Raw genomic sequence first — 56,088 nt, forward strand, 5'->3', positions numbered from 1 at the left:
ACACTTCGCGCCAACGCGCCAGCCGCTCCAGGTTCTTCTCGCCGCTCGCCGGGCGCTTCATGCGCTTCAGCACATCGGGATGGCTGTGCTGCAAGGGCACATCGAGGTACGGCAGCACCTGGCCGCTCGCCATCAGCGGGATGATCTCGTCGACGCTCGGGTACGGGTACACGTAGTGCAGGCGAACCCACGCACCATACGGCTCGGCGATTTCGCCGAGCGTGCGCACCAGTTCGAGCATGCGGGTCTTGACCGGCTTGCCGTCCCAGAACCCGGTGCGGTATTTCACGTCGACCCCATAGGCCGAAGTGTCCTGGCTGATCACCAGCAGCTCTTTCACGCCGCCTTCGAACAAGGCCTTGGCCTCGCTCAGCACGTCGCCCACGGGCCGCGACACGAGGTCGCCGCGCATCGAGGGAATGATGCAGAAGGTGCAGCGATGGTTGCAGCCCTCGCTGATCTTCAGGTACGCGTAGTGCCGCGGCGTCAGCTTAAGGCCGGCAACACCAAAGGTGTTCGGCACCAGGTCGATGAACGGATCGTGCGGCTTCGGCAGGTTGGCATGCACCGCATCCATCACCTCCTGCGTTGCGTGCGGACCGGTCACGGCAAGCACACTCGGGTGCATCTGGCGCACCAGATTGCCACCCTGGTCGCCGGTCTTGGCACCAAGGCAGCCGGTGACGATCACTCGGCCGTTCTCGGCAAGCGCTTCGCCGATGGTGTCGAGGCTTTCCTTCACGGCATCGTCGATGAAGCCGCAGGTATTGACGATCACCAGGTCAGCGCCTTCGAAAGTCTTTGCAGTTTGATAGCCCTCGGCGCTCAGCTGGGTCAGGATCAATTCGGAATCGGTCAGGGCCTTGGGGCAGCCCAGGCTCACGAAGCCGACCTTGGGGGCGGTCGACGTGGCCGTACGTTCGGGGGAGGCAACTTCGCTCATATGCCTCTATTGTCCCAGCTATCGGTGACGGTGGGGCAACCACCGCTTGCGGGCACCTGCCGCAGGTCAGGAACGCTTGATGCCAAAGGCCCCCAGCACCTGCTCGGTGTTCTTCTGCATCTGCTCCTGCATCTGCAGGAACACATTCTTCGATTGCTCGACATAGCTGCCCATCAACCCCTGCAGCATCGGCGACTGCATGGTCATGAAGCGCGCCCACATCTCGGGCGTCAGGCCTTCGGCTTTTTCCGCAAGCTGCGCCTGCACCTCGGTCATGGCCTGGATGTTCTTCTCGAGATACGGACCCATGTAGCCCTGCATCGCCTGGCCATAGAAGCGGATGATGTTGGCCAGCACCTGCTCGGTGAACATCGGCGCGCCGCCGGCCTCTTCCTCGAGGATGATCTGCAGCAGGATGCTGCGCGTGAGGTCGTCGCCCGTCTTGGCATCGCGCACCACGAACTGGGCGTTCTGGATGACCAGCTGCTTCACCTCGGTCAGCGTGATGTACGTGGATGTCTCGGTGTCGTAGAGCCTTCTGTTCGGGTACTTCTTGATCACTCGCTGCACCGGTTTCGCCCCGGACTTCTTGCTCTGCACTGCGGACTCCTTCACATGGACGCCCATGTCATCGGATGATTCTAGGGAGCGGCTTTGCTGCGCCGCGACAAGGTTTACCCTGACCGGCTGCGGCACTTCCCTCAATCTGCCGATGTCGCGTACTCCGCACCACATGCATGGCAGCCCGCAACTTCCGGCCGCTCTTCGTCGGCTCCGCGAAACCGCAGCGGATTCTTCTGCCCATAGACAACCCAGCATCGCGGGCAATGCTCCTGTCCGACAGTCGGCAGATAGGCGCGGGCGCGCTGTTCGGCGCGCTCCTCGGTCAGCGGCATGCCCTGGCGTTGGGCGCGCGCAACTTCGCGCGCTGCCATGGTGTCGGCACGACCGCTTTCGTAGTCATTGATGCCGTAGACAGCACGCGCAAACTCGATGGGCGCCTGCTTGAGCAATGCGGCCAGGCGCCTGTCGGCATGAGCCCGATCAACGAACGTCGATCGCGTATTCATCGGATCGCTTATCAAGAAAAATGGGATGTAGTTGCAGAGCGACCAAGGTAGCACAAGAACATGCCAAGGGTCTTTGTCTGCATCACTACGAGGGGGACGATATGTGCACCGGGGAACCCGGTGCATGCTCTGTTCGACTGAACCGGTGGTTGGCCGGGGTTGAAACAGAAATTGGTAGGCGCGATTGGACTCGAACCAACGACCCCCACCATGTCAAGGTGGTGCTCTAACCAGCTGAGCTACGCGCCTAAGGATGTGTCCGAGAAGCAGTTATTGTAGCAGGAGAAATCGCGTTTTTCAGCGACGACGTGCAGATCGCACACCAATAACTGCAGTGACCAGTCCGAGGACCTGCGTGAGACGCGCGGCATCGGCGATTTCGACAGTGAACGTCATCCACGCAGTGCCCTTGATCGACTGCGTCTGCACGCCGATCACATTCATCTTCTCGCGCGCGAACACATCGGAGATGTCGCGCAGCAGGCCCTGGCGGTCCGCCGCCTCGACGGCCACGTCCACCGCATACACAGGCGCATCGGCGCCCTTCTTCGCGGCACCCCACTCCACGTCGATGACGCGCTCGCCATCCTTCGCGGCCATCGTGCGGAAGTTGCTGCAGTCGCTGCGGTGCACGCTCACGCCGTGGCCCCGTGTGACGAAGCCGCGAATGGCATCGGGCGGCGCGGGCTTGCAGCACTTGGCGAGCTGCGTCATCAACGAAGAAACGCCCACAACCAACACGCCGCCCTTGCCCGACTTCTCGCTGCCGCGCGACTTCTTGATGAGCACGCCGTCGTCGGCTCCCTGTGCAGGCTCAGGCGGACGCAGCAGCGTCTCGATGTTGCGCAGGGAAAACTCGTCCTTGCCCACCACTTCGAACAGATGGTCCGCCGACTTGAAGCCCAGCTGCGAAGCCAGGTCCTCGAGCCGCACCGCCGTCTTGCCCTCGCGCTGCAGCAGCTTCTCGACCGCCTCGCGCCCGCGCGCCACGGTCTCGTGCGTGATCTGCGCGTTGAACCATGCACGCACCTTCGCGCGCGCACGGTGGCTGGCCAGATAGCCGAGCTCCGCATTGAGCCAGTCGCGCGAGGGCCCGCCTTCCTTGGCTGCGATGATCTCCACCGTCTGCCCATTCGACAGCGGCGTGTTCAGCGGCACCATCGCGCCGTCGACACGCGCCCCGCGGCAGCGATGGCCCAGCGTGGTGTGCACCGTGTAGGCAAAGTCCACAGGCGTCGCCCCCTGCGGAAGCTCGACGATGGCCGCGTCAGGCGTCAGCACATAGATGCGGTCGTCGAAGAGGCCCTGCCCCTGCAGGCCGCCCGAAAGATCGCGCTCCCACGCCAGCAGCTGCCGCAGCACGGCGATCTTCGCGTCGTACTCGCCGCTGGCCCACACGCCCGCGTAGCCCTTGTGGCCCGCTTCCTTGTAGGCCCAGTGGGCGGCCACGCCATGCTCGGCGTGGTCGTGCATTTCTTCCGTACGGATTTGAATCTCGATCGGCTTGCCCGCCTTGCCATCCACCAGCTCGCGCACCACCGTATGCAGCGACTGGTAGCCATTGGGCTTGGGCCGTGCGATGTAGTCGTCGAACTCTTCGTCGATGGGCTGGAAGTGCGAGTGCACCCACGCCAGCGCGGCATAGCAGTCCTTCACATCCGGCACCACCACGCGCAGCGCGAGGATGTCGAACACCTGCGCGAAGTCGAGCGACTTGCCGCGCATCTTCTTCACGATGCTGTAGATGTTCTTGGGCCGCCCCTGCACCACGGCCTTGACGCCCTCGGCCTGCAGCTCGCGCTTCGAGCTTCGAGCGCAGCTGCTCGACGTGCCCTTCGCGCTCGATGCGCTTCTCGTCGAGCAGGCGCGCGATCAGCTTGTAGGTCTCGGGCTCGAGGAAGCGGAACGAGAGATCCTCGATCTCCCACTTCACCTGCCAGATGCCCAGCCGGTTGGCCAGCGGCGCAAACACCTGCAGCGATTCGCGCGCCACGCCCTCGGGCGCCGGCTGCTTGCTCGCTGCAGCATGCCTCAGCGTCTGCAGGCGCGAAGCCAGCCTCAGCATCACCACGCGCAGGTCGCGCGAGAACGCGAGCAGCATCTTGCGCACGTTCTCGGTCTGCGCGCCGGCGCCTTCTCCGTGGTGGCCCTGCGAGGCCGAGCGCGCCTGCTCCTGCACACGAACCAGCTTGGTCGTCTCGACCGCGAGCGCCGCGAAGTTGTCGCCGAACACCTTGGCGATCACCTCCTGCGGGCGATTCAGGTGCTGGCACGAATAGACCAGGTAGCTCGCGGCCTGCATGGCCTCGGAGCCGCCCATCTTCGCGACGATGGCGGCCACCGCGTCGGCATGCGCGAGCGTGTTCTCGCCGGTGTCGAGCTTCTCGTCGGCGATCAGGGGTTCTGCGAAGGCGCGCGCGCGCGCCAGCATGTTCTCCATCACCGGCGTGCGCTCGGCCGTTGCCGCGGACAGCGGATAGTCGACCATCACCGCGTCGGACGCGGATGCCGTCTGGAGACTCGAAGAATCGCGCTTCACGCTTCGCTCACTCAATCGCTCGATCGGTCGAAAAGAAAGTTGGTGACGGCGGCGATCTGTGCGAGGTCGACGAAGGTGGGCGCATGGCCCACGCCCTCGAACTCGACCAGCGTTGCGTGCGGCCCGCGCTGCGTCATGGCCAGGGCCGTTTCGCGCGACAGCAGGTCCGACTCGGCGCCGCGCGTGAGCAGCGTACGTGCCGTGATGGCGTCGTACAGGCTCCACATGATCGCGCCGCCCTGCGCCGCGGCCTCGGGCGTGATGGCACGCAGCGCAACGCCGATGGCCGGGTCGTAGTGAAGCAGCCAGCGGCCGTCTTCGCCGCCGCTCGCCTCGACCTTCGCCGAGCCGTCTGCCGTGCGCTGCGAGGCAGGCACCACCATGTGCCGCGACAGCGCCAGCCACTGGGCCGGCGTGTGGGGACCGAAGGTGGTCGACAGCGCCCACATGGCATCTGCCGCGGCCTGCACGCTCTCGAAGCTGCCGTTCCTGCCGACATAGGCGCCGATGCGCTGCAGCGCAACCGGCTCGATCGTCGGCCCGACGTCGTTCGCCACGAAGCGACGGATGGGCCGGGCCAGCGGCAGCTCCTTGTGCCCGGCGAGCACGAAGCCGATCAGCCCGCCCATGCTGGTGCCGAGGTAGTCGAGCGTATCGATGGGCTGCTCGCGGTGCAGCTGCGCAATCAGCGCAACCATGTCGGCCGCGTACACCGGCACCTGATAGAGGGAAGGATCGCGCAGCCAGTCGCTGCGCCCACGGCCAGCCACGTCAGGGCAGACCACGCGCACGTCGCCGCCGACGCGTTCCACGATGGCCTGGGCCAGCAGATCGAAATCGCGGCCCTGCCGGGTGAGACCGTGCACGCAGACCACGACGTGTGCGCTGCGCGCGTCGCCCCATTGCCAATAGGCCATGCGGTGGCCGCCCTGGGCGTCATCGCACGCCACGTGATGAAGCGTCGGCTCGGTCATGGAAACAATCTTGTTCTGGTGCTGATAATTGTCTCGTCGCATCCTAATTCATCCGGAGATTGATCTTCATGCTCAAAGGCAAAACCGCGCTTGTCACGGGGTCCACCAGTGGCATTGGCCTGGCCATCGCCAAGTCGCTCGCCCAGCAGGGCGCAAACATCGTGCTCAACGGCTTCGGCGACGCCGCGGCCCCCAAGGCGGAGGTGGAAGCACTCGGCGTTCGCGCCGAATACCACGGCGCCGACATGAGCAAGCCGGAACAGATCGAGGACATGATGAAGTTCGCCGCGTCGAAGTTCGGCCGCGTCGACATCCTCGTGAACAACGCCGGCATCCAGCACGTGGCCAAGGTGGAAGATTTCCCCACCGAACGCTGGGACGCGATCATCGCGATCAACCTCACCAGCGCCTTCCACACCACGCGCCTGGCGATCCCCGCGATGCGCGAGGCGAACTGGGGCCGGGTCATCAACATCGCGTCGGCGCACGGCCTCGTGGCTTCGGCGCAGAAGTCGGCCTACGTGGCGGCCAAGCACGGCGTCGTCGGCCTGACCAAGGCTGTGGCGCTCGAAACCGCGACCACGGGCGTCACCGTCAATGCCATCTGCCCGGGCTGGGTGCTGACCGCGCTGGTGCAAAAGCAGATCGACGACCGCGCGGCGCGCGAAGGCATCACCGTCGCCCAGGCCCAGAACGACCTGCTGGGCGAAAAGCAGCCTTCGCTGCAGTTCACCACCGTCGAGCAGTTGGGCGGACTCGCCGTCTTCCTGTGCTCGCCGGCCGCCGACCAGGTCCGCGGCCAGGCGTGGGCCATGGACGGCGGCTGGACTGCCCAGTAGTGGGTAGCCCGCCGGTACGGGTTTCTCTTGTTTCTCTTATTTGAGCTGAACCGAGCCCGACACGGTCACCATCACGGCGGTCTTGCCGGCTTCGACCGGCACCGCCGAATCCGCCGACGAAAACGACTTGGCCTGCACCGCCATCATGCGCGGCCGGATCGGGCCGTTGTCGCTCGCGTTCACCGAAACCTCGCGCAGCGTGTAGCCGCCGAAGCCGAAGCCCTTGGCGAGTTCGTCGGCCTTCTGCTTGAAGTTCTGGATGGCGATGGTCTGCGCCTCGGTCTCGGTCTTGGCGCGCTGTTCGCGGCTCAGGCCGAAGCCCACGTTGCCCACGCTCAGCGTGGTGATGCGGCCAGCCGTCTGCGTGATGCGCGGGAAGTCGCGGCCTTCGAGAACCAGTTCGGTCGAGCCCTGCCAGCCGTTGATCTTGCCGTCCTTGGTGTAGCGCGGCGACAGGCTGAAGTTGCCGGTGCGCACGTCGAGCTGGCCCGCCTGGGCGTTCTTCTTCGCTTCGGCCAGCGCGGCGTCGAGAGCGGCCTTCAGCTGCGTCTGCACGGTGGCTGCGTCGGTCGCGTCGCGGGTGGTCACGAGCGTCATGCTCAGCATGTCCTGCTGGACTTCGACCGCACCCGATGCGGTGAGCTGCAGCACGTTCTGGGGAGCCGGCGTGGCGGCGTTCTGGGCTAGGGCGGTGCCGGCAGCGGCCAGAGCGGCGCAGGCCGCGAGCAGTTTGATTTTCTTCTTCATGGCGAGGTTCTCCCGTTTGATGTGAAAGACAGGCAGGCCCACTCCGAAGGCGGGCCGGCAGGCCGGCGCATCGCGCACTGTCTCAGCGGCGCTGGCTGCGCGGCGCGATCGGCAGTTGGCGGGCCGCGGCCGGTGGCACCGGCACGATCCGCTCGGCCGGCTGCGATTCTGCCGAATTGAGCAAAGCACCCGCGGCGGGCGGGGTCCATTGGCCACGGACCTGCTGGCGCAGTTCGAACAGCTCGGCAGGCGTGAGGCGCCGCCCGGCAATGGCCTCTCCGCGGCGGACTTCTTCGCGCTGCGCGGCCCTGTGGGCGGCAACGGCGTCCCGGACTTCATTGCGCCGGACCTCGCCCACCCTGAACAGATCGCCAGACACCGCCAGCGACGGACCGCAGGCGAATACGAGGAGGAACGGCAGGGCGAATGTAGGACGTCTCATTGAGTGGAAGTCGGCAGGAAGCGCGACTTTGCCATCACCTCGCTAACGTCGGATGACCAGACCGCGAACGTCCGCAAGTTTTGTAACTTAGTGTCAAACACTAAGTAAATCCGGCTCAACGAACCCTCAACGCCTTCAGAATCGGCCCTGTTACAAATTCGACGTTGTAGAAATGACTCAAGTTCCCGCTCGCACCGACAAGATCGTGATCGTCGACGACGACGCCCGCATCCGCGACCTGCTGCGCCGCTACCTGACGCAGGAAGGCTTCGAAGTGATCGTGGCCGAGGACGGCAAGGCGCTCAACCGCATCCTGTTGCGCGACACGGTCGACCTGATCGTGCTCGACCTGATGATGCCCGGCGAGGACGGCCTTTCCGTTTGCCGCCGCCTGCGTGCCGCCAACGACCGCACGCCGATCATCATGCTCACCGCCAAGGGTGAGGACGTGGACCGCATCGTCGGCCTCGAAGTCGGCGCCGACGACTACCTCGGTAAGCCTTTCAACCCGCGCGAACTGCTGGCCCGCGTCCACGCCGTTCTGCGCCGCCGCCCGCCGCTCGAGGCGCCCGGGGCCCCCTCCACCGAGAACGAGACCGTCACTTTCGGCCCGTTCGCCTTCGACCTCGGCTCGCGCACCCTGAAGAAGGACGGCGAAGAACTCTCGCTGACCACCGGCGAGTTCGCCATGCTGAAGGCGCTGGTGCGCCATCCGCGCCAGCCGCTGTCGCGCGAAAAACTCGCGCAACTGGCGCGCGGCCGCGAGTTCGAGCCCTTCGACCGCAGCCTGGACGTGCAGATCTCGCGCCTGCGCAAGCTCGTCGAGTCCGACGCGGCTGCGCCCCGCTACATCCAGACCGTCTGGGGCGTGGGCTACGTGTTCGTGCCGGACGGCACGGCCTGACGCCACGTTGAAAGGTGGCCGTCGGCCAACCCCCCAGACCCGGCGCTGCCCAGGAGGACGGCGCGCAGGTCACGATGCCGAGCCCGCTCGAAGCGAGCGCGCAACGTGACCGCCGCCCCGGCCTCAAGCTGGGCTTCAGCCTTTTCTGGCGCACTTTCTTCCTGCTGGCGCTGCTGCTGATCGGCTGCACGGTCGCCTGGCTGCAGACTTTCCGTTCGCTCGAATACGAGCCGCGCGCCATTCAGACGGCGCACCAGATCGCCTCGCTCGTGAACCTCACGCGCGCGGCGCTGGTGTACTCCGACGCCATCACCCGGGTGTCGCTGATCAAGACCCTGGCTGACCAGGAGGGCGTGCGCATCCTCCCGCGCGAGCCCAACGACCGCTTCCAGCCCTATACCAGCGGCGCGCTCGACCTGCGCGTGACCGAGGAGCTCATCGAACAGCTCGGCGAAGGCACGACGGTGGCCAGCCGCGTGAACGACGAGGCGGGCCTGTGGATCGGCTTCACCATCGAGAGCGACACCTACTGGCTGCTGCTCGACCCCACCCGCTTCAGCCGCGTGGGCGGGCGCACCTGGCTGGTGTGGCTGAGCACCGCCATGGCTTTGTCGCTGGCCGGCGCGGCGCTGATCACGCGGCTCATCAACCTGCCGCTCAAGCAGCTGTCGCGCGCGACCATGCAGGTGCGCGAGGGCGAGTACGAGGCGCACCGGCTCGACGAGCGCGCCCGCACCAACGAGATCCGCGCGGTCAACATCGGCTTCAACCGCATGGCCGACCAGCTCGCCAAGATCGAGCAGGACCGGGCCATCATGCTGGCCGGCATTTCACACGACCTGCGCACGCCGCTGGCCCGGCTGCGGCTGGAAACCGAGATGAGCGTGGCCGACGAGGACGCGCGCGACCACATGGCGGCCGACATCGCCCAGCTCGACGCGATCATCGACAAGTTCCTCGACTACGCGCGGCCCGACCACGTCGACCCCAAGCCGGTGCTGCTGCGCGACGTGGTGGACGCCTGCACCTACGCTGTACAGGACTACGAGGAGATGAACATCAAGGTCGAGGTGCCGCCCGACCTGCGCGTGATGGGCGACGAGGTCGAGCTCACGCGCGTGATCTCCAACCTGGTCGAGAACGCGCGGCGCTACGGCAAGACGCCCTCCACCGGCGTGGCCGACGTGACGATCCAGGCGCAGGCCAACAACGACGCGGTGCTCATCAAGGTGCGCGACCATGGCGCGGGCGTCGAGCCGGCCCTGCTCGCGCAGCTGACCAAGCCCTTCTTCCGCGGCGATGCGGCGCGCACATCCGCGGCCGGCGCGGGGCTGGGCCTGTCGATCGTGGCGAAGAACATCGAGCGCATGGGCGGCACCTTCGCGCTCACCAGCACGCCGGGCCGCGGCCTGGCGGCGCACATCAGGATGCCGCGCGCGATGCCGCCCGGCATGAAGCCCGGCGAACCGCAGGGCGGCGGCGCCAAGAAGCCGGCCTGAAGGCCGGCAGCGCTTCTTATTTGTGGAGAAGAACGGCCGCGCGGGCCTCCATCGCGCGGCCCTCGCCCACCGGGCCCAGCTTCTCGGCCGTCTTGGCCTTCACGTTCACCTGCTCCAGCGCCACGCCCAGCGTGTCGGCAATGCGCTGGCACATCAGCGGAATGTGCGGCGCGAGCTTGGGCGCCTGCGCGACCACCGTGCTGTCGACGTTGCCGATCTCCCAGCCCGCCGCACGCACCCGGCGCGCCGCCTCGGCCAGCAGCACGGCCGAATCGGCGCCTCGGAACTGCGGATCGGTGTCCGGAAAATGCCGGCCGATGTCGCCGAGCCCCGCACCGCCCAGCAGCGCGTCGGTGATGGCGTGCAGCAGCACGTCGGCATCCGAATGTCCCAGCAGGCCGGTGGTGTGCGGCACCTCGACGCCGCCGAGGATGAGCTTGCGCCCCGCCACCAGCTGGTGGACGTCCCAGCCCTCGCCGATGCGGATGCTGAATGGCGCGGCGGTCATGCCAGCCCCTTCCTGCGGCCCAGCAGCACGGCCTCGGCCAGCGCGAAGTCTTCGGGAAAGGTCACCTTGAAGTTCTGCGCGTTGCCCGGTACCAAGAGCGGCGACAGGCCGATCGCCTCGATGGCGCTGGCCTCGTCCGTGACGGCGTCGCCGGTGCGCTCCAGCGCGTCGAGCAGCATGCCGATGCGGAACATCTGGGGGGTCTGCGCCAGCCACTTGTCGGCACGCGGCAGGGTCTGGGCCACCCGGCTTTCGGCGGTGGACGACTTCAGCGTGTCTGCCAGCCGCTGAGCCAGCAGGCCGCCGACGGCGTCGTGCTCGCAGGCGGCGATCAGCGCCTCGATCTGGCTGGAGGTGACGAGGCAGCGGGCCGCGTCGTGCACCAGCACCCAGTCGTGCGCGCCGGCGCCCTTCTGCCGCAGCGCCACCAGGCCGTTGCGCACCGTGGCCGCGCGGGTAACGCCGCCCACGCGCAGCAGGTACTCGTTTTCCGAGGGAAATCGCGGCAGCACCGCATCCACGTCGCGGTCGTCCGGCGACACCACCAGCGCCAGCCCGGCGAAGCGCCCCGACATCGCGCGGAAAGCCTCCAGCGTGTGGGCCACCATCGGCAGGCCGGCCAGGCGCCGGTACTGCTTGGGTTGCGTGGACTGCGCATGCCCCGCGCGATGGCCGGAGCCGGCGCACGGGATCAGCACGAAGAGTCGGGAAGAGGACATGGGGCCCAGCGTCGGCCGTGGCCGACAAGCGGATAAAGGGCCGCCATTCTAGAATTGACCGCTACGCACACCCCTCGCCAGCCGGCGCGGGGTGTTGTGCATTTCCATCAAGCGTTCCATGGACCTCCCCCACCTCACGGCGGGCAAGCGATTCACGCTGCCGCGTCCTCCCTTGTCGGCAGATGCCTTGCTGCTGGCGCAACTGGCCATGCGCGAGAAGGCCGCCGGGCGCGCCACCGCGATGTTCACGGCCGACGCCAACGACGCCCAGCGCCTGATCGACGAGATCAAGTTCTTCGCCCCTGACCTGCGCTGCGCCCTGTTCCCCGACTGGGAGACGCTGCCCTACGACAGCTTCTCGCCCCACCAGGACCTGATCAGCGAGCGCCTGGCCACCCTCTGGCGCATCAGCCAGAAGGAGGCCGACGTGGTGCTGGTGCCCGCCACCACCGCGCTCTACCGGCTGGCACCGCCCTCCTTCCTGGCCGGCTACACCTTCCACTTCAAGGCCAAGCAGAAGCTGGAGGAGTCCAAGCTCAAGGCCCAGCTCACGCTGGCCGGCTACACCCACGTGACGCAGGTGGTGAGCCCCGGCGAATACGCAGTGCGCGGCGGACTGATCGACCTGTTCCCCATGGGCTCGCCGGTGCCCTTCCGCGTCGACCTGTTCGACGACGAGATCGACACCATCCGCACCTTCGATCCCGACACCCAGCGCAGCCTCTACCCCGTGCCCGAGGTGCGGCTGCTGCCGGGGCGCGAGTTCCCGATGGACGACGACGCGCGCGGGCGCTTCCGCAGCCGCTGGCGCGAACTGCTCGAGGGCGACCCGACCAAGAGCCGCATCTACAAGGACATGGGCAACGGCGTGGCCACCGCCGGTATCGAGTACTACCTGCCGCTGTTCTTCGACGAGACGGCCACCGTGTTCGACTACCTGGGCGCCGACGCCACCGTGGTGCTGCACGGCGACCTGGAACCGGCCTTCCAGCACTTCTGGCAGGACACCAACGAGCGCTACCGCCTCGTGCGCGGCGACCCCGAGCGCCCCGCCCTGCCGCCCGAGGCGCTGTTCCTGAACGCCGAGCAGTTCTACCAGCGCGCCAAGCCGCATGCGCAGCTGGCCATCCGCGGCGACGTGGACACCGACACGCCCTACGCCGAGTTCGACAGGCTGCCGCCCTTCGCCGTGGTGCGCGGCGCCGAGGACCCGCTGGTCGGCCTGAAGGCCCACATCGCGAAGACGCCGCACCGCGTGCTGCTGATCGCCGAGAGCGAAGGCCGCCGCGAGAGCCTGCTCGACTTCCTGCGCGCCAGCGGCGTGAACCCGCCGGCCTTCGATTCGCTGGCCGAGTTCGAGTCCTCCGGCGACGAGAAGACAGGCATCGCCACCGCCGCGCTGGCCTCGGGCTTCGCATGGCGCGAACAGGGCATCGACTTCGTCACCGAAACCGAGCTCTTCGCCACCGCGCCCACCACGCGCCGGCGCAACAAGAAGCAGGAGCAGGTCAGCGACGTCGAGGCGCTCATCAAGGACCTGTCGGAGCTCAACGTGGGCGATCCGGTGGTCCACAGCGCGCACGGCATCGGACGCTACCGCGGCCTGATCCACATGGACCTGGGCCAGGGCAACGGCCCCGACGGCAAGCCGCTGCTGCAGGAAATGCTGCACCTGGAGTACGCCGACAAGGCCACGCTCTACGTGCCCGTGTCGCAGCTGCACCAGATCAGCCGCTACACCGGCGTCAGCGCCGACGAGGCCCCGCTGCACAAGCTGGGCTCCGGCCAGTGGGAAAAGGCCAAGCGCAAGGCGGCCGAGCAGGTGCGCGACTCCGCCGCCGAGCTGCTCAACATCTATGCCCGCCGCGCGGCGCGCGAGGGCCATGCCTTCCGCTACTCGCCGGCCGACTACGAGGTGTTCGCCAACGACTTCGGCTTCCAGGAAACGGCCGACCAGAAGGCGGCCATCCATGCCGTGGTGCAGGACATGATCTCGCCCCAGCCCATGGACCGCCTCGTGTGCGGCGACGTGGGCTTCGGCAAGACCGAGGTCGCCCTGCGCGCGGCCTTCATCGCCGTTACCGGCGGCAAGCAGGTGGCGTTTCTCGCGCCCACCACGCTCCTGGCCGAGCAGCACTATCAGACGCTGGTCGATCGCTTCGCCAAGTGGCCGGTGAAGGTGGCGGAAATGAGCCGCTTCCGCTCGGCCAAGGAAATCACCGCCGCCGCGAAGGGCTTGGCCGACGGTCAGGTCGACATCGTGGTCGGCACGCACAAGCTGCTCTCGCAGTCGGTCAAGTTCAAGAACCTGGGCCTGCTCATCATCGACGAGGAACATCGCTTCGGCGTGCGTCACAAAGAAGCGATGAAGGCCATGCGCGCCGAAGTCGACGTGCTCACGCTCACCGCCACGCCGATTCCTCGCACGCTGGGCATGGCGCTGGAAGGCCTGCGCGACCTGAGCGTGATCGCCACCGCGCCGCAGCGGCGCCTGGCCATCAAGACCTTCGTGCGCAACGAGGGCACCGGCGTGATCCGCGAAGCCGTGCTGCGCGAGTTGAAGCGCGGCGGGCAGGTCTACTTCCTGCACAACGAAGTCGAGACCATCGAGAACCGCCGCCAGAAGCTTGAAGAAATACTGCCCGAGGCCCGCATCGCCGTGGCCCACGGCCAGATGCCCGAGCGCGAGCTGGAGCGAGTGATGCGCGACTTCGTGGCGCAGCGCTACAACCTGCTGCTGTGCTCGACCATCATCGAGACCGGCATCGACGTGCCGACCGCCAACACCATCGTGATCAGCCGTGCCGACAAGTTCGGCCTGGCGCAGCTGCACCAGCTGCGCGGGCGCGTCGGCCGTTCGCACCACCAGGCGTACGCCTATCTCATGGTGCCCGACACAGAAGGCCTGACCAAGCAGGCCGCGCAGCGGCTTGACGCCATCCAGCAGATGGAAGAGCTCGGCTCCGGCTTCTACCTGGCCATGCACGACCTGGAGATCCGCGGCACTGGCGAGGTGCTGGGCGAGAACCAGAGCGGCAACATGATGGAGATCGGCTTCCAGCTCTACAACGACATGCTGAGCGAGGCGGTGCGCGCACTGAAGGCCGGGCAGGAGCCCGACCTGCTGTCGCCGCTGTCGGTCACCACCGAGATCAACCTGCACGCCCCTGCCCTGCTGCCCGACGACTACTGCGGCGACGTGCACCTGCGGCTGTCGTTCTACAAGAAGCTGGCCACGGCGAAGACGCCCGACCAGATCGACACGCTGCTGGAGGAAATTGTCGACCGCTTCGGCAAGCTGCCACCGCAGGCGCAGACACTGATCGACACGCACCGCCTGCGCGTGCTGGCGCGGCCCTACGGCGTGGTGAAGGTCGATGCGGCGCCGGGCATCATCAACATCACATTCAAGAAAGATCCGCCGGTGGATGGCATGGCCATCATCCAGCTGATCCAGAAGAACAGGCACATCAAGCTCGCCGGCAACGAGAAGCTGCGCATCGAGCGCGAACTGAAAGAACCCAAGGACCGGGCCCAGATGGTGCGCGACGTGCTGCGCAGCCTGGGCCAGCCCACCGTCAAGGAAACCGCCCCCGCATGAGCGCTACTGAAATCTCCCCCGGCCTCGTCATCCAGCGCGTGAAGCCGCCGCTGAAGCTCGCCGACTTCAAGCTGATCGCGTTCGACATGGACTCGACGCTGATCAGCATCGAGTGCATCGACGAGATCGCCGATGCCGTCGGCAAGAAGGCGGAGGTGGCCGCGATCACCGAAGCCACGATGCGCGGCGAGATCAAGGACTTCAAGGAAAGCCTGCGCCGCCGCGTCGCGCTGCTCAAGGGTGTGCCGATCGAGGCGCTGCAGCAGGTTTACGACGAGCGCCTGAAGTTCAACCCCGGCGCGAGCGAACTGGTAGCCGCGTGCAAGGCGGCCGGCCTCAAGGTGCTGCTGGTGTCGGGCGGCTTCACCTTCTTCGCCAACCGCGTGAAGGACCGGCTGGGCATCGATTTCGCACGCTCCAACCTGCTCGACGAGGCCGGTGGCAAGCTCACCGGCGAAGTGGTCACGCAGAACTGGGGCGACATCTGCGACGGCGCCGAGAAGCGCCGTACGCTGCTGGAGGTGGCCTCGCTCATGGGCATCTCGCCGCAGGAGACGATCGCCGTGGGCGACGGCGCCAACGACCTGCCGATGATGGGCGAAGCCGGCCTCTCGGTGGCCTATCACGCCAAGCCGAAGGTGCGCGAGCAGGCCATGGTGGCGATCAACGAAGGCGGCCTCGACCGCGTGCTGGAAATCCTGAAATGACCGACGCCGCCGCGCCTGCTCCATCCGCTCCCCTCTATCGGGCCGATGCGCTCGTCGCCTACGCCGACGCACTGCTGCAGAAGGCCGGCCTTGCCGCGCCCAAGGCGGCCGTGGTCGCGCGCACGCTGGTCGAAGGCGACCTGCTGGGCCACGACACCCACGGCCTCGCGCTGCTGGCGGGGTACGTCAAGGAGCTGGAATCCGCCGGCATGACGCGCGACGGCGCGCCCGTGGTGCTGTCGGACCGCCCCGCCGCCGTGCTGTGGGACGGCAAGCGCCTGCCCGGCCCCTGGCTCATGGACCAGGGCATGAACCTGCTGGTGCCGCGTGCGCGCGAACTGGGCACGGCCTCGCTGGTCATCCGGCGCAGCCACCACATCGCCTGCCTGGCCGTCTACATGCTGCGCGCGCTGCAGGAAGACATGTTGATGCTGCTGGCCTGCTCCGACCCCAACGCGGCCAGCGTCGCGCCCTTTGGCGGCACGCAGGCGGTGTTCACGCCGAATCCGCTGGCGATGGGCTTTCCGCTGTCGCAGGGCGGCGTGATGGTCGACATCTCGGCCTCCATCACCACCAACGGCATGAGCAACCGCAAGCGCGCGGCCGGCGAGACCTTCGCCGAAGAGTGGCTGATCGACGCCACCGGCAAGCCCACGCACGACCCGCAGGTGCTCTTCGACCAGCCGCCGGGCACGCTGCTGCCGGTGGGCGGGCTGAGCCACGGCCACAAGGGCTACGGCATGGCGCTGCTGGTGGAGACGCTCACGGCCGGCCTCGCGGGCCACGGCCGCGCCGATCCGCCCGAGGGCTGGGGCGCGACGGTGCACGTCACGCTGCACGACCTGAACGCCTTCGGCGGCAAGGAAGCCTTCCTGCGCCAGATGGACCACGTGGCCGAACGCTGCCGCGCCAATGCGCCCATCGACCCGGCGAAGCCTGTGCGGCTGCCGGGCGAAGGCGGATTGAAGCGTCGGGAATCGCAGTCGAAGAACGGGGTGCGGCTGCACCCGTCGATCGCGCGCTCGCTGCAGGATGCGGAGCAGCGCCACGGCCTGCGGCTGGCGCAGGCGCTGGTCTGAGCGGGGCTCAGCCTTCTTCGGGTTCGGGTGAGCCTGCCGGGCGCGCCTTGCGCTTTGCCGGCTTGGCCAGGATCTCGATGTAGAACTGCTTGCCGCCCTCCTTCGCCACGCCGTCGATCAGGCCGGTGATGGCGGAAAGGTGGATGACTTCGGCCGATTCCTGCGAAGCGCCGAAGCGGCAGTCGAAGTCCCAGTAGTCCATGCCCTCGGGCAGTTCGCGGCGCCGTTCGCGCTTGATGTACTTGCGGATCTCGTGCTTGATGGCTTCGAGTAGACGGTCGGGGTGCTTGCCCTCGACCTGAAGCTGGAAGGTTTTTCTCATGGGTGATCGTAACCAATGTGGCATGGGCACCGAACTTGCTCGCTACGATGACCGCCGGGCCCATTCCGTGGCCGCCACGCCGAACTGTCCATGCTGACCTTTTTCCACCCGGAACAACTGTTGCACCATCCGCGCAGCTACCTGTCGCGCGGGCAGATGCGCACCCCGCAGGAAGTTCCCGAGCGTGCGCTGCGGCTCGTCGAAGCCACGCGATCGCTGGGCTTCGACCTGCAGACGCCGCCCGATGCCGGCATGGCGCCCCTTGCCGCAGTGCACGGTGCCGACTACCTGCGCTTCCTCGAGGAAGCCCATGCCGAATGGAAGCGGATGCCGGCTGACTGGGGCGACGAGGTGATGTCGAACATCTTCGTGCGCGAGCCCAACCGCCTGCGCGGCATCCTGGCCAAGGCGGCGCGCTATTTGGCCGACGGCAGTTGTCCGGTGGGCGCCCAGACGTGGCGCTCGGCGTACTGGTCGGCCCAGAGCGCGGTGGCCGGCGCGGCGGCCATCAACAGCGGAGCGCGCGCGGCCTATGCGCTGTGCCGTCCTCCCGGCCACCATGCGCGCGCCGATGCCGCCGGCGGTTTCTGCTACCTCAACAACGCCGCCATCGCCGCCCAGGCGCTGCGCGGGCGCTTCGCGCGCGTGGCGGTGCTCGACACCGACATGCACCACGGCCAGGGCGTGCAGGAAATCTTCTACGGCCGCAGCGACGTGCTGTACGTGTCGATCCACGGCGACCCGACCAACTTCTATCCGGCGGTGGCCGGCTACGAGGACGAGCGCGGGGCCGACGACGGCGAGGGCTTCAACATCAACTTCCCGATGCCGCACGGCGCGCCGGAACCGGTCTTCTTCGAGCGGCTCGACGACGCGGCGCAGGTACTGCGGCGCTTCGCACCCGACGCACTGGTGCTGGCGCTGGGCTTCGACATCTACAAGGACGATCCGCAATCGCAGGTCGCCGTGACGACCGAGGGCTTCGGCCGGCTGGGCAAGGCCATCGGCGCGCTCGGCCTGCCGACATTGATCGTCCAGGAAGGCGGCTATCACCTCGAGAGCCTGGAAGCCAACGCGCGCGCCTTCTTCGGCGGATTCGCGGCCGCCGGATGACAGCCTGCCCGGCGGCTACCGCCGCCGCGCTGTGTACAGTCGGTGCCTCGAACGAAAGCAGGTGAAAGACATGGCGCGCGCAAACGACTGGGCAAGCAAGGTAATGGCATTGATCAACGGCGGCAACCCCACCGCCGCCATCGCGCAGATCAAGGTCGCGCCCTCGGTCAAGGACCTGAAGGCGCTGCAGACCATCATGACGCTGTCGAAGATGAAGGGCCGCTATCCGAACGTGGATGCGGCCATTGCGGACAACCTGGACCTGCTTGCGGCGCCCAGGCTGCACCGGTCGCCCTGAGCATCCAGGCGGCTGTGCGAAATCCGGAGCCAAATCTCCACAAATGAGAACCATTCTCGCCAATAATCTGGAGAACGATACCTACGTACTCACTCCAGATGTCCGCCCGACTCTCCCCACCCCTCTGCTACGCGCCTTCCAGGACAGTTACCAGGAGTTGGTGCGGTTCATTGCGCGTCGCACGGGCAGCACGCACGACGCCCGCGAGTTGGCGCATGACACCTGGTTGCGCCTGGCCGAGCGTGCCAAAAGCCCGCAACACGGAGGCGAGACCACGCCGGAGCCCGCCGCACGCGCCTATGTGTACGCAGTGGCCGAGAACATCGCCATCGACCACCTGCGCCGCCGCCGGCGCGGCATGGAGCGCTTTGCCGCGGCGCCGCACGACCACGCCGACGAAAGCGCCGCACGCGAACATGGCACGCACGACGTCGCCGATCTCTGTGCCCACCGGCAAGCGCTCGACGCAGTCGACGCCGCGCTGAGGCGGCTGCCGCAGCGCAGCCGTGACATCTTCCTGGCCGACCGGCTCGAAGGCATCGGCCACGCCGCGCTGGCCGAACGTTACGGCGTCTCCATCAAGACCGTCGAGCGCGACGTGATGCGCGCGCTCGACAGCATAGAAGCCGCGCTGCACCGGTGGCGCGGCGACGCCGTGCCGTTACGCACCGGACGCCGCAGGGCCCTGTCGACGCTGCTCGGCATCGCCGGCTTGAGCATCGGCAGCGCCGTGCTTTGGCAGGCCTGGCGTGAATGGATGCCGGGCTACCAAGGGAGCCTGTCCACCGCCATCGGCCGCATCCGCAGCCAGACCCTGCCGGACGGCAGCCGCCTCACGCTCGACGCGGACAGCCGCGCCGAAGTGACCTACTACGCCGCTCGCCGAACCGTGCAGTTGCTCGCGGGCAGCGTGTTCTTCGACGTGGCGCGCGACGAAGCACGCCCCTTCGTCGTCACCGCGCTGGGTCACGAGATCACCGTGCTCGGCACCCGTTTCGAAGCCGCACTGCAAGATGGCAGCCTGTGCGTCGCGGTCGAGTCGGGCCGGGTGCGGGTTCGCAACAGCAACGGCGAAGAGCGTTTCCTCGGCGCCGGCGACGGCGCGCGCATCGATGCGTCGCGTCAGTTCACCACGGCGCACCCCGGCGAGGCCGCCGCAGTGGCGTCCTGGCGTGAAGGCTGGCTCGACTTCCACCACGTGCCGCTGGGCGAGGTCGTCTCCCGTCTCGCGCGCTACAGCCCGCGCCCGCTGCGCGTCGAGCCCGATGCCGCTTCGTTGCCGGTGTTCGGCCGTGTGAACATCGCACAGGCCGGAACCTGGCTGCGCCTGCTGCCCGGGAGCCTGCCGGTCCAGGTGCGGGAAGACCAGGGCAACCCGCAAGCCATCGTCATCGCGCGCCGCTCACCGCCCTGACATCGCACTTCTTTTGCAAATCGCGTGAGGGATTTGCGCCGCTCGGTCGTATCAGCCTGCAGAGCCCGGAAAAATTCCGTTCAGCGGACGGTCCGGGATTTCCATGGCCCAGAAAAGAACCGACTTCATCGCATGCCTTCCCGCACCATCATTCCACGCCGCGCCTCGCGCCATCTGATCTCCGCCGCCACCCTGGCCTGTGTCGCCCAAGCGGGCCAGAGCGCGATGGCGCAAGGCACCCATACGCCGCCGACTTCGCAGGCGACGCCGACCGCTTCGGGCGCGGTCATCGGCATTGCCATCCCTTCCCAGCCGCTGGACCAGGCGCTGAACCAACTGGCCCGCCAGGCCGGCCTGCAGTTGCTGGCGCCGCCTGCCTTGCTGAACGGCCTGCGCAGCCGGGCAATACCGGCCAACCTGAGCGTGGGCGCTGCCGTCGCCCAACTGCTGGAAGGCACCGGCCTGACCGGGCAGACGACGAACAACACGCTGGTCATCGAACGGGCCGCGCAGGCCTCCGGCAACACGCTGCCGGCCGTGACGGTCAGCGCCTCGGCGCAGCACGAAGACGCCATGGGCCCCGTGCCCGGCTATGTGGCCCGGCGCAGCCAGACCGCCACCAAGACCGACACGCCGCTGCTCGAAGTGCCGCAGTCGATCTCTGTCATCGGTCGCGACGAAATGGAGGCGCGCGGCGTCCAGGACATCATGGAAGCCGTGCGCTACGCGCCCGGCGTTGCGGTCGGCAACTGGGGCTTCGACCCCCGTGGCATCGATTGGATCCTGATGCGCGGCTTCGACACCACGTCGGGCATAGCCGGCTACCGCGACGGCCTCGTCATGCCAGCCTACGCCGTGACCGAGCCTTACGGCCTCGAGCGCATCGAAGTGCTGCGCGGCCCCTCCTCCGTCGTCTTCGGCCAGGGTGATGCCGGCGGCATCATCAACCGCGTGAGCAAGATGCCGAGCAACACGCCAGTGCGCGAAATCGAGGTGAAGTACGGCAACTTCCAGCGCAAGCAACTGGCCTTCGATCTGGGTGGCGTCGCCAGCGATACGCTCAGCTACCGCCTGGTGGGCCTCGGCCTGGACACCAATTCGCAGGTGCGCTACGGAGATGGCACGCCGTTCGCAAACAAGCGCACCTACCTGGCCCCCTCGCTGCGCTGGCAGCCCTCGGCCCACACGTCTTTCACGCTGCTCGGCGAGTTTCTCGACAACAAGGCCAGTGACGACGTCTTCTATGTCATGGACAACGCAGGCCGCAACACCGGCATCGTCCGCGGCGACCCCGGGTTCAGCCGTATCCGCAACCGCCAGGAATCGCTGGGCTACCTGTTCGAGCACCACGTGAACGACAGCTGGACGGTGCGCCACAACCTGCGCTACTCCAACGCCCGCGTCGACAAGCACATCCTGCGCGACGCCCTGCTGCCGGACGACTACACGCTCACGCGCAGCGCGCGCTCCTTCCCGGAAAGGTTCAGCCAGTGGACCTCCGACGCGCAACTGCAGGGCCGTGTCCGTACGGGGATCGCCGAGCACACGCTGCTGTTCGGCTTCGACGCGACCCGTGTCCGCTACACGTCCAAAGAGTTCTCGGGGCCGGCCCCCAGCCTCGACCTGCGCGCCCCCATCAACGTCGTGCCGGTGCAAGAGCCCCTCACCCCGGAGAGCAACAGCACTCAAGTCACCCAGCAGGTGGGCTTCTACGCGCAGGACCAGATCAAGTTCGACGATCGCTGGGTGCTGACGCTCAGCGGCCGCCAGGATCGTGTGAAATCGGAGACCACCGATCGCATCAACAACTCCCGCAAAGGCCAGACCGACAACAAGTTCAGCGGCCGTGTGGGCCTGAGCTACCTGAACGGCAACGGCTGGGCGCCGTATGTCAGCTATGCCACGTCGTTCATGCCGACCAGCGGTGCAGACCCGCGCGGCAACCCGCTGCTGCCGACCCGCGGCGAGCAGTTCGAGGCCGGGATCAAGTACCAGCCCGAAAGGTCGCGCACTTCATTCACCGCAGCAGTGTTCGACCTGCGCAAGTCGAACGTGGTCACCTACGACCAAGCCACCTTCGAGGCCCGCCAGATCGGCCGCATCCGTTCGCGTGGCCTTGAACTGGAAGCCAAGGCCGAACTGGCGCGTAACCTGAACCTCACGGCCGCCTACACCTTTCTCGACATGAAGGTGCTGGCCAGCGCCAACACGGACGAAATCGGCAACATGCCGATCCAGGTGCCCAGGCACTCGGCCTCGGTGTGGCTCGACTACACCATGAACAACGGCTTTGGCTTCGGCGGCGGCGTGCGCTATATCGGCAAGCGCTGGAACGACGTGACCAACACTTCGGCGGAAGGCGGCGTTGCACTGCTCGACGCCACGGTGCACTACAAGACCGGCCCCTGGCGCTTTGCGCTGACCGCGACCAATCTGGCCAATCGCAAGTACGCAGCTTCGCGCGCGTACAAGAACTTCTATCCAGGCAACGAGCGCACGCTAGTCGCGAGCGCGAAATACCAGTTCTGACCAGCCAGCCATCGCAGCGCGAATCGCGCGGCGATGGCCCGGCATTGCTTCAGAGCGCCTGTCCCAGGCGCTTCACGCCCTCTTCGATCTTCGCCACGTCGGCCGTCGCGAAGCTCAGGCGCAGTGTCGCCACGTCGGGCTTCTCCGCGAAGAACGGCGCGCCGGGCACGAAGGCCACGAGCTTCTCGATCGCGCGCTTGGCCAGTTCGTTCGCGTCGGCCAGCTTGCCGTTGGCGCCCGTGAGGCGGGCCCAGAAGAACAGGCCGCCGTTGGGCTGGGTGAAACTCACCGCGTCGCCCAGTTCACGCTTGAGTGCCGTGCCCATGGCCTGCGCGCGCTGGCCGTAGACCTCGCGCACGTGCGCCAGCGTGGCGGGCATGCGGCCGCTCTTGAGGTACTGGGCGGCCGTGGCCTGCGAGAAGGTGCTGGTGTGCGCGTCGCTGAACTGCTTGCACATGGTGGCCTTGGCGAGCAGCTCGGGCGGGGCGATCATCCAGCCGATGCGCAGGCCGGGGCTGAGCACCTTGCTCAGGCTGCCGCAGTGCGCCAACAACTCGCGGCTGCCGGGCACGTCCTTGCTCAGCGACATGATCGACGGCGGCGGCGCTTCGCCGAAGTAGAGGTCGCCGTAGGGGTCGTCCTCGACGATCAGCGTCTGGTACTTCACGGCCAGCTCCAGCACCTTCTTGCGGCGTTCCAGGCTCAGCATGGCGCCGCTGGGGTTGCCGAAGGTGGGAATCAGGTAGACGAACTTGGGCTTGTGCTCGGCGATGAGCTTCTCGAGCTCGTCGGTCTTCACGCCGTTGGCGTCGATGGGCGCGCTGATGAGCTGGGCGCCGTAGAGGCGGAAGCACTGGATGGTGGCCAGGAAGGTCGGGCCCTCGACGATCACCTTGTCGCCCGGCGAGATCATGGTCTTGCCCAGCAGGTCCAGCGCCTGCTGGCTGCCGGTGGTGACGATCAGGCCGCTGGGCTCGACGTCGACGCCCTTGGTCTTCATGAACGAGCTGAGCTGGCTGCGCAGGGGCTCGTAGCCTTCGGTGGCGCCGTATTGCAGGGCGCCGCCGGGTTCCTCGGTGAGTGCCTTCTGGCTCGCCTCCTTGAGGCCCTCGACGTCGAACATGGCGCTGTCGGGGAAGCCGCCCGCGAAGCTGATGATGCCGGGCTTGCCCAGCAGCTTGAAGAGTTCGCGGATGGCGGAGGTCTCGACGTTGTCGAGGCGGGAGGCGAATTGCATGGTCGGTCTCACTTTCTGGATGGCATTGTCGCCAAAGCGCAGGCAATAAAGCTGCGTAAGGCCATCTGCTTTCGACGATATATTGCGGCTGCCGGCCTTGCCTGCCCTCTTTCGAGCCCCATGAAAAAAGACAACATCCCCCTCTTCTTCGCCACCCTGCAGGCGGCCAACCCCGAACCCGAGACCGAGCTGGAGTACAGCACCCCCTTCGAGCTGCTGGCCGCCGTGCTGCTGTCGGCCCAGGCCACCGACGTGGGCGTGAACAAGGCCACCCGCAAGCTCTTTCCGGTGGCGAACACGCCGCAGGCCATCCTCGACCTGGGCGTGGAAGGGCTGGAGGAATACATCAAGACCATCGGCTTGTACCGCAGCAAGGCCAGGCACCTGATCGAGGCCTGCCGCATGCTGGTGGAACAGCACGGCGGCGAGGTGCCGCGCACCCGCGCCGAGCTGGAAGCCCTGCCGGGCGTGGGCCGCAAGACGGCGAACGTGGTGCTCAACGTGGCCTTCGGCGAGGCCACCATCGCGGTCGACACGCACATCTTCCGGGTTGGCAACCGCACCGGCCTCGCGCCCGGCAAGACCCCGCTGGAAGTGGAACTGAAGCTCGAGAAACGCGTCCCTCTGGAGTACCGTCTTCATGCGCATCACTGGCTGATCCTGCACGGCCGCTACATCTGCGTGGCGCGCAAGCCGCGCTGCTGGGAGTGCGCCGTGTCCCACTTGTGCGACTACAAGCCCAAGACGCCCGCGCCGAAGACGGCCTGAGAGACCAAGAGACGAGACAGAACAGAAGAAAGAACACGACGACGGATGACCAGAAGCAAGACCACATCGACGAACACCCGCACGCTGCTGGGCGCGGCCCTGCTCGCCGCGCTGCTGCCGGCCGCGGCATGGTCGCAGCAGCAGGCCGGCACGCAGTTTCCCAACAACGTCGGGCAGTACACGGGCCGCTGGTCCGCCAACTGCGCAGACAACTCGGCGCCCACGCTGCAGGTACGGCAGGACACGCTGATCGCCGAGAGCGGCAAGCGCCGCGTGGTCGCCCGCGAGCCGCAGACGGTCTACAGCCTCTTCGGCAACAGCCCGCCGCCCGCGGGCTTCGACGTGGCGCTGGTGGGCGAGACGGGCAAGGCCGGCGCGCTGACCTTCCTCGTCCACCGCGTATCGCGCGGCCAGTTGCGCGGCCAGTACATCACGCTGGACACCGACAAGCCGCTGGCCGGCCAGCTCGGCCCCGAGATGATGAAGCTGCGCTACTGGCGCTGCAACGGCGCCGAGCGGGCGCTGCCGCCGCCCTCCGAGCCCGCCGCCAAGGTGCCGCCCCCGCCCACCGGAAGCCCCGCCGCGCTGGCGCAGGGCCCCGCCATGCAGAAGGCCTGGCGCGCCGCACTGGGCTCGCGCGAGAACGAGCGCTGGCTGGTGCGCCGCGAAGGCCCGGCGCCGGAGCCGCAATGGGTGACCATCGACGGCACGCGCTACCTGCTGCACGCCTTCTGCAAGCCGCACGACTGCTACGACAACAACGCGATCGCGCTCTACGACCAGGGCTCCGGCCGCATCTACGGCCTGGTGCAGCGCAACGGCGGCAACCGCCTGGTGGGCTCGCCCCCAGCGGCGCTCGCGCCCCAGCTCGACAAGCTCTGGCGCGAGCAGTGGCGCAAGTCGAACTGACCGCGGCCGGCCCGCTCAGGCCAGCTTGAACATCCGCACCGCGTGCACCAGCCCCGCGGCCTGGTCGTTCATCGACTGAGCCGCGGCCGAGGCCTGCTCGACCAGCGCCGCGTTCTGCTGGGTGGCGCGGTCCATCTGCTTGATGGCGTCGTTGACCTGGCCGATGCCGGCGGCCTGCTCCTGGCTGGCCGCGGTGATCTCCGCCATGATGTCCGTCACGCGCCGCACGCTGCCCATGATTTCTTCCATGGTCTTGCCGGCCTGGTTGACCAGCGTGCTGCCCGCCTCCACCTCGCCCACCGAGTCGCCGATCAGCGCCTTGATTTCCTTGGCCGCCGCGGCCGAGCGCTGCGCCAGGCTGCGCACTTCCGAGGCGACCACCGCGAACCCGCGCCCCTGCTCGCCGGCGCGCGCAGCCTCCACCGCCGCGTTGAGCGCGAGGATGTTGGTCTGGAACGAGATGCCGTCGATCACGCCGATGATTTCCACCACCTTCCTCGACGAGGCGTTGATGGACGCCATCTTCTCCACCACCTGATCGACCACCGCCCCGCCGCGCGACGCCACCTGCGAGGCCGAGTCGGCCAGCTGGTTGGCCAGCCGCGCGTTGTCGGCGTTCTGCCTGACGGTGCCGGTGAGTTCCTGCATGGCGGCGGCCGTCTGCTCCAGTGAACTGGCCTGCGCCTCGGTGCGCGACGAGAGGTCGCGGTTGCCCGAGGCGATCTGTCCCGATGCCGAGGCGATGGAGTCGGTGCCGTCGCGCACCTGCCCCACCACCTTGGCGAGCTCGTCGTTCATCGAGCGCAGGGCGCGCATCAGCATGCCCGACTCCGACGCGTCGGCCACCTCGATCCGTGCCGTCAGGTCGCCCGAGGCCACCTGCTGCGCCACGTTCACCGCCTGCCCCAGCGGCCGCGTGATGGAGCGCGTCATGACGAAGGCCAGCAGCAGCCCGCCGGCCAGCGAGGCGCAGCTGATCCCCAGGATCATCCACTTGGCGCGCCGGTATGCGGCTGGGTGGACGCGGTGCCCTCGTCCGCGCTCGTCCTCAGCTGCGCCTGGAAGGCCGAGACATGCGCCAGCACTTGGTTGAGCAGCGGCATGCACTCCTGCGTCAGCACCTTGACGGCCGCCTCGGTCTGGCGCGACGTGGCCAGGGCGACGACGTTCCCGGCGATGGGCAGGTACTGGGCTTCGAGCGCGCGGAGCTTCTCGAGCATCCGGCGCTCCTCGGGGCTCGCGGCGGCCTGGTCGGCCATCACCGCCGCAAGGCCCTGCAGGCCCTTGTCGATCTCACGCTGGGAGCTTCCCACCAGTTCGATGTCGCCTTTCTGCAAGGCCGGCTCCGTCACCAGCGCCAGGTTGCGCGCCGCAATGGCCCGCTTGCCGATGGCGGACTGCACGTTGTTGAGCTCGTCGAGCTTGCGCGCCCCGATATCGGTCGCGAAGGCCACGCGCTCCGAGAGATTCGCCATCTCGTGCAGCCCGATGCCCGTGATGAGAAGCTGCAACAGCAGCAACAGCGCAAAGCCCAGTCCGAGGCGGGCTCCGATCTTGAGGTTCGAAAGACCGAACATGTGGCGTTCTCCAATTTGATTGCGGGGGCTTCCCGCCCTCATCGGCAAGACCGCGATGCGCCACCCCACCCTCGAAGGGTGGGGATGGGCAAACCCTTGAATATGGGATCCGATCCGCGCGCGAGATGACCCAGAATCCTCACGGATGCAACCTGCCTCAATCCTCGGCACACCCGCCCTGAGAACCCGCAGCCGCCGCCTGCTGGTCCGGCAGGGCCTGCTCGACCGGCTCGACGGCTCCGGCGGCCGACGCTGCGTGGTGCTGCAGGCGCCGGCAGGCTTCGGCAAGAGCTCGCTGCTGCTCACCTGGCAGCGCGAACTCGTCTCGGCCGACGCCGGCATCGCGTGGCTCAGGCTCGCGGACCTTCCCGAGGGCGACCTGCACTTCATGACCGCCCTGATGACGGCCCTGGCCGGCATCGACTCCGCCATCCCGAAGGGCGCCGTGGCGCATGCCCGCCCCGACGCGCTTGCGATGGAGCGGCTGGTCATCGCGCTCGTGCGCGGCATTGCGGCGCACGGCCGCAGGGTCGTGCTGATCGTGGACGACGTGCAGTGCGCGCACAGCGGCCACGTGCTGAACGCGCTGCGCCTGCTCGTCGAGTACGCGCCGTCCAACCTGCTGTGCGTCTTCGCCAGCCAGGACGAACTGCCGATGACGCTGGGCCACACGCCAGCCTCGAAGACGGTGCTCGAGCTGCGCAACGACGACCTGCGATTCAGCCTGCCGGAGTCGATCGACTACCTCGGCATGCGACTGCCCCAGCTCGACGAGCGCGCCGCCGCCGCGATCCACCGGCTGACCGAGGGATGGCCGGCACTGCTGCGGCTGGCAAGCGCCGACGTGCGACGCCGGCGCGGCGTGCAGTCGCCGCTGATCCACGGCGTGCCCGACCCCGAGCCGTTTGCCGCGTACTTCCACGCGCACGTCTTCCCTCGCCTCTCGGCGACGCAGCTGCGCCTGCTCACCTGCTGCGCGGCCTGCACCCGCTTCAGCGCGCCGCTGTGCGCCGACCTGGCGGGCGACGGATACACGCCGGCCCAGTGCGCCGAGCTGCTGGAGCCGCTGGCGCGCGAAGGACTGCTGTCCTCCGCCGCGCCGGAGGCGCCCGCCACGCGGGACGTTTCCATGCCGATGCAGGAGCGCTGGTGGCACATGCACACGCTGCTTCGCAGCGTGCTGCTCGTGCGCTTCTCGGCCTGGCCCGAAGCCGCGCGCCTGAAGATCCACGCCACCGCCTGCCACTCGTTCACGGCCCGCGGCATGCACCACCAGGCCGTGCGGCACGCGCTGGCAGCCGGCAGCCGCGACACCGCCGCCCGCCTGGCCGAGCACGGCGCGCAGGCGCTCTTCGTCCAGGGCAGGATGAGCGAGACGATCGCGCTGCTGCGCCAGCTCGACGCCGAGACGGTCGGCGACAACGCCAATCTCGGTCTCTGGATTGCCTGGGTGGAACTGGCCGACTACCGGCTCGACGACTGCGCCCGCAGCATCGAAAGGCTGCGTGCAAAGCCCGGCGCACTCGAGCCGGCCATGCGCTACCGGCTGACGCTGCTGGACTGCCTGCTCGCCATCCGCAACGACGACAACGACGCGCTCTCGCGGCTGCTGCCCGAACTGCTGGCCCCGCCGCCCGCGGCCGACGAGTTCGCGGTGGCCGGCCGGCGCAACGTGCTGACCTGGCTGCACCTGCACCGCGGCGAGTTCGAGCAGGCGCGCCGCATCCAGCGCGACGAGCCGACGCCGCGCATCGACGGCGAGCCCGTCGCCGGCACCCTGTTCGGCTCGCTGGTGGGCCAGTGCCTGGTCGGCCTGTCGTATGCGGTCGAGGGCCATATGAACCGCGCGGAGCGCATCTACCGCCAGGTGCTGGACGAGGCGCAGGAGCGCGGCGAGCGCTGCGCCGAGGCGGCGCGACTCACCGCACAGCTGCTGGTCGAGGTGCTCTACGAACAGCACGGCCCGCTGGTGGCGGCGCGCTTCATCCAGGAACAGCTCGGCACGCACGACGGCCTGATTCCCGACACCACTCTGCGCATGATCCTCGTGGCAAACCGCGCGCAGCAGGCGGCCGGCCGCTGGCGCGAGGCGCTGGAGCACCTGGCGCAGACCGGGTGCTTCCTGCGGCGCTTCGGCATGGACCGCACGCTGGCCTGCGTGCTGCTGGAGCAGCTCGGCATCCAGCTCGCCAACGACGAGGTCGACGCGGCGCGGGCTTCGCTGCAGGAGCTTGAAGCGCTGCACGTCCGGCACCCGGGTGTGGAGCCCGGCACCCTCCGGCGCATTGCCGACATCGTGGAGCGGGCGCGCATCTGCATGGCGGTGCACGACGGCGATCTGCAGCCCGCGCTGGGGCGGCTCGAAGCCCTGTCGCAGTGCTACGAGGAACGCGGGCAGCTCAGCCTTTCCGTCACGCTCCAGCTCCAGGCCGCCGAGGTCGAGCGCAGGCTGGGGCGCACCGAGGCGTCGAACACGCGCGTGTGCAAGTCCCTGCGCCTGGGCCACAGGCTGGGGCTGCTGCAGACCTTGCTGGGCGCGCATGGCAACGCTCTCCAGCTGATCCACAAGGCCGGCGAAACACCCAGGCTCGACCCGGTGCTGGGCTTCTTCATAGAGCGCATCGAGGCGCTGGCGCAATCGCAGTGCGGTACGCGCTCCGAAGCGCCGCCGGTGCCCCGCTTCCGCGACGACCAGCGCCTGACCCGCCTGCTCACGCTGCGCGAAGCCGAGATCGCCGAGCTGCTGCTGCAGTCGCTTCCGAACAAGAAGATCGCGCTCACGCTCGGCCTGTCGCTCGACACGGTCAAGTGGCACCTCAAGAACATCTACATGAAGCTGGACGCCCACGGACGCGGCGCCGTAGCCGAGCGCATCCGGCACGAGCTGGAACGCGACGACGGCGGCGGGGACGGCAGGCGCGGAAGATAGCCGCGCCGGGCCTGTCAGGCACCGGTCATTTGTCGAAAACCAGCCATCCGCCGAACGGCATCTCGCCGGCGGGCCAGTCGCCAGCACTCGCCGGGCAGCGGATGCCGCGCCGCAGCAAGGTCACCGCGCGCAGCACGCCGGCATGCGTGACCCAGAGCGTGTCGCGGCCCTGCGCCCGCCATTCGTCGTGCGCCTGCGCGATGCGCGACATGAAGGCACGCACGCTCTCGCCGTGCACGCCGGCCTGCAGGTCGGCGAAGTCGGCGGTCCAGGCATCGAAGTCTTCGCGGGGAACGCTGGCCCAGGGCCTGCCCTCCCAGGCGCCGAAATCCATCTCGGCCAGCCGCGCGTCGCGTTGCACCGTCAGGTCGGGGCGCAGCACGACGATGGCCTCTGCCAGTGCGACGCAGCGCTTCAGCGGCGAACTGCACAACACGATGCCCGCCGGCAGCAGCGGCGCGATCCGCCCGGCGGCGGCCAGCGTGGCGTCCGCATGGGCTTCGAGGTCCGTCGCCCCGTAGCAGAGGCCGGGTTCGGCCACCACCGGGGCGTGACGCTGGAGCCAGAGCATGCTCATGCGTGCCAGGCCAGCGCGAGGTAGATCGCGAGCTCGCAGACCTGCTGCGTCGCGCCCAGCCCGTCGCCGGTGAAGCCCTGCAGCCTGCGCAGGAAGAGGCGCGCCATCCAGCCCGCGGCGAGAACAGCCGCGAGCACGGCAGCCGCGACGTGGACCGCGTCGTGCGCCTGCAGAAGCAACACCACGGCAGGCGCCGTCCACACGATGGCGATGATCAGCGCCCCCCGGCTGATCGCATCCGCGAGCGGCTTGGCCTTGCTCGCGCCGCTGTCGCCCACATAGGGCAGCCAGCGGATCAGGAACAGCGGCATCAGCCGCGACAGCACATGCGCGCCCACGATGGCGATCGCCGCCGCCTGCAGCCCCTGCCCCACCAGTGCGGCGAGCAGCGCGAACTTGAGTCCGAGCGCCAGCACCAGCGCCACGGCACCGAAGGCGCCGATGCGCGAGTCCTTCATGATCTCCAGCGCCCGCTCGCGGCTGGCCGAGCCGCCCAGGCCGTCGGCCACGTCGGCCAGCCCGTCTTCATGGAAGGCGCCGGTCAGCATCACGGTGGCGACAGTGCTCAGCACGGCCGCCGCCAGCGCGCCGCCGACGCCGGGCAGCCCGATGGCCACGCCCGTGAACACCAGCGCCGCCAACCCGCCCGCCAGCCACCCGATGCCGGGCAGGTGCGCCGCGCTCGCGCGCAGCATCTGCGGGCTGAAGCCCACCCATTCGGCCAGTCGTCCCGTCACCGGCACACGGGTGAAGAACTGCAGCGCGAGCAGGAAATGGCGAATGCCGCTCATGCGTCCTTGCGCGACACGCCGGCCGACTCGAAGCTGGCCATCTCGCGCAGGATGCGACAGGCCGATTCGAGCAGCGGCCAGGCCAGCGCGCCGCCCGATCCCTCGCCGAGCCGCAGGTCGAGCTGCAGCAGCGGATCGAGCCCCAGCCGCTCCAGCATCAGCGCATGTCCCGGCTCGGCCGAGCGGTGCGCCGCCACGCAGCGCTGCACCACGTGAGGCTGCAGCGCCTGCGCCACCAGCACTGCCGCGCTGGCGATGTAGCCGTCGACCACGATCACCCGCCGCTCCGCGGCCGCCTGCAGCACCGCGCCGACAAGCGTTGCCAGCTCGAATCCGCCGAAGGCTGCCAGCGCATCGAGCGGCGCGGTGGCGCCGGCGTGCAGCGCCAGCACCTGCCGCAGCACCTCACGCTTGCGCGCCAGCCCGGCCGCGTCCAGCCCGGTGCCGATGCCGATGCAGGCGTCGATGTCCAGCCCGCCCAGCCGCGAGAGCAGCAGCGCGGCCGACGAGCTGTTGCCGATGCCCATCTCGCCGAGCAGCAGCGCGTTGCCCGGCAGCGCCTTCACGACTTCGCGCCCGTTGGCTATTGCCTGGGCGCACTGCTCGGCGGTCATGGCCGGCCCTGCGGAAGCGTCGGCCGTGCCGGCGGCGATGCGGCGCGACACCAGCCCGGGGCGGGGCTGGAAGTCTTGCCGCACGCCGCAGTCGACCACGGTGAGCGCCAGCCCGTGCTGGCGCGCGAGCACGCTCACGGCCGCACCTCCGGCCAGGAAGTTCTCGACCATCTGCCAGGTCACCTCGCTCGGGTAGGCCGAGACGCCGCGCGCCGCCAGGCCGTGGTCGCCGGCGCAGACCAGCATCTGCGGGGCCTCCAGCACCGGCTTGTCGGTGTCGAGGATGCTGCCGATGCGCAGCGCCAGCGCCTCCAGCCGGCCTAGCGCACCGAGCGGCTTGGTCTTGTTGTCGAGCGCACTTTGCAGGCGGGCGGCGAGCGCGGCGTCGGAGATGTCGGTGATGGTGGGAACGAGGTCGGTCATGCAATCAGTCCGGCGAGAACACCGGGTTCGAAATGGGTGTCGATGAAATCGGCCAGGCCGTCGAAGGTGGATTCCAGCGTGGGCGCCGAGGCGCCGAAGAGCGCGTGCAGCGCGCCCGGGTCCTCGAACAGGCCGTGAAGATAGATGCCGAGCACGTTGCCCTGCGAGTTCTGCCAAGCCAGCCCGTCGGGCATGACCGACCGGCCGGCCTGCGCCATCTGCGGATGCTCGGCGGTCTGGCCGTGATGGATCTCGTAGCCGGCAACGGGCACGCCGGACAGCGCGGCCCAGGCGCCGGTCAGCTCGCCGAACCCGACCGTGCGATGCCGCACCGTCTTCTCGCGCTCGAACACCGTCACCAGCGGCAGCAGGCCCAGGCCCGGCGCATTGCCGTCGATGCCGTGCGGATCGACCAGAGCCTCGCCCAGCATCTGCAGGCCGCCGCAGATGCCCAGCACCGCACCGCCGCGTTCGGCATGCGCTGCCACCGCGCGGTCCAGCCCTTGGGCGCGCAGCCAGGCCAGGTCGCCGCTGGTGTGCTTGGAGCCGGGCAGCACGATCCAGTCGGCCGCGGCCACGTCGGCGGGCGTGCGCGCCCAGACCAGCCGCACGCCGGGCACGTTCTTGAGCGCCTGGAATTCGTCGAGGTTGCTGATGCGCGGATAGGCCACGACGGCCACCGTGCGCGTGACGGTGCCGCTGGCGCGGCTGCGGTCGTCGAACACGCCGTCTTCCTCGGGCAGGCCGTGCTGCCACCACATGGGCAGCGTCGCCACCGTGGGCACGCCGGTCAGCTCCTGCAGCTGCTGCGGGGCCGGCGCGAGCAGCGAGGCGTCGCCGCGGAACTTGTTGAGCACGAAGCCGCGCAGCAGCGCCCGGTCGGCCTCGGGCAGCAGCGCCCAGGTGCCGTAGAGGTGGGCGAAGGCGCCGCCGCGGTCGATGTCGGTCGCCAGCAGGCAGCGCGCCTGCGCGTGGCGGGCGATGCGCATGTTGACGATGTCGCTGGCCATCAGGTTGATCTCGGCCGGCGAGCCGGCGCCTTCGATCACGACCACGTCGTTTTCGGCGCGCAACTCGTCGAGCGCCTGCGCGATCTGCGGCCAGACGCGCTCGCTGCGGCCGCGCCAGGGCAAGGCCGAGAGCGCCTCGCTCACCTGCCCCATCAGCACCACCTGGCTGTGGGTGTCGCGCTCGGGCTTGAGCAGCAGCGGGTTCATGCGCACCTCGGGCAGCGCATTCGCGGCCAGGGCCTGGAAATACTGGGCGCTGCCGATCTCGCCGCCATCGACCACGCGGGCGTTGTTGCTCATGTTCTGCGCCTTGAATGGGGCCACCTTCAGGCCCCGGCGGGCATACCAGCGGCACAGCGCGGTGGCCAGCCAGCTCTTGCCGGCGCCGCTGGTGGTGCCCAGGACCATGACGCAGCGCGCCGGCCCGCTATTCGCCTTTGAACTCATCGGCGGATTGTCGTTGAGCGCCGCGCCTCCCTCGCCGGACCGCGACATCTTTCACACTCCGGCGCTGCAAGCGGGGCCGGTGAATCCAGGCGGCACTTTCCCGCGTACACCCGGGCGGCGCACACTGTCGCAAAAACGCACCCAGGGAATCCATGCCAGCCTTGAACGATTTGGCGCTGACCGTCGAGGAACCCGAGCCGGGCCAGTTCTTCTGGACCCTGCTAGAGGCCCACCACGGCGACGCAAGCACCGAGACCCTCGACTACCGGGTCTTTCGGCGAGCGCCCAGGGCGCAGGCCAGCTATTCCAACGCCATGGCCATGGGCGTTCTTGAACTCAAAAAAATAAGCGCCGCCACAGACACAGCCGGCGAAACCGACTGAACCTGTGACGGCGCAAGACCGCCTTGCGGCGTTCAGGCTGTCAATCTTTTCCGCTGCGTCGACCGCGCCTCAGCGCGCGGCCACGGTCGTCCGTGCGGCACCGGCCGCAGCCACGGGCGCCGGCACTTCCCAGCCCCCGCCGATGGCGCGGATCAGCCCCACGGCCGCCTGGTATTGCGCCGACTTCACCTGCAGCGCCTGGCGACGGTTGCGCAGTTCGCTGCGGCGGGCGTCGAGCAGGTCGAGCTGGCTGATGTAGCCGTTGCGGTAGCGCGTATCCGACAGGCTGGTTGCGCGCGCCGCCGAGGTGACGGCCTGCGCCTGCACCACCGACTGCTCCTGCAGCGTGCGGATGGCGGCCAGCTGGTCTTCGACCTCCTGGAAGGCCACCAGCACCTGGGTGCGGTAGCTTGCGAGCGCGCCGTCGAGCTGGGCATTGGCGCCCTGCACGCCGGCTTCGCGGCGGCCGCCGTCGAAGATCGGCAGCGACAGCAGTGCGCCCACGCCCCACGAGCGGGCCGACCACTTGAAGAGGTCGCCGATCTCGGGCGAGGCGTAGCCGGCGGCGCCGGTCAGCGAGATGTTCGGGAACCACGCGGCCTGTGCCACGCCCACGCGGGCCTGCGCGGCCAGCACGGCGCTCTGCGCGGCCGACACGTCGGGCCGGCGCGTGAGCACCGTGCCCGGCACGCCCGCCGGGATCGAAGGCAGCGCCGTCGTCCAGTCGTCGGAGCGCAGGCCGAAGCTGGAAGCCGAATCGCCCACCAGCACCGCGAGCGCATGCTCTACCTGGGCACGCTGGCGGTCGAGCGCGAGCGCATCAGATTCAGTGGACGACACCTCGGTCTGCACGCGCGCCACGTCGAGCTCGGCGATGTCGCCGGCCTGCTCGCGGCGCTGCGACAGGCGCAGCGTGTCGCGGTAGGCCTCGACCTGCTCGCGCACCAGCACGCGTTCGGCATCCAGCGCGCGCAGCTGCAGGTAGGTCTGTGCCACCTCGGCCTGCACCGCCAGGCGCGTGCTCTGCAGCAGCGCCTCGCGGCCGGCTGCGTCGAGATTGGCCGCGTTGCTCGCGCCCGAGAGCCGCCCGAACAGGTCGACCTCGTACGAGAAGGTGGCGCCGATGTTGGTCATGGTGGCCGGCCGGGTGCTGGCAGTGGCCTTGTCCAGGCCCGCACCGCGGTTGGCACCGGCGCCCAGGCCGATCTGCGGCAGGCGGTCGGCGTTGGCGCTGCGCGCCAGCGCGCGGGCTTCGGCCAGCCGCGCCGCCGCGGCCTGGATGTTGCCGTTGTTGACGTCGGCCTTCTCGACCAGCGCGTTCAGCACCGGATCGTTGAACACCAGCCACCAGGCGCCGCGCGACTGCGCCTCGGAAGGCACGGCACGCGTGAAGCCGGCGGGCGGCGTGGGCCCCTGTTCCTTGAACTGGGCCGTGGTCGTGATCTCGGGCAGGCCCGAGGGCACGGTGGCACAGCCGGCCAGCACCAGGGCCGCCATCAGAGGCAGCAAGGCGGTCCGGACGGGCTTCACCAAGGGTTGTACTGAGAATTTCATGATCAGCTTTCTTCTTCTCGATCGATCAGTCATGCGAGCCGTGCGAGGGGCGCGGCGACGCAGGCACCGGGTGCAGTCCGCCGCCGCCCGAGCCGCCGTGCGATGCAGGCGCCACGGGATGCTCGGCCGACACGAAGTCGTCGCCGTGCGGAACCTGGCCGTGCAGCTTGAGCGGCCGGTTGCCCGCGAGGCGGCGCAGCAGCACGTAGAACACCGGCGTCAGGAACAGGCCGAAGGCCGTCACGCCGATCATCCCGGCGAACACCGCCACGCCCATGGCCTTGCGCATCTCCGAGCCCGCGCCGGTGGACAGCACGAGGGGCAGCACGCCCATCACGAAGGCCAGCGAGGTCATGAGAATCGGGCGCAGGCGCAGGCGGCTGGCTTCGATGGCCGCCTGAACGGGCGTGCGGCCGGCAAATTCGAGCTCCCGTGCGAACTCCACGATGAGAATCGCGTTCTTCGCACTCAACCCGACAAGCACGATCAGCCCGATCTGCGTGAAGACGTTGTTGTCACCCCCCGATATCCATACGCCGGTCATCGCGGCCAGGATGCCCATCGGCACGATCAGGATGATCGCGATCGGCAGCGTCAGGCTCTCGTACTGGGCAGCCAGCACCAGGAACACCAGCAGGATGGCCAGCGGGAACACCAGGAAGGCGGAGTTGCCGGCCAGGATCTCCTGGTAGGTCAGCTCGGTCCATTCGAAGGTCACGCCCTTGGGCAGCGTCTCGGCCGCGATCTTCACGATCGCGTCCTGCGCCTGGCCCGAGGAATAGCCCGGCGCCGGGCCGCCGTTGATGTCGGCGGCGAGGTAGCCGTTGTAGCGCATGGCGCGTTCGGGGCCGAAGGTCGAATTCACCTTCATCAGCGCCGACAGCGGCACCATCTCGCCCGAGCTCGAGCGCACCTTCAGCAGGCCCACGTCCTCGGCACGGGCGCGGTAAGGCGCATCGGCCTGGACGCGCACGGAGTACGTGCGGCCGAACTTGTTGAAGTCGTTCGCATACAGGCTGCCGAGGTAGATCTGCATGGTGTCGAAGATGTCCGTCACCGGCACGCCGAGCTGGCGGGCCTTGGTGCGGTCGATGTCGGCATACAGCTGCGGCACGTTGACCTGCCAGCTGGTGAACATGCCGGCCAGCTCGGGCGCCTGGTAGGCCTTGGCCATGAAGGCCTTCACCGCCGCGTCCATCTGGTCGTAGCCCACCGAGCCGCGGTCTTCCAGCTGCAGCTTGAAGCCACCCGTGGTGCCCAGGCCCGCCACCGGCGGCGGCGGGAACATCACGATGAAGGCGTCCTGGATGCCGGCGAAGGCACCGTTGAGCTGTCCGGCCACCGCGCCGCCGCTCTGGTCGGCGCGCTTGCGCTGGTCGAAGGGCTTGAGCGTGGCGAACACGATGCCCGAGTTGGAGCTGTTGGTGAAGCCGTTGATCGACAGGCCCGGGAAGGCGATGGCGTCTTCCACGTTCGGGTTCTTCTTCATGATCTCGCCCATGCGCTGGATCACCTCGTCGGTGCGGTCCAGCGTGGCGCCGTCGGGCAGTTGGGCGAAGCCGATGAGGTACTGCTTGTCCTGCGCCGGCACGAAGCCGCTGGGCACCGCCTTGAACAGGCCGAAGGTCACGCCGATCAGCGCGAGGTAGATCGCCAGCATCAGCGCCTTGCGCGAGATGACGCGCTTGACGCCGCCGCTGTAGGCCTCGGAGCCACGGTGGAAGAAGCGGTTGAAGCCGCGGAACAGCCAGCCGAAGACGCGGTCCATGCCGCGCGTCAGCGCGTCCTTGGGAGCATCGTGGCCGCGCAGCAGCAAGGCAGCGAGCGCGGGCGACAGCGTCAGCGAGTTGATGGCCGAGATCACCGTCGAGATCGCGATGGTCACCGCGAACTGGCGGTAGAACTGGCCCGTGAGGCCGCTGATGAAGGCCAGCGGCACAAACACGGCCACCAGCACCAGCGCGATGGCGATGATCGGGCCCGACACTTCGCGCATCGCGCGGTAGGTGGCTTCACGCGGCGTGAGCCCCGCCTCGATGTTGCGCTCGACGTTCTCCACCACCACGATGGCGTCGTCCACCACGATGCCGATGGCCAGCACCAGCCCGAACAGGCTCAGCGCGTTGATCGAGAAACCGAGCACGTGCAGCACCGCGAAGGTACCGATCACCGACACCGGCACGGCCAGCAGCGGAATGATGGAAGCGCGCCAGGTCTGCAGGAACAGGATCACGACCAGCACCACCAGCATGATGGCTTCGAGCAGCGTGTGGATCACCGATTCGATGGACGCACGCACGAACTGCGTCGGGTCGTAGGCAATGCGGTATTCCAGGCCCTCGGGCATGTTCTTGTTGAGCTCGGCCATCGTCTTGCGCACGTTGGCAGAGATGTCGAGCGCGTTGGAGCCCGGCGCCTGGAACACGCCCATGCCGACGGCCGGGTCGTTATTCAGCAGCGAGCGCAGCGAGTAGTCGGCGGCGCCCATCTCCAGGCGGCCGATGTCGCGAAGACGCGTGACGGCGCCGTCGGTGCCGCTCTTGACGATGATGTCGCCGAACTCTTCCTCGCTCTGCAGGCGGCCCTGCGCATTGATCGACAGCTGCATGTCCACGCCCGACAGGCCCGGCGAAGCGCCGACCACGCCGGCCGCGGCCTGCACGTTCTGGCCGCGGATGGCGGCCACCACGTCGGAAGCCGACAGGCCGCGCTGCGCGACCTTCTGCGGGTCGAGCCACACGCGCATGGAGTAGTCGCCGCCGCCGAAGATCTGGACCTGGCCCACGCCTTCGATGCGCGCCAGCGGGTCCTTCACGTTCAGCACCGCGTAGTTGCGCAGGTAGTTGATGTCGTAGCGGTTGTTCGGCGAGACGAGGTGGACCACCATCGTCAGGTCGGGCGCGCTCTTGACGGTCGTGATGCCGAGCCGGCGCACTTCCTCGGGCAGACGCGGCTCGGCTTGCGAGACGCGGTTCTGCACGAGCTGCTGCGCCTTGTCGGGATCGGTGCCCAGGCGGAAGGTGACGGTGAGCGTCAGCACGCCGTCGGTGGTCGCCTGGCTGCCCATGTAGAGCATGCCTTCGACGCCGTTGATCTGTTCTTCCAGCGGGGTGGCCACCGTTTCGGCGATCACCTTGGGATTGGCACCGGGGTACTGGGCGCGCACCACCACCGAAGGCGGCGCGACTTCCGGGTACTCCGAGATCGGCAGACCGCGCAACGCGATCAGGCCCGCTATCAGCATCAGGAGCGACAGCACGCCGGCAAAGATCGGCCGGTCGATGAAGAATTTTGAGAGATTCATGTTGGTTCTCCGGCGGGCGCAGATGCGCCCTCCTCCGAAATCAGGACTTGGCCGCCTCGGCGACGCGTTCCGGTTGTTGTTGCTTGGAGTCCGCCTTGGCGTCCATCGTCACTTGCTGCGGCGCCACCAGCGCACCCGGGCGGATGTGCTGCAGGCCATTGACGATCACGCGATCGCCCGCCTTCAGGCCCTTGCTCACGACGCGCAGGCCGTTGACCGAGGCGCCCAGCGTCACTTCGCGGTAGGCGGCCTTGCTGTCCTCGCCCACGACCATCACGAACTTCTTGTTCTGGTCGGTGCCGATGGCACGTTCGCTGACCAGCAGCGCGGTGTCGTTGCGGGCCTGGCCCATGCGGATGCGGGCGAACTGGCCGGGGATCAGGGCGCCGTCCTTGTTGTCGAAGGAAGCACGGACACGCACGGTGCCGCTGCGGGCGTCGACCTGGTTGTCGATCAGCTGCAGCTTGCCGGTGAAGGGCGTGCCGTCCATGCCGGCGGTGCCCATCTGCACAGGAATGCTCTCGATCTGGCCGCGGGCGCTGGAGCCGCTGGGCAGTTCCTTCAGCGCGCGGGTGATGACTTGTTCGTCAGCGTCGAAGCTCGCGTAGATCGGGCTCACCGACACCAGCGTGGTCAGCACCGGGGCGCCCGGGCCGGCCGCCACCAGGTTGCCCACCGTCACCTCGATGCGCCCGATACGGCCCGACACCGGTGCGCGCACCTGGGTGTAGCCCAGGTTCAGGCGCGCCGACTGCAACGAGGCCTGGGCCGCACGCAGGTTGGCTTCGGCTTCGCGGCCGGCGTTCACGCGCTCGTCGTACTCGCGCTGGGCGATGGCCTTGTCGTCCCACAGGCGCTTGGCACGCTCCTGCTCGCTGCGGCTGAAGGACTGGCGGGCCTGCGCGGAAGCCACCTGCGCCTCGGCGCGCTCGACCTCGGCCGCGTACGGCGCGGGGTCGATGGTGACCAGCAGGTCGCCCTGCTTCACCAGCGCGCCTTCGCGGAAGTGCACCGCCTGCACGGCGCCCGCGACGCGGGAGCGCACATCGACGCGCTGGACGGCTTCGAGCCGGCCCGAGAACTCGTCCCAGGCGTTGATCTCGCTCGAGGCCACGGTGGCGACCGACACCGGCGTGGCCTGGGGCGCCGCCGGCGCGTTGTTGGCTTCGGCCTTGAAGCTGTACATGCCGACCACCGCGGCAGCCACTGCCAGCAATGCGGTGAGGCCGGTCACGGCGGGCCAGAGGCCCTTGCGGGCGGCGGAAGACAGCTTTTTCTCGTTGTTCGACATGATGATGAGTCCTTCTCGATGACTTTGGGATGCAACAAGCCACCCCGGCGCTTTTGGCACCAGGAGGCGGGATTTCAGGGAAAAAGGGGCCCCGGCACGCGGCCGCGCTGGCAGCGTGTCGATCAGGCAGCCGGTGACCGGCGGGAACTAGCTGGGGTGATCAGCCGTCGCGGGCGGCGGCGTGGTCGCGCTGAAGAACTCGCGGAAGTGCTGCTGCACCGCCGCTTCGCAGGCCACACAGCCCGTGTTCTCGGTGTCGTACAGCGCCTTGGGCCAGTTCGAGGCGCTGGGCAGCACGCTGCTCGTGACCTCGATACCGGCCGCGCGCAGGCGGCCCGCGAAGGTCAGCGCCTCGTCGCGCATCGCGTCGTCCGCGCCCACCAGCACCAGGGCCGGGGCCAGCGACGACAGCCGCAGCGAGCCGCTGGGCACCGCATAGGGGTGCATGGCGTTCGAGGGGCAGCTCAGGTACTTCTCCCAGCCGCTGGCCCAGCGGCACTCGGCCGCGTCGCTGGTGGCATTGCGCAGCGAGGCGGTGCCGGCGCAGGGGTCGAGCATGGGCGACAGCAGGATCTGGCCCGCGAGCGGCGGATGGGCCCGGTCGCGGGCGATCAGCGCCACCGCGGCCGCCAGGTTGCCGCCGGCTTCCTCGCCGGCCAGGTAGACCTGGGAGCCCTTGCCGCCGAGCTTGGTGCGCTGCTTGTAGAGCCATTCGAGTGCGGCATAGCCCACTTCGATGGGCTCCGGGAACGGCGACTGCGGCGCCAGCGGATAGGCCAGCGAAACCACCACCGCGCCCGCGCCGGCCAGCAGCCGCGCCACGTTGCGGCCGTTGTCCAGGTCGCCGCAGACGAAGGTGCCGCCGTGGAAATGCAGCACCAGCGGCGCCACCTCGCCCTTGGCGCGCTGGCCGTACACGCGCGCTCCCACCGGTTCGCGGCCGGGCAGCTCGATCGACAGATCGGCTTCCACGCCTTGCGCCGCAGCACGGGCGGCGGCTTCGGCGGAGCGGGACGATGGAACGGGTGACATGGGCGACCTCGGGGATTTGGGCGATGGTTGAAATATAAGTCGCCCGATGCGGCGTTAAACAGGAAACATGCCCCCACTCTGTTTCCAAACCGACAACAATCAGGGCGCTCCGCAAAGGTTGGACGGCTTGTGTGAGAATCCGCGTCCCCCGGTGTGGGCCGGGTACCAAGAACAGGCATTCAATGGATCAGATCCAGGCCATGCGGATCTTCGTCCGCGTCGTGGAAGCCGGCACTTTCACCCGGGCGGCAGACTCGCTCGCCCTGCCCAAGGGCACAGTCACCAAGCAGATCCAGGCGCTGGAATCGCGCCTGCGCGTGAAGCTGCTCAACCGCACCACGCGCCGCGTCACGGTCACGCCCGACGGCGCCGCCTACTTCGAGCGGGCCGCCCGCCTGCTCAACGACTTCGACGACATGGAAGCCAGCATGACGAATGCGCAGGCCAACCCCACGGGGCGGCTGCGCATCGACGTCGGCACCTCGGTGGCCAGGCTGATCATCCTGCCCGCGCTGGCCGGCTTCTGCGACCGCTACCCCGACATCCAGGTCGACCTGGGCGTGAGCGACCGCACCATCGACCTGATCAGCGACAACGTCGACTGCGTGATCCGCGCGGGCGAGCTCAGCGACCAGTCGCTGGTCGCGCGGCGCATCGGCACGCTGGACTTCGTCACCGTGGCGTCGCCGGCCTATGTCAAGCGCTACGGCATGCCGCAGCACCCGAACGACATCGAGAAGCGCCACCACGTGGTGAGCTATTTCTCGGGCACCACCCGGCGCGTGTACCCGCACGAGTTCAGGAAGGGCGACGAGCATATCGAGCTGAACGGCCCCTACCGCGTGGCGGTGAACGAGAGCAACGCCCACATCACGGCGGTACAGGGCGGTTTCGGCATCTCGCAGTGCATCACCTTCATGGCCGAGCCGCTGATCGAGAGCGGCGAGCTGATCCAGCTGTTGCCCGACTGGCACCGCGACCCACTGCCGATCCACGTGGTGTACCCGCCCAACCGCCACCTGAGCGCCAAGGTGCGCGCCTTCGTGGACTGGGCCGCCGAGCTCTTCGCGAAGAACCCGAGGCTCCAGCGGCGCTGATCGCGCCGAGCCCCCAACAAACAATTCGTGCCGGCGCCCTAAATTCTGGCCGTCCGATGCCGTTATTCAGTTCAGCCCGATACCGGAAAGCCGCTGCGTTTTCCGGTTGAACGCGCGTACCGCGGCCTCGACCCAGGCCGTTCAGGGGCCCGGGAGGAGCCCTGGCACGCGTCCGCTAGAACATACGAACCGGCAAGCTCATGGATAAAGACCCGTCGAACGGCAAGGCCGAAGCGCCCGATCAGCCGCACGCAACGCCAGACGAACGCGCAAGCGAAGAATTCGGCCGCCGCGCGCCGGTGGAAATCGGCGTTCATTTGCGCAACCTCGCCAGCCGCCGCGACAACCTCACCGTCCAGTACGCGGGCGGCCATCTGGTGACGCAGTTGCTCGACGTGGACATGCGCAGCCGCGTCTTCACCTTCGACTGGGGTGCGTCGCCCGAGCAGAACCGGGCCCTGCTGGCGGCGCCGCGCTGCCATTTCGAGGCCCAGCAGGACGGCGTGCGCGTCGAGTTCTCCATCGCCTCGCCGCGCGAGACCCGGTACGAGGGCCTGCCGGCCTTCGAAGCCGACTTTCCCGAGGTGCTCGTCTACCTGCAGCGGCGCGAGTACTTCCGCGTGGACGCGCCGATCGCCGATTCGTACACCTGCTCGGGCACCCTGCCCCAGGGCGATGCGTTTTCCTTCGAGGTGCAGGACCTGTCGCTCGGCGGCGTCGGCCTTCGCACCCGCGACGAACGCGCGGCCGCGCTGCCGGTAGGCACCTTCCTGAGGGACTGCGAACTGTCGCTGGGCGCGCTCGGGCGCCTTACGCTCGACCTGGAACTGGTGTCTCTGCGCTCCGGCCTGCAGCCCAACGGCACGCCGCGCTACCAGCTGGGTTTCCGCTTCCTGGCGCTGCCGCCGGGCGCGGAAAGCGCGCTGCAGCGCCTGGTCACCCGGCTGGAGATGAAGAGCCGCTCGCTGGTCGGTTGAACCCGCCCGGCCGGCTCAGAACACCGGCTCGCAGCGTACCTCGGTCTTGACCGAGTTGGCGATGAAGCATTCCTCGTGCGCCCGGTGGTGCATCTGCTCGATCTGCTCGCGCGTGGGCAGGTTCCCGCCAGAGAAACTCACCTGCGGCCGCAGCGTGACCACCGTCATCGCCATCTTTCCGTCGGCGTTCTTCTCCATCACGCCGACGGCCGCATCGAAATACCGGTCGACCACGAACTTGCGTTTCACCGCCATCGTGAGGAACCACAGCATGTGGCAGTTCGACAGCGAGGCCACGAACATTTCCTCGGGGTCGACGGCCGAGGCGTCGGACATCGGCAGCGGCACCACGTGCGGCGAGGAGGACGCGGCCACTTCGGCGCCGCCATCGAAGCGCAGCGTATGCCGCCGGCTGTAGGTGTTCGCGAGAAAGTCCTGCTCGCCACGCAGCCAGAGGACTTCCGCTGTGTACTGGGCCATGTGATTCGTCTCCGGCACGGTTTGCGGGAGTGCGATTCTGCGCCAGGCAGGCTGCGCGGTCTTCAGAGATCGATCCGGTAGCGGTACTTCGTCAGGCTGCCCTGGCTCGGCAGGGTGATGAAGGTCTCGACCAGCACACCGCCGTTAGCCGCGATCACCTTCTGCGAGGCGAAGTTGTCGGGGCTGGTGGTGATTTCCACGTGCTTGAGCCCCTCGCCCGCGGCCAGCTTCAGCATCGAGCCCAACGCGCGCGTCGCGTAGCCCTTGCGCTGCTTCCAGGGCACCACGTTGTAGCCGATGTGGCCCAGGCAATAGAGCGGCAGGGCGTCGGTGCCGGGCTGCCAGCGCAGGTCGATGCTGCCGCAGAACTCGCCGTCCCACATCCAGCACTTGTAGCTCGGCAGCCGCCGCACCTTGGAGCCGTCGGGCATGACGATGCGCCCTCCCCTGGCCTCGCGGTCCACGAGGCTGGCCAGGAAGCGCTCGGGGTCGGCCTTGATGGCGGCGCGCTCCTCCGCGCCCGACTCGGGCCGCGTCTCGTCGCGCGCCCAGCCGCGGTTCAGCGCCGAGACGTAGCTCGGCAGGTAAGCCTTCGCGGGCCAGACGAGCTCCATCGGGCGCGACCCCGGCGCGGGCTTCGCCATCCTGCCTAGGCTCCCATCAGCCTGACGATCAGCGGCACCAGCAGCGCCGTGGCGATGCCGTTCAGCCCCATGGCCAGCGCCGAGAACGCGCCCGCCGTCTCGTTCACCTGGATGGCGCGCGCCGTGCCGATGCCGTGCGCCGCCATGCCGACCGCGAAGCCACGCACCGCCGGCTCCCTGATGCGCAGCAGGTTCAGCAGGCCGGTGGCCATGATCGCGCCCGAAATGCCCGCGACAGCCGCCGCCACCGCCGCCAGCGAGGGCAGCCCACCGATCTTCTCGGCCACGCCCATCGCGATGGGCATGGTGGCCGACTTGGGCGCGAGCGACATCATCAGCTCGTGCGAGCCGCCCAGCACCCAGGCGATGCCCACGGCCGAGACGATGGCCGCGACCGAACCCACGATCAGCGCCACGCCGATGGGCAGCCACAGCCGGCGCAGCCGGTCGATCTGCCCGTACAGCGGCACGGCCAGCGCCACCGTGGCGGGGCCGATCAGGAAGTGCACGAACTTCGCGCCCTCGAAATACGTGTCGTAGGGCGTGCGCGTGAGCAGCAGCACGGTGACGATCACGATCACCGAGATCAGCACCGGGTTGACCATCGGATTGCGCCCGCTGCGCGTGTGCAGCCACAGCGCACCCAGGTACGCCAGCAGCGTGAGCGACAGCCACAGCAGCGGCGACTGGGCCAGGAACACCCAGATCTCGAAGAGCTTCGCGGGCGCGGTCATCTACTGGGCGTCCTTGCCGGTGATGCGGATCATCCAGCGGAAGGTGAGCGCGGTGACCGTCATCGTGAAGGCGGCCCCCACGATGCCGGCCGCGAGGAACGGCAGCCACTCGCGCCCCACCCGCTCGAAATGCAGCATCACGCCCGCCACCGCCGGAATGAACAGCAGCATCAGGTTGCGCAGCAGATGGCCCGAGGTGTCGGTCAGCACCTGCGGCACGCTGCCGCGCACCAGCAGGCCGATGAACAGGAAGACCATGCCGATCAGCGGACCGGGAACGGGCAGCCCCAGCCACTGCACGAGCAGTTCGCCGGCAAGCTGGCAGAGGAAAAGCGTGGTGATGGCGTAGAGCATCTGTTTCTTCCGTACTTGGGTTTCTGGCTGGTCTGGGCGTTCAGGCGTTCAGGCGGTGCCTGTCCAGGCCTGCTTCAGCGCCTGCTGGCTGGCCGGCGGCAGCACGCCCATGCGCACATGGCCCGGCAGGCCGAAGGAGGCGCAGTCGCGCAGTTTGATGCCCGAAGCGCGCAGCGCGGCGGCCACATCGGGATACGGCCGGTCGGTGCGGGCGCAGAAGAAATTGGCATCGCCCGGGAGGCACTGCCAGCCGAGCGATTCGCACATCGCGCGTTGGCTGGCTTTCCAGTCCCTCAGCGTCTGGAGGCTTTGCGCAAGCCAGCGCTGCGCCTCTTCGCCGGTCCAGGTTTCCAGCAGCGCCACGCCGTGGGTGCCCAGCGGCCAGGACGGGGCCAGCCCTTCGATGCGCGCCGTGAACAGCCCGTCGACGTTCTCGGGTGCGATCGCGTAGGCGGCGCGGATGCCCGTCAGGCCCATCGCCTTGTTCGGCGTCCACAGCTGCCAGACGCGGCCGAGCTGCGCGGCATCGAGCGACGGCCGGCCTTCGAGGCGCAGCGGCTCGTAGGCCAGGTCGAGCACGCAGGTGCCGCTGGCGCTCGTCGCGTGCAACGGCAGATCGGCCTGCAGTTGTCCCAGCGGACTCGACGGTTCGCAGCACCATCGCAGCGCGGCATCGGCATGCGGCTGCGGCGCGCGCAGCACCCGCAGGCCCCAGGCTTGCGCAGCGCGTTCGTAGTCGCCGTAGCTATGCGGCGGCAGCCAGACCTGCCCGCCGCCGCCCTGCGCCACGGCGGCGCTAATGCGGTGAATGAACTCGCTCGCGCTGGCCGCGACCACGATGCGATCGGCCGCCACGCCATGAAAGGCCGCAAGCCGGCCGCGCAGCGCGGTGTAGTGCGGGTCCGGGTAGTGGGCCGCGTCGGCATTGCGCAGCGCCGACACGGCGGCCGGGCACGAGCCCACCGCGTTGCCGTTGGTCGAGAAGTCGTGCGGCGCCACACCAGCCGCGTCGGGGCCGCCATGAACCACCGGGCTCATGCCATCCTCCAGCCAGAGACAGCCACGACGGCCATCGTCGCGACCAAGCCCAGCGCCAATGCGGCCCGCCCGCCGAGTTGCGCGGTGCGCTGCATGTCGTCGGCGGAAGGCGCGCGGCCTTCCGCGTTCAGCGCATACACGCCCGGCTTCGCGAGCCGCACACCGAGCAGCAAGGCCACCGTCGCCATCGGCCAGCCGCTGTTGGGCGACGGCGTGCGGCGGGCTTCTTCAGACAGCCCCGAAGGCCAGCGCCATGCCGCCAGTGCGAGCAACGCCACGGTGATGCGCGCCGGGATCCACGAGAGCACGTCGTCCGCACGCGCGGCCCATTTGCCGAACCAGGTCCAGTCGCGGCTGTTGCGCTCGCCACGATAGCCCCACATCGCATCGGCGGTGTTGGCGAAGCGGTAGAGCGCCGCGCCCGGCAGGCCCAGCAGCACGAACCAGAAGACGGGCGCGACGAGCGAATCGTTGAGGTTCTCGGCGAGCGATTCGATGGCGCTCTCGCGCACCTCGCGCTCGCTGAGCCGGTTCACGTCGCGGCTGACAAGGCGCGCCAGCTGCTGGCGCCCGGCGTCGAGCGAAACGCCCAGCGCCGCCTCGACCGCGAGCACCTCGTCGCGCAACATGCGCCAGGCGAAGAGAGGCTTGAGCAGCAGGCCTATCACCAGCGCCACCGCCCAGGCCGGCAGATGCAGCATCGCCAGCGTCTGCAGGACCATCGCAACGCCCCAGACGCACATCGCCCCCACGCACCACACCAGCGCGCCGCAGAAGAACATCGGCAGATCGACCGCTTTCGCCCGATGTGCGCGCGGCGCGATGCGCGACCCCATGCCCAGATAGCGCCCCATCCACACCACCGGATGCAGCGCCGCGGGCGGCTCGCCCAGCCAGCGATCGACAGCCAGCGCGATCCACAGCGCGGCGGCGAAGGCGATGGCGTATTCGGAACTCGGCAAGGGCATGGGAGCCGCCATTCTCGCGAATCAGGCGGCGGCCCGGCCCCGGCGCCATTGCATCGCCGCGCCGAATGCGAGGAGCAGCGCGGCGCCCAGCGCCATCCACAGCCGCAGGACGGTGGCTTCGCCGGTCTTGTGAGGCGGTGTTTCCGTTGGCGTCGGTTCCAGCTTCAGGCCGCTGACGGGCTGCGGGCCGTCAGTAGCGGGAACGGGAGCAGGTTCAGGAATCGCGGACGGTGCGGCGGCCCGCACGACCACAGGCGTGACCGCCGGAGCCGGCCTGGGCGAGGAAGCTGGAACCGGCGACAGCTCGGCCTGCACAAATCGCTGCACGCCGACATTGCGCTCGCGCAGGCCCGTCGCGCGTACCGCCTGCGCATAGGCCCGGGCCAGCTCGCGCCGGGTCGCGGCATCGGGCTTCCAGTAGTCCAGCCGCACCGCGTCGAGCATGCGCTCCAGCGTCTGCGCGAAGGCCGCGCGGTTGTCGCCTTCCAGCCATTCGCGCGTGCCCAGCCTGTAGCGGTCGCGCACGTACACGTCGTGCAGCGACTGCCACTGGTCCTGCCGCACCGCCTGCGGCGCGGTCACCTGCCAGCCCCAGAGGAACTGCGCGGTCTTCAGCACCTGCAGCGTGCCGCTGTAGCCCTCGGCCTTCTGGGCCTCGATCCACTGCGGGTGCAGGTAGCGCGTCTGCATCTCGCGCGCGATGGCGCCTGCGGCGGTGTCGGTGCGCACCGCGCTACCGTCGCGCAGGTTCTGCACGTACAGCGCCGGGTCCTTGCCCGTGAGATGCCGCACCGCCTGCGCGATGCCGCCGAGGTACTGGAACGGATCGTCGTTGGTCAGCACGCCGTACAGGTTGGAGCTGCGCGCCATCAGCGCCGCATCGACCTGCGCGAGGTTGCCGGCGTAGGCGCCGGGCCGCGCGGCGCCGTCGAGGCCCTTGCCGTAGGCGTGACCCATACGGTCCATGTAGAGGCCGGCCATCTGCGCGTCGCCGCCGCCGCGCTGCTGGCTCTTCCATACGTCGCTCGCGAGCGCGGCTTCCTCGAGCCCGGCGCCGTAGCTGCCCTGCTCGTTCGAGAACACGCGGGCCGTCGACCAGCGCTGCGCCTCGTCCGCAGTCGAGCCTTCCGAGCGAAGCCTGCGCGCCATGGCCTCGCTGTTGCGCGCCACCGCATTGCCAGGTTCGCGCAGCGCCGCCAACTGCTGCACCGCCTCGTCGAGCCAGCGCATCACGGCCGGGAACTGGTCGCGATAGGAGCCGGTGACGCTGACCAGCACGTCGATGCGCTGCCGCTTCAGCTGCGAGGCGGGAATGACCTCGATGCCCGCCATGCGACCGCCCTCGTCCCAGCGCGGCTTCACGCCCATGGCGTAGAAGGCCTGGCTTTCCAGCACGCCCTGGTGGCGCGAGGCCTCGCCGGCCCAGAGGGTGAAGGCGATCTTCTCGGGCGGCTTGCCGGTATGGGTCTTCGCGTGCTGCGCGATCCAGGCCTCCATGGCGGCCACGCCCGTCTCCCAGGCCGCGCGGGTGGGCACGCGGCTCGGGTCGAAGCCGTAGAGGTTGCGCCCGGTCGGCAGGCTGTCGGGGTTGCGCACCGGGTCGCCGCCGTAGCTCGACTTGAGATAGCGGCCGTCGAGCGCGGTCAGCAGCCCCTCGATTTCCTCGTTGTGCGCGAGCACGTCGTCGAGCTTGCGGGCGCGCGCGGCCAGTTCCAGCAGCTTCTGCCGGTCGGCGGGCGTCTTGCCCATGACGCTCGCGCCCTGCGCGTCGGCGAGCGCCTGTTCGACCCAGCGCGCGGGGCGCGAGGCGGCGACGCCCTTCGCATCGATCAGGAAGGCCTCGTCGATGTCTTCGCCCAGCACCTCGACCAAGGGCTTGCCGAGGATCTGCAGGATGGTCATGCGCCTGCGCTGCGCGTCGGGCGCCTGTCCGAAGGTCGCGAGGCCCAGCGGCTGCGCGGTCTGCGCAAGCTCGTCGAGGTATGGATGCAGCACCGCGATGAAGCCGGCGAAGTCGGCGCGGATGCGCGCGGGCGTCCAGCCTAGGTCGCGGTCGTAGCGGTGCTCGGCGAACTCGGCCGTGAGCTGCTTCTCCAGCGCGGTCTTCACGGGGCCGGGCGAGAGCGTCTCCCACTCGTGCATTCGCTCGTGCATCTCCTGCACGCCGGGGCGGAAGCCGGCGGGCGCGAACAGCGGCGTCGAATGGCTCACCATGGTCGCGCGGCCGCGCCGCTTGGCGGTGGTGGCCTCGCCGAGGTTGTCCATGATGTACGGGTAGACGTTGGGCAGGTCGCCGAGCGCGAGCAGCGGATCGTCCTGCACCGAGAGCCCGCGCTCCTTGCCCGCCGACCACTCGACCGTGCCGTGCGTGCCCACGTGCACGACGGCACTGGCGCCGAAGCGCTTGCGCAGCCAGAGGTAGGTCGCGAGGTAGCCGTGGCTCAGCGGAACGGCCGAGCGGTGATAGACCTGCTCGGCCTTGCCCGCCACCTGCGTGCCAGGCTCGAAGCGAGGCGGCTGCCGCAGCACGACCACGTTGCCGAAGGGCACGCGCGGGATCACGAAGGAAGGCTGGCCTGCCACGGTGCGCAGCATGGTCGACTTCTCGGGCGCTCCCCAGTAGCTTTCGATGCGCCGCTGCGTCTCCTGCGGCAGCGCGCGGAACCATGCGAGGTAGTCCGCAAGCGGCAGCGTGTCGGCCAGATCCTTGTCGAGCAGCGGCTGCAGCTCGTCGCCCTGGCCTGTCGGGTAGTAGGCCCGCATCGTCGCCTGCACCTGCGCGATGAGCGCGTCGGTGCCCGGCACTTCGGCCGCATAGCCGGCCGACTTCATCGCCGCCAGCATGTTGCTCACGCTGCGCGGCACGTTGAGGAACGAGGCGCCGAAGTTGGCCTCGCCCGGTGGGTAGTTGTAGACCAGCATCGCCACGCGCCGCTCGGCCGGCGGCGTGCGCTGCAAGCGCAGCAGCGCTGCGGCCTTGGCGGCCACGGCGTCGATCTGCGCGGGCAGCGGCTGCAGCGTGCCTGTGGACGCGTCGCGGGCGCTCACGAGCATCGGATCGGTCATGCCGGCCAACTCGCTGGGGCTGTAGTAGGCGGCGATGTCGGTCTGCGCAAGGCCGTCCTTGCTGTTCGCCCATTGCGCGGCGTCCATCGCCAGCGAGGGCAGCGTCTGCAGCACCGGCACGCCGATGCGCTCCAGCTCGGCCTTGCGCTCGTTGGGGCTGAAGACCAGCGAGGCATTGACGATGGTGTCGGCCACGCGGCGTTCACCCTCGTGTGTCATGCGGAAGAACAGGTCCTTCTGCTGGCGCGGGCCGTAGAAGGCATAGGCGCGCAGCCCGCGGGCTTCCAGCGACGCGATGAGCGCATCGAGCCAGGCCGTGTCGTCACCCGCCAGCGTGGCGCTATTGACGGCGATGGCGACCGTGCCGCTGCCCGGCAGCCTCTCGACGGCTGCCACGTCCGTTTCGACGCGCGGCCAGCCGGGGTGGTAGATGCCGGTAAGCGGCAGCGGCAAAGGCGCCGGCAGCCCATCGAGACTGCCCGGCTGCCGAAGCGCCTTCATCGACGCGCCCAGGTTGGCCGCGCCTGGAAAGCGCCAGAACTCGCGCAGCCGCTGGGCCCATGCGGCATCGACGCCGCGCTCCGCCGCCAGCGGCGCCGCGGCGGTCGTCTGGCCCTTGGCCACAAGCGCGAATTCGCCGACCAGCACATAGGGCACCGTGCCGCGCGATATGGCGTCGCCGAACCGCGCGGCGGCCGCCTGTGCCACGCTGATGTGCGGCGCATCGATCACGAGCAGGCTTGCCCCGTCGATGGCGGCGGCCAGCGCCTCGGGCGAGTCCTGCGAAGCCGACAGCACCTGCAGCGACACCCCCGCCTCGCGCGCCGCTGCCTGCAGCCGCACCACGCGCGCCGGCGACACCAGCGAGGTGCTCAGCACGACGACGCGATCCGCTCCTTGCGGCTGCGCATGCGCCGGGAGGAGCAATCCCGCCCCGGCGAGAAGGAGCCAGGCGAAAAGAAGAAGCCGGATCACTTCCCGCCCGAACCGGCCGGCTCCGCATCGGCCGGCACGTAGACCATCGTCCCGTCCTTCAGGCGCCAGGCGGTGCCGGCCTTCTCGCCGTCGCCCTGCCCCGTCGCGCCGCTGGCCTTGAAGCGGGTGACCTTGCGGCCCTCGCGCGTGACGATCTCCATGTCGGGCTGGCCCTCGTTGCGGATGATCGTCACCTTGTCCTGCGCGAAGGGGTTCATCGGGTTGTTGATGACCGCGATCATCAGCATGCCGATCACCACCATGAACACGTCGATCAGGTTGATGGTCGAGAGCACCGGATCGTCGTCGTCGCTGTCCAGGCTGCTCAGAATGGAAAACTGGCGCCGGCTCATGAGAGGCGGTCCCGCGCATCGAGCACCGTCACCAGTTCGCGCATCAGCCATCGGCGGCGCACGGTGTAGACCACGAAGGTGATCGAGGCCGAGGCCAGCGCCACGATCACGCTCGCGAAGGCCGGCGCCAGACTCTGCGCCACGCCCTGCGATTCGCCCGAGGCCACGGCCACGAGCGCCGGGCCCATCGGGATCATGGTGGCGATCAGGCCCAGCATCGGCGCCACGCGGCTGCACAGCCGCACGCCCTCGAGCTGCTTGAGCACCACCAGCTCCATCTGCTCCTGGCTGGCCTGTGCGTGCGGCTGCAGTACCAGCGCGCGCGACGGGTCGCGGCGGCGCTGCAGGTACTCGATGCCGAACGCGCCCAGGCAGTACACGGCATAGACGAAGGACAGCAACACACCCAGCGTCACCGGCCAGAGGAAGAGGCGCGCCAGCTCGAAGAGAACGGAGTCGAAGGCCAGCATCAGTTGGGCTCCACGGCGGAAGGTTGATCGAAGAGGTCCGAAGGCCGGCCCCAGCCCTCGTCGAACACCAGCGACGCGAGCGGCTCGCGCTTCGCCCAGCGTTCGCGCTGCAGCATCGGCTCTTCGTAGAAATTGGCCACGGGGCCCAGGCACAGCAAGGCGATGGGCTCGGCGCCCTCGGGCAGGCCGAGCAGCGCAGCCACTTCGGCAGGGTCGAAGAGCGACACCCAGCCCATGCCCAGCCCCTCGGCGCGTGCCGCGAGCCAGAGGTTCTGGATGGCGCAGGAGGCCGAGGCCAGGTCCATCTGCGGCAGCGTGCGGCGGCCGAACACGTGCTTCTCGCGGCCGTCGGCCAGCGTCACGGCCAGCAACTCGGCCGCGTCGAGCAGGCCCTGCACCTTCAGGCGCATGAACTCGTCCTCGCGCTCGCCGAGGGCGCGGGCGGTCAGCACGCGCTCCTGCTCGACCACGCGATGCAGCTGCTGCCGCAGCGCATCGCCACGGATGCGGATGAAGCGCCAGGGCTGCATGAAGCCCACGCTGGGCGCGTGGTGCGCCGCGTCGAGCAGCCGGCGCAGCACCTCGGGCTCGACGCTGCCGCCCGCGAAGTGGCGCATGTCGCGCCGCTCGTGGATGGCGCGGTACACCGCCCTCGCCTCGCCGGCCTCGAACGCGTGTGCCATGGGCGCCTTCAGTCCTCGATGCCGCGCTGCGCGGGAATGCCGGCCTTGAAGGCATGCTTGACCAGCGTCATCTCGGTCACCGTGTCGGCCAGCTCGATGATCTCCGGCGGGCAGCGCCGGCCCGTGAGCGCCACGTGCACATGCTTCGGCCGCGCGCGCAGCGTTTCGAGCACGCCTTCGAGCGGCAGCCAGCCGTAGATCAGCGGATAGGTGATCTCGTCGAGCACCACCAGGAAGAACTCGCCCGAAAGGATCGCCGCCTTCGCCTTCTCCCAGCCGTCGCGCGCGAGCTGGCCCGAGCGCTCCAGGTCCTGGCTCTTCCAGCTGAAGCCGTCGCCCAGCCCCTCGATGGGAATGCCGATCTGCTCGAACATGCGGTGCTCGCCGAAACGCGCGGTCGGCACCTTCATGAACTGGTAGATCTTCACGGCCTTGCCGCGGCCGTGGGCGCGCAATGCGAGACCGAAGGCGGCCGTGCTCTTGCCCTTGCCATCGCCGGTGTTGACGATGACGAGGCCGCGGCGTTCGCCTTCGGGCTTCTCGTACGGCTTCTCGCTGGGGGGAGTTTCGATCTGCATGATGAGGTGTTCCTGTCGTGTTCTTTGCTGTGTGCGGCGCGGTTACTTCGGCAGAGCGATCCATTGGTCCGCCACGCGGTGCACGCGGATGCGATGGTCGAAGACCTGCTCCAGCGCGGCATGGGTGGCCGGGTCGTCGCAGGCGCCGTGATGCACGACGCGGCCCTGGTTCATCACCACCAACTCGTCTGCGGCCAGCGCCATCGGCAGTTCGTGCAGCACGCTGACGACGGTGCGGCCTTCGGCCACGAGCGTGCGGAACGATCTGCATCCAGTCGGCCTGGTGCGGCGGGTCGAGGTTGGCCAGCGGCTCGTCCATGAGCAGCGCCTCGGCTTCGACGGCGAGCGCGCGTGCCAGCAGCACGCGCTGGCGTTCGCCGCCGGAGAGCTGGCCCAGCGGGCGGTCGCGCCAGTCCCAGGCCTGGGTGCTGCGCAGGGCGCGCTCCACCGCCTCGCGGTCGGCTTCGCCGGGCGTGGCGAGCCAGCGCTGGTGCGGCAGGCGGCCGAGCATGGCGACGTCGTAGACCATCAGGTCGTCCGCACTGCCCTCGCCCGTGCCGCTCTGGCCCAGCCACGAAAGGCGGCGGGCGCGCACGCGGGCGGGCACCTTGTCCTGCGCCTCGCCGAAGAGCCGCACCTCGCCGCGATGGGCGAGCAGCCCCGCCAGCGCCTTCAGCAGCGTCGACTTGCCCGCGCCGTTCGGGCCGACGATGCTGGTCCAGCGCGCGGCCCGCAGCTTCAGGTCGATGCCGTGCAGCACTTCGGTGGCGCCGAGCGTGGCGCTCAGCCGGTGCGCTTCCAGCGCGGCAGGCGTGTCGTTGCGGCTCATGCCAGGCCCCCACGCGCACTGCGCCGGTGCATCAGCCACAGCAGGTAGCTGCCGCCCAGCACGGCCGTGAGCACGCCCACGGGCAGTTCCTGCGGCGCGATCAGCCAGCGCGCCAGCAGGTCGGCCGCCATCAGCAGCAGCCCGCCCATCAGCGCCGACAGCGCGATCAGCCGCGCATGCGTGGTCTTGACGACCGAGCGCACCAGGTGCGGCGCCGCCAGGCCGACGAAGGCGATCAGCCCCGTCTGCGCCACGGCCGCGCCGGTGGCCAGCGCCAGCACCACCACCAGCGCCGCGCGCATCGCGCCCAGCGGCAGGCCCAGGCTGCGCGCGGTGGCTTCGCCCAGCGCCAGCCCGTCGAGCACCGGCGCCAGCGCCCAGCCCGCCAGCAGGCAGGCCGCGCCGACCGTCGCCATCACCGCGCAGGCGCTCCAGCCGACGAGGCCGGTGCTGCCCAGGATGAAGCCCTGGATGGCCTGGAGGATGTCCGCCGAGGCGATGGTGATCAGGTCTTTCGCCGCGCCGAGCACCACGCCGACGATCACGCCCGCCAGCAGCAGCCGCAGCGTCTGCTGCACGCCGCGCGCCAGCATCAGCGTGAGCATCACGGCGAGCACCGCCCCCAGGAAGGCCGCGCCGGTGAGCCCGAGCCGCATCACCCACTGCGTGCTCGCGGCCGAACCGCCGAACATCAGCAGCGCCACCGCCACGCCGAGCGAGGCGCCCGAGGCGCTGCCCAGCAGGTACGGATCGGCCAGCGGATTGCGGAAAAGCCCCTGCGCCACCGCGCCCGCCAAGCCGAGCAGCGCGCCCGCCAGCCAGGCGCCGAGCGTGCGCGGCAGGCGGATGTCCCACACGATCTGCAGCGCCACCGGGTCGTGGCGCGCGGCGAACAGGCTCTCGAAGCCGGTGCTGCCGATGCCCAGGCCCAGCAGCATCAGCGCCGCGCCCAGCACCAGCAGGCCGGCGCCGAGCAGCAGTACGCGGCGCAGATCAGCCGTGTGCCTGACGGCAGCCGCGTTCATCGCTTGCCGCCCTTTTCAGCGATGCACTGCGCCATCAGCCGCGCGGCTTCGTCCATGCGCGGGCCGGGGCGCACGAGCACGTCGGACTGCTCGGCACTGAAGCGGCAGATGCGGCCCTCGCGCACCGCGCGGATGCCGGCCCAGCCGGGCCGCTGCTCCAGCCCCTGCGCGCTGCGCACGCTGACCATGATGAGGTCGGGGTTCGCGCGCACCACGTATTCGGGGTTGAGCTTGGGGAACGGGCCGAGCGAGGCCGGCACGATGTTCTTCATGCCGAGCCTCGAAAGCGTCTCGCCGATGAAGGACGACTCGCCCGCCGCGTATGGCGCGCTGTTGACCTCGAAGTACACGCGCATGCCCTTCGCACTCGCAGGCACCGACTGCGCGGCGGCCGACACGCTGGCGTCGATCACGCGCCACACCTTCGGCGCCTCGTGCGTGCCCAGCACCTGGTCGAGCTTGTCGAGCACGCGGCGCACGTCGGCGTGGCTCTTGGGTTCGAGCACCAGCACCTTCATGCCCAGCGCCTCCAGCCGTTGCGTGACGCGCGAGGACTTGGCCAGCAGCACCGCATCGGGCTTGAGCGCGACGATGGCCTCCACGTTCGGATCGATGCCGCCGCCGAGCTGCGGCAGCGCCTTCACCTGCTCGGGCGAGTTGGAGTACCGGTCCACGCCCACCAGCCGGTCGCAGGCGCCGAGCGCGCAGACCGACTCGGTGAGCG

General features: G+C 69.0%; 48 protein-coding genes, 1 tRNA gene and 3 pseudogenes (2 of these 52 cut by a window edge). 16 read left to right on the forward strand and 36 right to left on the reverse strand.

All coding sequences use genetic code 11. From position 1 onward, the window contains the following. The 6 genes and pseudogenes from rimO to ACHMXA_RS19780 form a co-directional block, all read right to left on the reverse strand. A protein-coding gene (gene rimO, locus ACHMXA_RS19755) for a 30S ribosomal protein S12 methylthiotransferase RimO (RefSeq protein WP_176664296.1) crosses the window boundary here: on the reverse strand, positions 1 to 943 show its 5' portion. Its footprint begins 464 nt before the window's first position; only the first 943 of its 1,407 coding nucleotides appear in the window; its start codon is at positions 941 to 943; the stop codon falls past the left edge of the window. A gap of 66 nt (positions 944 to 1,009) precedes the next feature. Continuing rightward, positions 1,010 to 1,570, reverse strand: coding sequence for a polyhydroxyalkanoate synthesis repressor PhaR (gene phaR / locus ACHMXA_RS19760; RefSeq protein WP_093202373.1), 561 nt, complete (start codon positions 1,568 to 1,570; stop codon positions 1,010 to 1,012). A 74-nt stretch (positions 1,571 to 1,644) separates the two neighbouring features. Then, positions 1,645 to 2,013 carry a hypothetical protein gene (locus tag ACHMXA_RS19765; protein WP_176664297.1) on the reverse strand — a complete coding sequence of 123 codons (369 nt, stop codon included), beginning with the start codon at positions 2,011 to 2,013 and terminating at the stop codon, positions 1,645 to 1,647. A gap of 172 nt (positions 2,014 to 2,185) precedes the next feature. Then, positions 2,186 to 2,262: transfer RNA gene (locus ACHMXA_RS19770), tRNA-Val, on the reverse strand. 48 nt (positions 2,263 to 2,310) lie between these two features. After that, a pseudogene (locus ACHMXA_RS19775) lies at positions 2,311 to 4,501 on the reverse strand (RelA/SpoT family protein). Between the two features lie 62 nt (positions 4,502 to 4,563). After that, positions 4,564 to 5,568, reverse strand: a complete 1,005-nt coding sequence (locus tag ACHMXA_RS19780; RefSeq protein WP_395316249.1) for an alpha/beta fold hydrolase — start codon at positions 5,566 to 5,568, stop codon at positions 4,564 to 4,566. Positions 5,569 to 5,594: 26 nt separating this feature from the next. Here ACHMXA_RS19780 and ACHMXA_RS19785 point away from each other — a divergent pair, with 26 nt between their 5' ends. Beyond that, a complete protein-coding gene (locus ACHMXA_RS19785) occupies positions 5,595 to 6,365 on the forward strand; it encodes a 3-hydroxybutyrate dehydrogenase (protein WP_395316250.1) in 771 nt (256 codons plus the stop codon). 36 nt (positions 6,366 to 6,401) lie between these two features. Here ACHMXA_RS19785 and ACHMXA_RS19790 read toward each other — a convergent pair whose 3' ends face one another. Further along, a complete protein-coding gene (locus ACHMXA_RS19790) occupies positions 6,402 to 7,112 on the reverse strand; it encodes an SIMPL domain-containing protein (protein WP_176664301.1) in 711 nt (236 codons plus the stop codon). Positions 7,113 to 7,194: 82 nt separating this feature from the next. Next, a complete protein-coding gene (locus ACHMXA_RS19795) occupies positions 7,195 to 7,554 on the reverse strand; it encodes a hypothetical protein (RefSeq protein WP_176664302.1) in 360 nt (119 codons plus the stop codon). 172 nt (positions 7,555 to 7,726) lie between these two features. Between ACHMXA_RS19795 and ompR the strand changes: the two genes are divergently transcribed. Then, positions 7,727 to 8,458 carry a two-component system response regulator OmpR gene (gene ompR, locus ACHMXA_RS19800; RefSeq protein ID WP_007837017.1) on the forward strand — a complete coding sequence of 244 codons (732 nt, stop codon included), beginning with the start codon at positions 7,727 to 7,729 and terminating at the stop codon, positions 8,456 to 8,458. Between the two features lie 74 nt (positions 8,459 to 8,532). Next, positions 8,533 to 9,957, forward strand: a complete 1,425-nt coding sequence (locus ACHMXA_RS19805) for a sensor histidine kinase (RefSeq protein WP_176664303.1) — start codon at positions 8,533 to 8,535, stop codon at positions 9,955 to 9,957. 16 nt (positions 9,958 to 9,973) lie between these two features. Here ACHMXA_RS19805 and ispF read toward each other — a convergent pair whose 3' ends face one another. Continuing rightward, positions 9,974 to 10,465: a 2-C-methyl-D-erythritol 2,4-cyclodiphosphate synthase gene (ispF, locus tag ACHMXA_RS19810; protein ID WP_176664304.1), complete on the reverse strand. Its 492-nt coding sequence runs from the start codon at positions 10,463 to 10,465 to the stop codon at positions 9,974 to 9,976. Beyond that, a complete protein-coding gene (gene ispD / locus ACHMXA_RS19815; RefSeq protein WP_176664305.1) occupies positions 10,462 to 11,184 on the reverse strand; it encodes a 2-C-methyl-D-erythritol 4-phosphate cytidylyltransferase in 723 nt (240 codons plus the stop codon). Before ispD ends, ispF begins: the two co-directional genes overlap by 4 nt. 118 nt (positions 11,185 to 11,302) lie before the next feature. Between ispD and mfd the strand changes: the two genes are divergently transcribed. The 3 genes from mfd to ACHMXA_RS19830 are packed head-to-tail and all read left to right on the forward strand — an operon-like array spanning position 11,303 to position 16,571. Beyond that, a complete protein-coding gene (gene mfd / locus ACHMXA_RS19820) occupies positions 11,303 to 14,785 on the forward strand; it encodes a transcription-repair coupling factor (RefSeq protein WP_395316251.1) in 3,483 nt (1,160 codons plus the stop codon). Next, positions 14,782 to 15,492 (forward strand): phosphoserine phosphatase SerB, encoded by a 711-nt coding sequence (serB, locus tag ACHMXA_RS19825; RefSeq protein WP_395316252.1) that lies wholly within the window; start codon positions 14,782 to 14,784, stop codon positions 15,490 to 15,492. The genes mfd and serB overlap by 4 nt, the downstream gene beginning before the upstream one ends. Then, positions 15,489 to 16,571 (forward strand): Ldh family oxidoreductase, encoded by a 1,083-nt coding sequence (locus tag ACHMXA_RS19830; protein ID WP_395316253.1) that lies wholly within the window; start codon positions 15,489 to 15,491, stop codon positions 16,569 to 16,571. The genes serB and ACHMXA_RS19830 overlap by 4 nt, the downstream gene beginning before the upstream one ends. 7 nt (positions 16,572 to 16,578) lie before the next feature. On the opposite strand, the gene ACHMXA_RS19835 is transcribed toward ACHMXA_RS19830, so the two are convergent. After that, positions 16,579 to 16,893 carry a DUF6172 family protein gene (locus tag ACHMXA_RS19835; RefSeq protein ID WP_395316254.1) on the reverse strand — a complete coding sequence of 105 codons (315 nt, stop codon included), beginning with the start codon at positions 16,891 to 16,893 and terminating at the stop codon, positions 16,579 to 16,581. 90 nt (positions 16,894 to 16,983) lie between these two features. Between ACHMXA_RS19835 and ACHMXA_RS19840 the strand changes: the two genes are divergently transcribed. From ACHMXA_RS19840 to ACHMXA_RS19855, 4 genes are all read left to right on the forward strand, one after another. Next, entirely contained in the window at positions 16,984 to 18,006 is a 1,023-nt protein-coding gene (locus ACHMXA_RS19840; RefSeq protein ID WP_395316255.1) for a histone deacetylase family protein, read from the forward strand. A 70-nt stretch (positions 18,007 to 18,076) separates the two neighbouring features. Beyond that, entirely contained in the window at positions 18,077 to 18,304 is a 228-nt protein-coding gene (locus ACHMXA_RS19845) for a hypothetical protein (RefSeq protein ID WP_176664311.1), read from the forward strand. Between the two features lie 43 nt (positions 18,305 to 18,347). Beyond that, positions 18,348 to 19,718, forward strand: a complete 1,371-nt coding sequence (locus ACHMXA_RS19850; RefSeq protein ID WP_395316256.1) for a sigma-70 family RNA polymerase sigma factor — start codon at positions 18,348 to 18,350, stop codon at positions 19,716 to 19,718. A gap of 132 nt (positions 19,719 to 19,850) precedes the next feature. Next, entirely contained in the window at positions 19,851 to 22,247 is a 2,397-nt protein-coding gene (locus ACHMXA_RS19855; protein ID WP_176664313.1) for a TonB-dependent siderophore receptor, read from the forward strand. A 49-nt stretch (positions 22,248 to 22,296) separates the two neighbouring features. On the opposite strand, the gene ACHMXA_RS19860 is transcribed toward ACHMXA_RS19855, so the two are convergent. Continuing rightward, positions 22,297 to 23,484 carry a PLP-dependent aminotransferase family protein gene (locus tag ACHMXA_RS19860; RefSeq protein ID WP_176664314.1) on the reverse strand — a complete coding sequence of 396 codons (1,188 nt, stop codon included), beginning with the start codon at positions 23,482 to 23,484 and terminating at the stop codon, positions 22,297 to 22,299. Positions 23,485 to 23,604: 120 nt separating this feature from the next. Between ACHMXA_RS19860 and nth the strand changes: the two genes are divergently transcribed. Together nth and ACHMXA_RS19870 are read left to right on the forward strand one after the other, a co-directional pair. Continuing rightward, positions 23,605 to 24,252, forward strand: a complete 648-nt coding sequence (gene nth, locus ACHMXA_RS19865) for an endonuclease III (RefSeq protein ID WP_176664315.1) — start codon at positions 23,605 to 23,607, stop codon at positions 24,250 to 24,252. Between the two features lie 45 nt (positions 24,253 to 24,297). Next, positions 24,298 to 25,161: an Ivy family c-type lysozyme inhibitor gene (locus ACHMXA_RS19870; RefSeq protein ID WP_176664316.1), complete on the forward strand. Its 864-nt coding sequence runs from the start codon at positions 24,298 to 24,300 to the stop codon at positions 25,159 to 25,161. Positions 25,162 to 25,176: 15 nt separating this feature from the next. Here ACHMXA_RS19870 and ACHMXA_RS19875 read toward each other — a convergent pair. Then, positions 25,177 to 26,103 (reverse strand): annotated as a pseudogene (locus tag ACHMXA_RS19875) (methyl-accepting chemotaxis protein); the annotation flags it as partial. Between the two features lie 44 nt (positions 26,104 to 26,147). Continuing rightward, positions 26,148 to 26,738, reverse strand: coding sequence for an MCP four helix bundle domain-containing protein (locus ACHMXA_RS19880; protein ID WP_395316257.1), 591 nt, complete (start codon positions 26,736 to 26,738; stop codon positions 26,148 to 26,150). A gap of 145 nt (positions 26,739 to 26,883) precedes the next feature. Between ACHMXA_RS19880 and ACHMXA_RS19885 the strand changes: the two genes are divergently transcribed. Next, on the forward strand, positions 26,884 to 29,667 hold the full coding sequence (locus ACHMXA_RS19885) for a LuxR C-terminal-related transcriptional regulator (RefSeq protein WP_176664318.1): 2,784 nt from the start codon (positions 26,884 to 26,886) through the stop codon (positions 29,665 to 29,667). A gap of 25 nt (positions 29,668 to 29,692) precedes the next feature. On the opposite strand, the gene ACHMXA_RS19890 is transcribed toward ACHMXA_RS19885, so the two are convergent. Genes ACHMXA_RS19890 through ACHMXA_RS19905 form a run of 4 tightly spaced genes read right to left on the reverse strand, consistent with a single transcriptional unit; the run spans position 29,693 to position 33,529 of the window. After that, positions 29,693 to 30,244, reverse strand: a complete 552-nt coding sequence (locus tag ACHMXA_RS19890; protein WP_176664319.1) for a histidine phosphatase family protein — start codon at positions 30,242 to 30,244, stop codon at positions 29,693 to 29,695. Next, entirely contained in the window at positions 30,241 to 31,035 is a 795-nt protein-coding gene (locus tag ACHMXA_RS19895; RefSeq protein WP_176664320.1) for an adenosylcobinamide-GDP ribazoletransferase, read from the reverse strand. Before ACHMXA_RS19895 ends, ACHMXA_RS19890 begins: the two co-directional genes overlap by 4 nt. Continuing rightward, complete coding sequence (gene cobT, locus ACHMXA_RS19900; protein ID WP_176664321.1) at positions 31,032 to 32,072, reverse strand: nicotinate-nucleotide--dimethylbenzimidazole phosphoribosyltransferase; 1,041 nt, start codon at positions 32,070 to 32,072, stop codon at positions 31,032 to 31,034. The genes ACHMXA_RS19895 and cobT overlap by 4 nt, the downstream gene beginning before the upstream one ends. After that, positions 32,069 to 33,529, reverse strand: coding sequence for a cobyric acid synthase (locus ACHMXA_RS19905; protein WP_176664322.1), 1,461 nt, complete (start codon positions 33,527 to 33,529; stop codon positions 32,069 to 32,071). The genes cobT and ACHMXA_RS19905 overlap by 4 nt, the downstream gene beginning before the upstream one ends. 152 nt (positions 33,530 to 33,681) lie before the next feature. Between ACHMXA_RS19905 and ACHMXA_RS19910 the strand changes: the two genes are divergently transcribed. Further along, positions 33,682 to 33,912, forward strand: a complete 231-nt coding sequence (locus tag ACHMXA_RS19910; protein WP_176664323.1) for a hypothetical protein — start codon at positions 33,682 to 33,684, stop codon at positions 33,910 to 33,912. 69 nt (positions 33,913 to 33,981) lie between these two features. On the opposite strand, the gene ACHMXA_RS19915 is transcribed toward ACHMXA_RS19910, so the two are convergent. The 4 genes from ACHMXA_RS19915 to ACHMXA_RS19930 form a co-directional block, all read right to left on the reverse strand. Beyond that, positions 33,982 to 35,466, reverse strand: a complete 1,485-nt coding sequence (locus ACHMXA_RS19915) for an efflux transporter outer membrane subunit (protein WP_176664324.1) — start codon at positions 35,464 to 35,466, stop codon at positions 33,982 to 33,984. Between the two features lie 25 nt (positions 35,467 to 35,491). Further along, a complete protein-coding gene (locus tag ACHMXA_RS19920; RefSeq protein WP_176664325.1) occupies positions 35,492 to 38,770 on the reverse strand; it encodes an efflux RND transporter permease subunit in 3,279 nt (1,092 codons plus the stop codon). A gap of 40 nt (positions 38,771 to 38,810) precedes the next feature. Then, positions 38,811 to 40,061 carry an efflux RND transporter periplasmic adaptor subunit gene (locus ACHMXA_RS19925; RefSeq protein WP_176664326.1) on the reverse strand — a complete coding sequence of 417 codons (1,251 nt, stop codon included), beginning with the start codon at positions 40,059 to 40,061 and terminating at the stop codon, positions 38,811 to 38,813. Between the two features lie 147 nt (positions 40,062 to 40,208). Beyond that, positions 40,209 to 41,093, reverse strand: a complete 885-nt coding sequence (locus tag ACHMXA_RS19930; protein ID WP_176664327.1) for an alpha/beta hydrolase — start codon at positions 41,091 to 41,093, stop codon at positions 40,209 to 40,211. Between the two features lie 182 nt (positions 41,094 to 41,275). Between ACHMXA_RS19930 and ACHMXA_RS19935 the strand changes: the two genes are divergently transcribed. Together ACHMXA_RS19935 and ACHMXA_RS19940 are read left to right on the forward strand one after the other, a co-directional pair. Beyond that, a complete protein-coding gene (locus ACHMXA_RS19935; RefSeq protein ID WP_176664328.1) occupies positions 41,276 to 42,190 on the forward strand; it encodes a LysR family transcriptional regulator in 915 nt (304 codons plus the stop codon). A gap of 200 nt (positions 42,191 to 42,390) precedes the next feature. Further along, positions 42,391 to 43,167: a flagellar brake protein gene (locus ACHMXA_RS19940; protein WP_395316258.1), complete on the forward strand. Its 777-nt coding sequence runs from the start codon at positions 42,391 to 42,393 to the stop codon at positions 43,165 to 43,167. Positions 43,168 to 43,182: 15 nt separating this feature from the next. Here the strand turns inward: ACHMXA_RS19940 and ACHMXA_RS19945 are convergent, their stop codons facing one another. The 14 genes and pseudogenes from ACHMXA_RS19945 to ACHMXA_RS20010 all read right to left on the reverse strand — a co-directional run. Further along, positions 43,183 to 43,647, reverse strand: a complete 465-nt coding sequence (locus ACHMXA_RS19945; protein WP_395316259.1) for an OsmC family protein — start codon at positions 43,645 to 43,647, stop codon at positions 43,183 to 43,185. 62 nt (positions 43,648 to 43,709) lie between these two features. Continuing rightward, positions 43,710 to 44,261: a GNAT family N-acetyltransferase gene (locus tag ACHMXA_RS19950; RefSeq protein WP_395316260.1), complete on the reverse strand. Its 552-nt coding sequence runs from the start codon at positions 44,259 to 44,261 to the stop codon at positions 43,710 to 43,712. Positions 44,262 to 44,296: 35 nt separating this feature from the next. Continuing rightward, a complete protein-coding gene (locus tag ACHMXA_RS19955; RefSeq protein ID WP_395316261.1) occupies positions 44,297 to 45,025 on the reverse strand; it encodes an LrgB family protein in 729 nt (242 codons plus the stop codon). Then, the gene (locus ACHMXA_RS19960) at positions 45,026 to 45,379 is read right to left on the reverse strand and encodes a CidA/LrgA family protein (RefSeq protein WP_395316262.1); all 354 of its coding nucleotides are present in this window, start codon (positions 45,377 to 45,379) and stop codon (positions 45,026 to 45,028) included. It lies immediately after the preceding gene. A 48-nt stretch (positions 45,380 to 45,427) separates the two neighbouring features. Next, positions 45,428 to 46,417, reverse strand: a complete 990-nt coding sequence (locus ACHMXA_RS19965; RefSeq protein WP_395316263.1) for an aminotransferase class I/II-fold pyridoxal phosphate-dependent enzyme — start codon at positions 46,415 to 46,417, stop codon at positions 45,428 to 45,430. Then, entirely contained in the window at positions 46,414 to 47,385 is a 972-nt protein-coding gene (gene cbiB / locus ACHMXA_RS19970) for an adenosylcobinamide-phosphate synthase CbiB (RefSeq protein ID WP_395316264.1), read from the reverse strand. The genes ACHMXA_RS19965 and cbiB overlap by 4 nt, the downstream gene beginning before the upstream one ends. A 21-nt stretch (positions 47,386 to 47,406) precedes the next feature. Next, the gene (gene cobN / locus ACHMXA_RS19975; protein ID WP_395316265.1) at positions 47,407 to 51,330 is read right to left on the reverse strand and encodes a cobaltochelatase subunit CobN; all 3,924 of its coding nucleotides are present in this window, start codon (positions 51,328 to 51,330) and stop codon (positions 47,407 to 47,409) included. A gap of 92 nt (positions 51,331 to 51,422) precedes the next feature. Continuing rightward, positions 51,423 to 51,779, reverse strand: a complete 357-nt coding sequence (locus ACHMXA_RS19980) for a DUF2149 domain-containing protein (protein ID WP_176664336.1) — start codon at positions 51,777 to 51,779, stop codon at positions 51,423 to 51,425. Further along, complete coding sequence (locus tag ACHMXA_RS19985; protein ID WP_176664337.1) at positions 51,776 to 52,249, reverse strand: MotA/TolQ/ExbB proton channel family protein; 474 nt, start codon at positions 52,247 to 52,249, stop codon at positions 51,776 to 51,778. The genes ACHMXA_RS19980 and ACHMXA_RS19985 overlap by 4 nt, the downstream gene beginning before the upstream one ends. Continuing rightward, positions 52,249 to 52,932, reverse strand: a complete 684-nt coding sequence (gene bluB, locus ACHMXA_RS19990; RefSeq protein WP_176664338.1) for a 5,6-dimethylbenzimidazole synthase — start codon at positions 52,930 to 52,932, stop codon at positions 52,249 to 52,251. Before bluB ends, ACHMXA_RS19985 begins: the two co-directional genes overlap by 1 nt. Positions 52,933 to 52,940: 8 nt before the next feature. After that, positions 52,941 to 53,510, reverse strand: a complete 570-nt coding sequence (gene cobO, locus ACHMXA_RS19995; RefSeq protein ID WP_176664339.1) for a cob(I)yrinic acid a,c-diamide adenosyltransferase — start codon at positions 53,508 to 53,510, stop codon at positions 52,941 to 52,943. 42 nt (positions 53,511 to 53,552) lie between these two features. Continuing rightward, positions 53,553 to 54,339: pseudogene (locus ACHMXA_RS20000) on the reverse strand (ABC transporter ATP-binding protein). After that, positions 54,336 to 55,364, reverse strand: a complete 1,029-nt coding sequence (locus ACHMXA_RS20005; protein ID WP_395316266.1) for a FecCD family ABC transporter permease — start codon at positions 55,362 to 55,364, stop codon at positions 54,336 to 54,338. Before ACHMXA_RS20005 ends, ACHMXA_RS20000 begins: the two are co-directional and overlap by 4 nt. Further along, a protein-coding gene (locus tag ACHMXA_RS20010; protein ID WP_176664342.1) for an ABC transporter substrate-binding protein crosses the window boundary here: on the reverse strand, positions 55,361 to 56,088 show its 3' portion. Its footprint extends 148 nt past the window's final position; the window shows 728 of its 876 coding nt (coding positions 149–876); its start codon lies beyond the right edge, outside the window — the gene reads right to left on this strand; it ends in the stop codon at positions 55,361 to 55,363. The genes ACHMXA_RS20005 and ACHMXA_RS20010 overlap by 4 nt, the downstream gene beginning before the upstream one ends.

Source organism: Variovorax sp. UC74_104, assembly GCF_044055375.1.
GTDB lineage: Bacteria > Pseudomonadota > Gammaproteobacteria > Burkholderiales > Burkholderiaceae_C > Variovorax.

Bases quoted from the DNA above. Each gene is read 5' to 3' on its own strand.
- phaR (WP_093202373.1), bottom strand. From the start codon at position 1,570: ATGGGCGTCCATGTGAAGGAGTCCGCAGTGCAGAGCAAGAAGTCCGGG.
- ACHMXA_RS19765 (WP_176664297.1), bottom strand. From the start codon at position 2,013: ATGAATACGCGATCGACGTTCGTTGATCGGGCTCATGCCGACAGGCGC.
- ACHMXA_RS19780 (WP_395316249.1), bottom strand. From the start codon at position 5,568: ATGCGACGAGACAATTATCAGCACCAGAACAAGATTGTTTCCATGACC.
- ACHMXA_RS19785 (WP_395316250.1), top strand. From the start codon at position 5,595: ATGCTCAAAGGCAAAACCGCGCTTGTCACGGGGTCCACCAGTGGCATT.
- ACHMXA_RS19790 (WP_176664301.1), bottom strand. From the start codon at position 7,112: ATGAAGAAGAAAATCAAACTGCTCGCGGCCTGCGCCGCTCTGGCCGCT.
- ACHMXA_RS19795 (WP_176664302.1), bottom strand. From the start codon at position 7,554: ATGAGACGTCCTACATTCGCCCTGCCGTTCCTCCTCGTATTCGCCTGC.
- ompR (WP_007837017.1), top strand. From the start codon at position 7,727: ATGACTCAAGTTCCCGCTCGCACCGACAAGATCGTGATCGTCGACGAC.
- ACHMXA_RS19805 (WP_176664303.1), top strand. From the start codon at position 8,533: ATGCCGAGCCCGCTCGAAGCGAGCGCGCAACGTGACCGCCGCCCCGGC.
- ispF (WP_176664304.1), bottom strand. From the start codon at position 10,465: ATGACCGCCGCGCCATTCAGCATCCGCATCGGCGAGGGCTGGGACGTC.
- ispD (WP_176664305.1), bottom strand. From the start codon at position 11,184: ATGTCCTCTTCCCGACTCTTCGTGCTGATCCCGTGCGCCGGCTCCGGC.
- mfd (WP_395316251.1), top strand. From the start codon at position 11,303: ATGGACCTCCCCCACCTCACGGCGGGCAAGCGATTCACGCTGCCGCGT.
- serB (WP_395316252.1), top strand. From the start codon at position 14,782: ATGAGCGCTACTGAAATCTCCCCCGGCCTCGTCATCCAGCGCGTGAAG.
- ACHMXA_RS19830 (WP_395316253.1), top strand. From the start codon at position 15,489: ATGACCGACGCCGCCGCGCCTGCTCCATCCGCTCCCCTCTATCGGGCC.
- ACHMXA_RS19835 (WP_395316254.1), bottom strand. From the start codon at position 16,893: ATGAGAAAAACCTTCCAGCTTCAGGTCGAGGGCAAGCACCCCGACCGT.
- ACHMXA_RS19840 (WP_395316255.1), top strand. From the start codon at position 16,984: ATGCTGACCTTTTTCCACCCGGAACAACTGTTGCACCATCCGCGCAGC.
- ACHMXA_RS19845 (WP_176664311.1), top strand. From the start codon at position 18,077: ATGGCGCGCGCAAACGACTGGGCAAGCAAGGTAATGGCATTGATCAAC.
- ACHMXA_RS19850 (WP_395316256.1), top strand. From the start codon at position 18,348: ATGAGAACCATTCTCGCCAATAATCTGGAGAACGATACCTACGTACTC.
- ACHMXA_RS19855 (WP_176664313.1), top strand. From the start codon at position 19,851: ATGCCTTCCCGCACCATCATTCCACGCCGCGCCTCGCGCCATCTGATC.
- ACHMXA_RS19860 (WP_176664314.1), bottom strand. From the start codon at position 23,484: ATGCAATTCGCCTCCCGCCTCGACAACGTCGAGACCTCCGCCATCCGC.
- nth (WP_176664315.1), top strand. From the start codon at position 23,605: ATGAAAAAAGACAACATCCCCCTCTTCTTCGCCACCCTGCAGGCGGCC.
- ACHMXA_RS19870 (WP_176664316.1), top strand. From the start codon at position 24,298: ATGACCAGAAGCAAGACCACATCGACGAACACCCGCACGCTGCTGGGC.
- ACHMXA_RS19880 (WP_395316257.1), bottom strand. From the start codon at position 26,738: ATGTTCGGTCTTTCGAACCTCAAGATCGGAGCCCGCCTCGGACTGGGC.
- ACHMXA_RS19885 (WP_176664318.1), top strand. From the start codon at position 26,884: ATGCAACCTGCCTCAATCCTCGGCACACCCGCCCTGAGAACCCGCAGC.
- ACHMXA_RS19890 (WP_176664319.1), bottom strand. From the start codon at position 30,244: ATGAGCATGCTCTGGCTCCAGCGTCACGCCCCGGTGGTGGCCGAACCC.
- ACHMXA_RS19895 (WP_176664320.1), bottom strand. From the start codon at position 31,035: ATGAGCGGCATTCGCCATTTCCTGCTCGCGCTGCAGTTCTTCACCCGT.
- cobT (WP_176664321.1), bottom strand. From the start codon at position 32,072: ATGACCGACCTCGTTCCCACCATCACCGACATCTCCGACGCCGCGCTC.
- ACHMXA_RS19905 (WP_176664322.1), bottom strand. From the start codon at position 33,529: ATGAGTTCAAAGGCGAATAGCGGGCCGGCGCGCTGCGTCATGGTCCTG.
- ACHMXA_RS19910 (WP_176664323.1), top strand. From the start codon at position 33,682: ATGCCAGCCTTGAACGATTTGGCGCTGACCGTCGAGGAACCCGAGCCG.
- ACHMXA_RS19915 (WP_176664324.1), bottom strand. From the start codon at position 35,466: ATGAAATTCTCAGTACAACCCTTGGTGAAGCCCGTCCGGACCGCCTTG.
- ACHMXA_RS19920 (WP_176664325.1), bottom strand. From the start codon at position 38,770: ATGAATCTCTCAAAATTCTTCATCGACCGGCCGATCTTTGCCGGCGTG.
- ACHMXA_RS19925 (WP_176664326.1), bottom strand. From the start codon at position 40,061: ATGTCGAACAACGAGAAAAAGCTGTCTTCCGCCGCCCGCAAGGGCCTC.
- ACHMXA_RS19930 (WP_176664327.1), bottom strand. From the start codon at position 41,093: ATGTCACCCGTTCCATCGTCCCGCTCCGCCGAAGCCGCCGCCCGTGCT.
- ACHMXA_RS19935 (WP_176664328.1), top strand. From the start codon at position 41,276: ATGGATCAGATCCAGGCCATGCGGATCTTCGTCCGCGTCGTGGAAGCC.
- ACHMXA_RS19940 (WP_395316258.1), top strand. From the start codon at position 42,391: ATGGATAAAGACCCGTCGAACGGCAAGGCCGAAGCGCCCGATCAGCCG.
- ACHMXA_RS19945 (WP_395316259.1), bottom strand. From the start codon at position 43,647: ATGGCCCAGTACACAGCGGAAGTCCTCTGGCTGCGTGGCGAGCAGGAC.
- ACHMXA_RS19950 (WP_395316260.1), bottom strand. From the start codon at position 44,261: ATGGAGCTCGTCTGGCCCGCGAAGGCTTACCTGCCGAGCTACGTCTCG.
- ACHMXA_RS19955 (WP_395316261.1), bottom strand. From the start codon at position 45,025: ATGACCGCGCCCGCGAAGCTCTTCGAGATCTGGGTGTTCCTGGCCCAG.
- ACHMXA_RS19960 (WP_395316262.1), bottom strand. From the start codon at position 45,379: ATGCTCTACGCCATCACCACGCTTTTCCTCTGCCAGCTTGCCGGCGAA.
- ACHMXA_RS19965 (WP_395316263.1), bottom strand. From the start codon at position 46,417: ATGAGCCCGGTGGTTCATGGCGGCCCCGACGCGGCTGGTGTGGCGCCG.
- cbiB (WP_395316264.1), bottom strand. From the start codon at position 47,385: ATGCCCTTGCCGAGTTCCGAATACGCCATCGCCTTCGCCGCCGCGCTG.
- ACHMXA_RS19980 (WP_176664336.1), bottom strand. From the start codon at position 51,779: ATGAGCCGGCGCCAGTTTTCCATTCTGAGCAGCCTGGACAGCGACGAC.
- ACHMXA_RS19985 (WP_176664337.1), bottom strand. From the start codon at position 52,249: ATGCTGGCCTTCGACTCCGTTCTCTTCGAGCTGGCGCGCCTCTTCCTC.
- bluB (WP_176664338.1), bottom strand. From the start codon at position 52,932: ATGGCACACGCGTTCGAGGCCGGCGAGGCGAGGGCGGTGTACCGCGCC.
- cobO (WP_176664339.1), bottom strand. From the start codon at position 53,510: ATGCAGATCGAAACTCCCCCCAGCGAGAAGCCGTACGAGAAGCCCGAA.
- ACHMXA_RS20005 (WP_395316266.1), bottom strand. From the start codon at position 55,364: ATGAACGCGGCTGCCGTCAGGCACACGGCTGATCTGCGCCGCGTACTG.